Source organism: Cohnella cholangitidis (genome assembly GCF_014107495.1).
Taxonomy (GTDB): domain Bacteria; phylum Bacillota; class Bacilli; order Paenibacillales; family Paenibacillaceae; genus Cohnella; species Cohnella cholangitidis.
Genome location: NZ_CP041969.1, coordinates 5046200 through 5102204 on the forward strand (window position 1 = coordinate 5046200; position 56005 = coordinate 5102204).

Below are 56005 nucleotides of genomic sequence, written 5' to 3' on the forward strand. Positions count from 1 at the left end.
CAAGACGACGTTCACGCTTTGGGGCTATTCGGCAACCTAATCGTCGCCTAGACAATTTGGGAGAAAGGATGATCTAAATGGGACGCAAGAAAGCAGACCTTCCCGCCGAGAAGCTGGAAGGTCTTGATTTGTCCAAGGGACCGGACAAAACGGTTGTCGTATGGAAGGCAACACGACCGTTGACCGTACAAGAACACGAAGAGTTGTCGGAGAAACTGCGGTTCGAAGAGAAAGAAACGGGACTGGAGATTATTCTAGTCCCGTTTTCCGTGGAACCGTCCGTCTCCACTGGGGAATCCAATGAGTGATGCGGAACTTCTTGCCAAGGTAAAAGCGGGTTTGGGCTTGAGCGGGACGCATAATGACGTCACGCTCACGGTCAAGACTATCGCGGTGAAGGAATTCATGCTGAACGCGGGCGTCTCTCAAGCACAAATCGAAAGCAGCCTCGGCATTGCGAGCTTAACCCTCGGCGTGTCGGACTTATGGAATATTGCGCCGGGAGAGGTCAAGTTTTCGGATGCCTTTCTTTATATCCTAATGCCTCAATTAATGGCGGTGAGTATGCCTGATGCGTAGATTCTCGGACCTTGTTCGTCTTATCGGGTTAACGAGCCTCTCGGGAGTAAATGGCGACACCATTACGGAACAGCCCCCCCGGGATGTACTGGCTGAGAAAAAGTCCGTCCGTCTAAGCGAGTATTATCAGGCTTTGGCGAACGCGCTTCGCCCGGAGGTCATGTTTGTGATTTGGTCCTCTGAATACAACGACGAACCCTTACTGGAGTACGAGGGCGTTCGTTATCAAATCATTCGGACCTTTGTTCCCCCGAATGACCGCGTCGTCGAATTGGTTTGTACAGTGCAAGATTTGGTCAAAACCAATTTGGCCCGCATGAGGGAAGAGATCGAAGTATGGTATCTCGCCCCTTCGCTGAATGATCTCAGTGAAACGATTCAGGAAGAAGCTTTATTCCTGACGTTGCCCGCCGAGGTCGTACCTGTTAGCGGCGGGGTAACCGGCCAAGCGGCAGACACGAAGATCGTCAATGTTTCTCATAAGCTCATCGTCAAGTACAGGGAGGGGCTTACGCCGGATATGTTCATTCGCTTTGGGGAAAAGCGAATGGAAATTCGCTACATCCTGAACCCGTTCTCTCGAAACGAGACGTTAGAAATCTACGTCGAGGAGTTGATTGAATGAGTATCGAGGTGCAGGGGTTAGACAATTTCCAACGGAATCTACTTAGGCTTGCGACCCGAACACTTCCGCGAGAGTCATTGAAGATAATGCGCAAGATGGGCGGCAGGGCGCGGACCATAGCGGCGAAAAATAGCCGTTCTGAGGTAGGTAAGGTCACCGGGAAATATCGCAAGGGCTGGAAGGTCGGGAAGTCCTTTCGTCGAGGTGGCGAGTTCATGGTGTATGTGAAGAACGTATCGCCTCACGCGCATTTGATCGAGAAAGGGCATCGAATCGTCGGACCCGATGGGACTGAACATGGATTCAAAGAAGGCTTGCACATTCTCGAAAATAGCATGAAACAGTTCGAAGAAACCGAAATGGAAACGATGCTCGGGGAATGGCTCGATCAATTGTTAAGCGAGGGGCTTTGATATGGCTGGATTGACGCTAAAACAGATTAAGAAGGCAATCAACGAAGCCGTAATCGCCAAGTATCCAGAAATTCCGGTTATGTCAAACGATGTGAAAGAAGGATTCCCGCGTCCTTCTTTTTTTGTGCAAATGGAGGATGTTACGGCTGATAATCGTCTTTATGTTTCTGAACGTAGCATGACGGTTCGCATCTACTTCTTCCCTAAGGACCGAAACAAGCCCAATGCCGAGATGTTGGACAAGATAGACGGCTTGCAGGAAGTCTTTGATTTAAATATTAAGGTCGAGGACAGATCCATCACGATTAACGAGACAAATGCGGATACCGCTGATGGTGTTCTTCATTTCGACTTTAGCTTTATGTACTTGGAATCGAGGCTTAAGGAGCCTACGGAACCGCTTATGGCGGAAATTGAATATGGGGATGGTGTTTAGCTTATGGGATTGCCTGAGATCGACATTTCGTTCAGGAGCAAAGCTGTTAGTGCGATTCAACGTTCGCAACGCGGGATTGTCGCGCTCATCTTGATCGATGCAACCGGAACGTTCGACACAAGAGAATATAAGACGGCGGCTGACATCTTGGCGACCGATTGGACGACAGCAAATCTGGATTACATCAAACAGGCGTTTCTAGGTACGCCTTCGAAGGTCATCGTCGAGCGCCTTGATGTTGAGGACGAACTATCCGTTGCATTAACACGCTTGGTGGGCAAGAAATGGAACTATCTCGCCGTACCATCCGAGGACAACAATACGACATTATCGGGCTGGATCGCTGCGGAGCGGGCGAAGGGAAAAATCTTCAAAGCGGTTCTCTCGAATACTGTCGCTGATGCTGAGGGCGTGATCAACTTCACGACCGAGGGCATTGTCGTCGGAAGCGGTACCTATACCGCTGCACAATATACGCCGCGGATTGCGGGAATTCTGGCCGGACTGCCGTTCACGCGTTCCTCGACTTATTACGTCTTGCCGGAAGTCGTTTCGATTACGGAGTCGGCGGACCCCGACGAGGACATCGATGATGGGAAACTCATCTTGATTAACGACGGCGAAAAAATCAAGATCGGGCGGGGCGTTAATTCTTTCACGACGACGACGCCGGAAAAATCGGCCGAGTACAAGAAGATCAAAATCGTCGAGGGAATGGACTTGATTCGGGAGGATATTACGACGACGTTCGGCGATGAGTTCGTCGGGAAGGTGAATAACACTTACGACAATCAGGTGTTGTTCTTCGCGGCAGCAAATGCCTACTTGGTTACACTTCAACCCACTGTCCTTGATCCAGCGGGAGACAATCGCGTTGATGTGAATATCGATGCCCAAAGGCTTGCATGGGAGAGTATTGGAGTTGATACGTCCGAGTTAACCGATCAGCAAATTAAAGAGAAGAGTTTTGGGAGCAAGGTTTTTGTCGGAGGTTCTGCCAAGTTCGTTGATGGTATGGAAGACCTGAAATTCGCGATTGCGATTAACTAGGAAAGGGCGTGTGAACAATGACTCAACCAAATGGAAAAAGGCAAATCAACGGTAGCTTCGGTTCAGTGTGGTGGGACGGCGAACTACTTGCCGACATCGATTCGTTTGAAGCGAAGATTTCCATCGACCGCGAGGAAGTGAACATGGCGGGATCTCTTTCAAAGGACAGCAAAATGACCGGATGGAGCGGGGAAGGCACGATGACGGTCAAAAAGGTCTATTCTCGCGCGCAACGAAAAATCGCGCTGGCGATCAAGAGGGGCGAGGACATCCGAAGCAAAATCGTCGCAAAGTTGGCGGACCCGGATGCTTACGGGACGGAGCGCGTCGTATTGGAGAATGTCTGGTTCAATGAAGTTACGCTTATGAAATTCGAACAGAAGACGCCGGGGACGGAAGATATTCCGTTCGGCTTCTCGGATTATAACTTCCCTGACTTGATCCCTGCCGCATAACAAAAAAACACATCCATAGGAGGATAACAAACCATGAGTAAAAAGCTAACTGTTGCCGCGCTACTAGAGCGCAAAGAACAACTTACCAATCGGGCGAACGTAACGGCTGAAATCTACATCCCGTCTTTAGATGCGGAAATTGTGATTCAGAAACCGAGCCGCGCACTCTGTCTTGAAGTTCTGGCGATGGCCCAAGACGATAGCAAAGAGGATAAAGCCGACTTGCATATGGCATACAATTGCATCGTCGAACCCAATTTGAAGGACCCCGGTTTGCAGAAAGAATTCGGTTGCGTCGAGCCTTACGACATCGTAGAGAAGCTTTTCGAAACGGGAGAGATTGGCAGCATTAGCGGTCATTGTCTGAAATTGGCTGGGTTCTCCGATGGCGTCAAGCTGGTTAAAGAACTAAAAAACTAATTGATAGTGATGGGGACCTGTATTTCCTCCATCACTATCTGCAAAAAGGTTTTATGGTCGAATATCTACTTAATCTATCGTATGACACCAAATCTTTCATGATGGCCAGCATGCAATTATTTTTTGAAGAGGAGAAAAGGAGAGGGAGCCTATAGCTTCGTCTCTTTTTTGTTCTTTGAGGGAAGGAGATGAGGATATGTCGCAAAATAGGGTTCTAACGGCGGTATTGCGTTTGCGAGACATGAACTTCGGTGCTGGCATGGGGCGAGCAAGTCAGGGCATGGATCGTCTGCGGAGACAGACCCAGCACACAAGAAACCAGATTTCGCGTTTTGCAAATGATTCGGGTGCCCAATTCAAGAAGATGGCGCTAGGTGTTGGCGGGCTTGTAACGGCATACGCGGGGTTTAACAAGATTGGTGAATTTATTAGCAGCGGCGTCGATGAAGCTAAAGCCATGATCGAGCAGGAAACCAAACTGCAAACGATTATGAAAAACACTAAGGGCGTTACAGATGCTCAAATTAAATCGGTTATGGATTACGCCAATGCACAAGAGGAATTGGGAGTAGTCGGCGCAGATGTGCAGATTGCCGGAGCCCAGCAAATGGCTACTTTCCAATTACAAGCCTCCACGATCAAAACACTAATGCCAGCAATGAACGATCTGGTTGCTCAGACCAAGGGCGTAAATGCCACTACGCAAGATGGTGTTGGCGTGGGGAACTTGATGGGGAAGGTTATGAATGGTCAGGTTGGGGCATTATCGAAGCTTGGGATTAACTTTACTAAGGCCCAAGAGAAGGTTCTTAAATACGGAACTGAGTCGCAGAAAGCCGCGACTTTGGCCGAGGTTCTCAAGATGAACGTCGGCGGAGTAAATAAGGCGCTGGCGGAAACGGACGAGGGCAAGATCAAACAAGCCGATGATCAGTTCGGGGCTCTTAGAGAGCAGGTCGGCGGTGTTGTGCTTATGCTTAAAACTCAGTTTGCCCGATGGTTCGTGCAGTACATTCCGGTCATTAAGAAAAACCTTACCTTCCTCCTTGATGGATTGGTTAACGGCCTTGATGCGGCGAAGCCTCATATCGACAGAATGGGGGCAAACCTAAAACAAGGGTTTGAAAAAGCCAAACCGACGCTCATTTGGTTGAAAGACAAAGGACTCCCGAAAATAAAGCAGATTTTGGGAGGCGTGGTGACAGTTGCGAAGGATGTCATCGACTTTTTTACTACTCACTGGACGACACTGAAACCAATCGTATTAGGTGTGGCCGCTGCATTAGGTATTTGGAAGATTGCTCAGATCGGCGTGAATCTTGCGATGAACGCCAATCCGGTTGGACTTGTCATCACGGCTATTGGACTTTTAGTTGTAGGCGTAATCGAGTTGGTAAAACATTGGGACGCCGTGAAGAGAAAAGCGATAGAAATATGGGACCGAATGGGAAAACTGAAACTCATCATTGCGGCCATCGGCGGACCAATTACTGCTGTCGTAATTGCTGGCCTTACGTTGATCAGACATTGGGATGAAGTAAAAGCCAAAGCCGTGTCACTGTGGGAGGGTATCAAGACAACATTTAGTGGAGTAGGGGAATTCTTCACTAATACTTTCCAAGGTGCGGTAGAAGGTATAAAAGGCTTTTTCAGACCAGTTGTCGATATGATCAATATGCTAATCGATGGCATAAACAATATCCAAGTTGACCCCCCGGGATGGGTTAAAGACTTAACGGGGATGGGTTCATTCGGTTTTGATATTCCAAGAATACCCGAATTCGCAATGGGTACGGCCTACGCCAAAGATGGACTCGCTCTAATGCACGAACGCGGCGGCGAGATCCGGCGGACATCGAGCGGCGAAGCGATTATTCCGGCTGACAAATCTGAACGTCTACTTGATAAGGCGGGCGGGGGGAACGTCATCAACGTGAATATAAACGGAAGCGGATTGACGCCGATGCAAGTCGTAAATGAACTTGTCCCCATGCTTAAAACAGCTTTGGCTAATCTGTAAGGAGGGACGTGGCATGATTAATGTTTTCCTGTCTATCAATAACCGTGAACAAGTCCTCCAATTGCCGGTCGTGCCGGAGTCATTCGGGATAGTCTCTCCACTAAATCATGAGACATTTACGACCATAAGCCAAGGGGAAATCAAACTCATTGGATTGCGCGGGCTTAAATCGATATCGCTTGAAAGCTACTTTCCTGTTCGCGACTATCCATTCCTCCGGGACCGAACCTATCGCGGGTTCGAGTATGTACGGTTACTCGATTCTTGGATCGCTAGGAAAATACCGATGAGGCTTACGATCACCGACACGCCGATTAATATGCCGGTTGTTGTGGACAGTTTCGAGTATGGAGTCGGTAAGAGTGGCGATGTCGATTACAAGCTTGCCTTAAGCGAGTTCCGGTTTATCAAGGTCAAGGGGGTGTGACGTGGCGCATCAACTTTTACTCGTTAAGAAAGATAAGACCTTTGATGTCTCTCCACTTGTCGGAACGATCGGATGGGGGAGCAGCATCGAAGAGTTGGGGCAAAGCTTGACCTTCGATGTAGCCTTTAATGATTCGAAGGTATTCCCGGTTAATCCGTGCGACATCGGGGATATGGTCGTTTTACGTAACAAAGGGGCTGAGATTTATCGAGGTGTTATCATCACGGAAGGTCGATCCGGGCGAGCGCCACTCTCGTATACCTCATTCGATTTTGCCTTTTACCTGAACAAAAGTACGGCGGTCTATCAGTTTAATAAAGTATCAGCGGGACAAGCCATTGCAAAGATCCTCGGAGACTTCGGGGTTCCCGTCGGTAGATTGGCGAACATGCCGACGATGATCAAAAAGGTTTTTATCAATGTCGTGGTTTCGGAAATTATTCGCGATATACTAGCCAGCGTCGAAGCGGATCAAGGGCATAAGTTGCGAATGGAGATGCGCGCGGGCAAGCTTTATATCGAGAAGCAAGCGGATTTAGTGGTAAAGGGGACATTTGTCCTAGCGAGAGGCATCAATGAGCGTGACGTCATGACCGCCATATCGGGTGCGTCTCGCACTCGAAGCATCGAAGAGATGAAGAATAGTATCAAGTTAGTGCTTTCAAAGAGCGACGATCAATACAGCATTGCCGCGAGCGCGGAAGATGCCACTTTGATTACCAGGTACGGCCTTCTCCAGCTAACCGAAACGATTGATGAGAAGGATATCGCGCAAGCTCGAAACATCGCTCGGAACAGGCTTAAGGAATTCGGGCGAGTCCTCGAAGACAATAGTCTCGAATTGATAGGCGACGATAGAATCCGGGCTGGAAGATTGATCGTAGTGGATGAACCACTAACCGGAATGAAAGGTAAGTATCTGATCAAGTCGGTTTCCCATTCTGTTAAGGGCGGCACCCATACAATGTCTCTCGGTCTGGGGGTGGTGGATTGAATGACGCGATAATCCAACTCGCGATGATGCTCAAGGACCGGGACAACAAAGAGGGCGTCGGCATCGGGATCGGCGTCGTCGTTGATCCGTTGCCGGACATCAAGGTCAAGTTCGGCGAGCATATCGTATTGCAGCGGGAAGACATTGTCGTCGCTGCCGGATTAACACAAGACGGGGCGGGCGTCGTTGAGATCGCAGGGGTAGAATATCCTGTCAAACGGGAAATAGTGGCCGGTGATCAAGTTATCCTTATTCCGACACCTGATAATCAGCAATGGTATTTAATCGATAAGGTGGTGCCATAAATGCTACCGCAAATTGCACAACTGGAAATCGAAACGGAATCGGAAGAGACTGTCCAACCTCGGGGCAAGTCTTTTTTATTTGATTTCAAAACGGGTGATTTCGTCTTAAAGGACGGGAAAGTCGTCGAAGTCTCAGGCGTCGAGAGTTTGAAAGTTTGGATCGATAAGGCGATTCGGACGGCAAGAAATCGATTCTCTATTTATGACGGTGAGGAATATGGGGCGAGCATAGACAACTTGGTCGGTTCCAATTTGCCGTTAGAGTTCGTGTCCGAGGAATTGCAGCGAGAAATTACAGAGGCGCTAACTGAAAACGCCGAGATTCGGAGTTTGAGCGATTGGACGTTCGAGCGGGACGGCGCTGCCATAAAGGTTTCGTTCACGGTCAACTCGATATATGGCGACGTCCAAAGAGAGGTGAGTGTGTAACATGGCGACGGCAACGGAAATACGGAATCAGCTACTCGCCCGTGTGCCGGATGAGTACGACAAGATGGTCGGTTCATTTATTTATGACAGCTTGGCTCCAGTTGCGATTCAATTCGAAAGTCTGGATAACGACCTTTCCAATCTACGGCGAATGCTCGATATCGAGAATTTGACAGGCGATGACCTTGCGAAGCGCATTTACGATCGGACCGGGATTATACGGAAACCGGCGACATTCGCGGTCGGATCGGTTGTCGTGACAGGAAACGGCGCGATATCCATCGGCGATCTATTTGAAACGGCGAGCGGCTTCCAGTTCAGTGCAACGGAATCGAAGTCCATCACAGGAAGCGGATCGGTAGAAATCCGAGCGGTCATTGACGGACCGTCCGGAAATGTCCCGGCGAACCAAATCACGATGATACCGGTCACGATTGCGGGCATTACCGGCGTTAACAATCCCGCGCCTACACTTGACGGATTTGATTCCGAGACGGATGCGGACCTTTTAGTCCGATATTTCGAGCGTATTCGAACGCCAGCCACAAGCGGGAACAAGAGCCATTATAAGAATTGGGCAAAAGAAGTAACCGGCGTAGGGGATGCGCGAGTGATACCGCTTTGGAGCGGACCCAATACGGTTAAAGTCGTGATTATCGATTCGGACCGGAAAGTCGCGTCTACGCAATTGGTAGATGATGTGCAAACTTATATTGACCCGGGCATAACTGGTTTGGGCGAGGGGGTTGCCCCTATCGGTGCATATGCGACCGTCTCCAGCGCAGCGGGCTTGTCTATTGACGTTGGCGTATCTATTTCGCTATCCGTCGGGTTCACGCTGGAGCAAGCAACAGACAATGTAGAGGTGTCGTTGACGGAATACCTTAAGGACATCGCTTTTTCCGAATCTATCGTCAGTTACGCGAAAGTTGGGGCGGCGATTCTGGATAGCGACGGGGTGGAGGATTATTCCGGCCTAACCGTGAACGGCGGAACCTCGAACGTAGCTGTCGGTTTTGAACAGGTCGCGGTTCTCGGGAGTGTGGACGTCGATGTTTGATGTTACGCTTCTGCCCGTCTTCATGCGGAAGAGTCTTATTTATAAGACGATCTTCGAGTCGGAGGCGGCACAATTCCTGATCGCAGGAAACAATTTGGACGACCTCGGGGATCAGCTTTCTATCGATTCGGCAACATGGGCGCTTGCGATCTATGAGAAGGAATTCGGCGTTGTGCCGGAAGCCGGGAAACCGCTAAATGATCGTAGGTCCGTCATCAAAAGCCGGATGCGTGGAACGGGAAAGGTTGGCGCGGAGCTTATTAAGGACGTAGCGGATTCCTTCTCAAATGGGGATGTAACGGTCGGTTTCGATGGTGGAGTCATTACAATAACGTTCGTCAGCGTCGTGGGCATCCCACCGAATTTGGACGACTTGAAAGAAGCAATAGAAGATGTGAAGCCCGCCCATCTGCATGTAACCTACGTATTCAACTATACGCTATGGGACGAAATCGATGCGCTCAATAAGACGTGGGATCAATGGGATGATCTGAGCCTTACGTGGGATCAGATGGAAGTCTATACCTAATTGAAAGAGAGGAAACCGAATGCCTGACATTACACCCAACCTTGGTCTTAAGAAGCCGCTCGGCAATGAGAATTTTACTCGGGCAGCATATCGCGAAAATTTGGATTTGATTGACGCCAATGCTGCGAAGAAATCAGATGTCGGCGACATGTCCGCTGTCCCAACCACGTCCAAGAACGCGGCGGGAGCTATAACAGAGCTTTTTACAAATGTCAGTGACGGTAAAGCTTTAGTCGCCGCCGCGATCACTGACAAAGGAATACTAACGGCGGTGGATGATACTTTCGCAGAGATGGCGGTCAATATCGAGGCGATTCCGGTCGGGCCGGACACAAGTGACGCTACGGCTACGGTCGGAGATATCCTTGCCCCAAAGACGGCATATGGATCGGCGGGGACAAAATTGACGGGGACTCTGGCGCTAACAGGCAGCGCGGCGGATGCTGACGTTCTGGCAACCAAAACGTTTTACAATACCGATGCCAAGACGAAACGGACCGGAACCATGGTTAATCGCGGAGCGGTATCGATTACGCCAAGTGCATCGGCTCAGGCTATCCCGGCAGGCTATCATAACGGTAGTGGAACGGTTGCGGCCGTCGCTGTTCCGGCAGCTAACGTATTGACTGGAACGACTATCGCGGGTACGGCGGGGACTATGCCTAATCGTGCTGGAGATACTGCGGCGCTTGCTTCTAGCGTATCTGGAACAACTCTTAAACTACGTACGTCGAACGGCTATCGGGATGGAGTCGATGATAATGTTACGATCACTGACTCCAATTTTCTCGCGGATAACATTCCAGAAGGGCTTTCTATGTTTGGCAAAACTGGAACGTTAAAAACTGCGGGGGTTATGCTAATTGCTCCAACTCTAAGGACAACAACAAGTACGACGTTTGTTTCGTTAAAAAAAATTACAGTTACCTATACCGGTATTGTACGTATTTCTTTTAGAGTTGGAAGTATAAATACAGGTTTTTTTGTAAACGGCCAGATCTACAAAAATGGAGTCGCCGTAGGGATTATGAGACGAACAAGCGGCTCCATATTCATGTACACTGAGGATTTGCCGTGCAACAAGGGAGACTATTTCGAGATAATGGCGAGAATTGAGGCTAGTGGTACTACGTGTCAAATCGACTCTTTTCAAATCCAGACGGTTCTCACGTCTCCATACAATGGAACAATTGATTTTGATTAGAAAGGATGAGCAGAATGGGAAACATTATTAGGCTCCCATATGTTACTGAGGCTGATCGCGAACAGCTAATACAAGATCACGCCGATAAGAAACTAGTCGAAGAACAAAATCTGTTTGAAAGAAATTTTCTCGTCTTCGATGATCAAGCGCAAGAGAATTACATCAAGAGCCTAGAGGATCAAATCTTATTAATGGCCGATGAAGCCAGCGGAGGGATTCTATGATTAATCCAATTGTTGTTCGAATCGCAGCGGAACGGATCTTGTCGGGTGGTATCAACCCGAAGACCGGCAACGTGTATGTACTGGATGACATCACTAACGCAGATTACCGGCAAGCCGTTGAGGATTATATTTTGATGAATACGCAAGGTATTTAAGGGCTCCGCACAATAGCGGAGTCTTTTAATTTGGGGAGGTGGGGCGGTTGTCAAACAACGAGGTACAAGTCCTATCGGATATCCGCGAGCGGGTTGTCCGGCTTGAAACTAAGATCGACGCTATGACGGATGTAAGGACGACAGCAGATGAGGCCAAGGAAAAAGCTATCGAAGCGCTGCAATCTGCCCGTTCTGCACATCTTCGCTTAAACGAAGTAGCAGACAACCAACGTTGGTTGTGGCGAACACTAATAGGTGCGATTCTGGCCGGTGCAGTATCTGCATTTATCAAATTTAATGGAGGATGAGACAAATGGAATGGAATGCAATTTTTCAGCTAATTGATCCGAAATTACTTATCGTTGTTGCAGTATGCTGGGTATTGGGGTTTGTGCTTAAGCGAACCCCTCGCATACCGGATTGGGCGATTATTTATATCGTTATGGCCATCGCGATCCTGTTAGCGGTATGGTTGATAGGGATTGGTCCAGAGGCGATTATTAACGGCATTCTAGCCGGTGCTTTTGCCGTCTTTGGGCACCAAGCGATTAAACAAGCCAAGGAGGCGGCCAGCGATGGCAAGTCTGACTAAAAAACAGTTCATCGCCGCTCTCGTTCCCCACGTTCTCCAAGTACGTAAAGAGGGATCGCCGATGTTCCCGTCCGTTCGGATCGCTCAGAACTTGTTGGAGACCGGTGGGAAGATCCACCCTTGGAATAACCTCGGCGGTATCAAGGTAGGCTCAGGAAAGCTGAATGCCTATTGGAAAGGGAAGTGGGTTAAGAAGGGAACGTGGGAAGTGGAAAGCGGTGTGAGAGTCGACACGGCAGCTTACTTCCGCGCATACGACACTCTATACGATTTCTATAAGGACCAAGACTTGTTGTTCCAGCTCCCGCGATACCGTGACGTTCGGGAGGCAGGGACGCCAGAAGAGCAGGCAAAGGCGTTGCGCTCGTGCGGCTACGCTACCGATCCGCAATACGCGGAAAAGATCGTGGCGCTCATTAAAGCGAATGGATTGACCAAATACGATGAGGCGGCCACGCCGGACAAGGGGGAGAAGACATTGGATAAAGCTAAGGCGATTGTCAACGGCAAGCCGATTGCTGACGGCGTGATCATTGACGGTAAAGTCTATGTACCTGCGAGGGATGTCGGTGAGGCGTTCGGAGCTAGTGTCGCATGGGACAACAAGACCAAGACGGCAACGTTGACGAGTAAATAATGATCAGCCCGGGGGCTTCGGCTCTCGGGATTTTTGTCATTTAACTTTACATATTCGCATGTCCTCGGCAAAAGCCCGTCAACCTTATCTGGTCGACGGGCTTTTATTTGTCTTCATACTATTATTCTAAATTATCTATCGCGTACTTCGCTTCCTCTTTGGTGAATTTTTCGCCATATTCTGAAATCAATTGATCGTAAATGGCCGAATCTGACATACTCATATCTTCTGCATATGATTTAGCCTTTTTTAGTGCATTTTCGTTCCAATCAAAAGTGATATTATCAATGGCATATTGAGCGGCTTCTTTAGGGAAATTTTCTCCATATTCAGAGGTCAATTGATCGTAAATAGCCGCCTTTGACATACTCATAGTCTCTGCGTACGATTCCGCCTTTTTTAATGCTGCCTTATATTCTCTAGGTACACTCTTCTCAGTAGCTGTCGGCTCCACGGTCTCTTTAGCCACTTCCGGCGCAGTTGTTGACTCGGGCGCCTTGGTCACAGGAGTCGAGCTTGCTGGTGCTGATTCATTTGCAGGCTTAAGAGCTTCATTTTCCGACGAGCAACCAGAAAGAAGTAGAGCAGCCATTGCGCTAGTGATTAAAACTTTCTTCATTCCAAATCCCCCAATTATAGGAATAAATTCTATTCACAATGTTACAATAAGTGGCGAATTTTGACGAGTCCTGGTTTTCAAAGAGCATTTATGTATCTTGAACAGAACGCATGTTCTTGTTATTATGATCATACTTTCATTAAGGGGCGATCTTAATGCTGGATGATACATCACGTAAAATACTCCGAATCCTTAATAACATGCGATACGTACCAACGATGGATGAACTCGCCCGCAAAGCTGGCCGATCACCTGAACAGGTCAAGATTGCGTTACGAGTCTTAGCAACTGAACGATTTATTGAATACGCTCCAGATCGGCATCATGAGCTCAAGATCATTCAAGCTTGGGAGTTTCAACAGCCTAAGCCGCAGCCGATGTTTAAATGATGGGAGCACGACTAGAATCTAGATTATCACCTACATGATGATGGTACGGAAGAATTCGCCCATTTGGAAATGATTGCGACCATGATCTATAAGCTTACGAAGGACGCGACGCCGGAGCAGCTGGAAGCTGCCGGACTAGGGGCGAATTTCGTCAATCATGACGGAGCCATGTTCTATAACAATGCTGCCGGCGTTCCTTGGACTGCCGCTTACATAGCGGCCAAAGGCGACCCTATAGCCGACCTGTACGAAGACATAGCGGCGGAAGAGAAGGCTAGAGCGACTTATCAATGGCTGATCGACTTTACGGACGACGTGGACATTCAGGATAGTTTGAAGTTTCTTCGCGAGAGGGAAATCGTGCACTCCTTGAGGTTCAAGGAGGCGGTAGAAATTCTTAAAATGGATAGGGAACAAAAGAAAGTATACTGAATGGAGGCTGTCCGAAAGCAGCAAGCTTCTCTTGAAAGTCTGCTTAACGCAAGTTAAATGCGCTCCAAAAATCGTAAAAATAGCGGGCAGGATATCTCATCCTTGCACTGCTATTTTTCGTTTTTGCTTTATAGTCGCCCTCTTGAGCAGGTTTTGGGCGTTTTAGCATGGACTGTTCGGGCACTAGAGACCTTATTTGTTGCTTAACCTCGGTTTTCCCGTTCCTTGCAGTGAAGGAGATTGTAGATTTATGTCGAATTTTAACCATATACTATCAAGATCTTTGGGAGATATAGATATGGTCAAAAGAAAAGGCTTTAGAATCAAATCGATCGTAAACGCGATCGTGCTCTTGACTGTAGTGGCAACGATGGTCATTAGTTCGTTCATCGCTTACGGCAGCGAGAAGCAATCGCTTACCCGGATGACTTTCCAGATGAATCAAGTCTATGCCGATAAAATTTCGGAAACCGTTAACAGCCTGTTTCAAAATATGAAGCAAAGCCTTGCCGTATCGGGAGAGTATCTCGCTTCGGATCTGAATAGATCCGATATGCACGAGCAACTGGTGTTATTCCAACGCAGCCAAGGGTCGTTTAACTCGGTATTCCTGATAGACAAGGACGGAAAATTGATCGAGGGCTCTAACGTCAAACGGGAAGATATCGGCAAGCTGATCGATTCCGAAGGTACCCAACAAGCGCTCGCGGAACGGGTCCCGCTCGTTTCGGAGCCTTATATGAGTCTGACGACGCAGAAGCTGATCGTGATGGTAAGCCATCCCTTAACCGATACCAAAGGCCAATATCTAGGTTTCATCGGAGGCTCGATTCGGCTTCATGAAACGAATATTTTTCAGACCGTGCTCGGAAGCGCCCTAGACAAGTCGAACGGCTCATATGCTTACGTGGTCAGCTCATCGGGCAATTTACTGTATCACCCGGACGATAGCCGCATAGGAGAGAAGGTCGTCGGCAATCAAGTCATCGACGATATCATAGCCGGCAAAAGCGGTTCGAAACGGGTGGTCAATTCGAAAGGGTTAGACTTGCTGGCAAGTTATGCGTATATTCAGGAAACGGGTTGGGGGATCGTCGCCCAGACGCCGACCGAAGTCGTTCTTTCTTCTGCCCGTACTCTCGTGCTTAAAATGGCGCTCTATATACTGCCTGCGTTGCTTTTATTTATGGTTGTCATCTATTGGGTCATCGGTAAAATTTCCGAACCGTTATCCAAATTGTCCGATTTCGCTTCGAGGTTGTCTCCGAACCAGAGCGAAGGCGACGCGCTGCCTCGAATCCATGCGCTGAACTACGAGGCGAACGAGCTGCACAAAGCGTTCGGACGAGCGGTTCGCCATTTTCGGTATCAATTCGACAGCTTATCGTTGGAAGCGCAAACCGATCCCTTAACGGGCTTGTTTAATCGGCGGACATTGGACCGTTTCGTGAAAAGCTGGATAAATCAAAATATCGCGTTCTCCTTAATGATCATGGATCTGGATAACTTCAAGCTGGTGAACGATACGTTCGGCCATGATAAAGGAGACGACGTGCTCCGGTATCTGGCGAATTCTCTTCCTAGGTTGCTGGATAACCGTGCCGTGCGTTGCCGATTCGGCGGTGAAGAATTCGTGGTTCTGATTCCGAGCGAGGATTCCGACGCGGCCGAGCTGGATGCGGAGCGGATTCGTAAATATATGGCGGAAACCGTCAGCCCTACCGGCAACCCGGTGACTCTGTCGATTGGCGTAACGCATTTCCCGGGGTTCGCGAGAGATGCCGAAGAGTTGTTCCGGCTAGCGGACGGGGCATTGTACCGCGCGAAAAGATTGGGCAGAAACCGGGTGGAAATCGCGAACGGAGCGGAGCTTGAGGATAAGACCAGCTAGTCTTCCATGCGGAGATTAAAGCCGCGGTGTTAGCCTGTTTTTGTCCCCAGGTTACAAGCCTCCACATAAACTGAATTCAGGTTCATTACCGTAAACTGAGTTCAGGGAGTGTGCAACGTGCCTCAGTATGTGGGGAGTAAATGGAGGAAAACGGTCGCGTTGATGAGCAGCGGACCGCTTAAGCGGGTCATCCCTGTAACGGTAAGATTCAACGTGAGCAAGCTGAAGAAGATGCTGGAGCAACATGGCATGGTTTACGTTAAACCGGACGTAGGTTCGCACGGCAAAGGCGTCATGAGGGTAGAGCATTCCGGAGGACAATACAGCTTCCAGTTGGGCAAACGTCTCCGCGCTTATCCATCTTATGATCTTATGGCTTCGGAGCTTCGTAAGCAATTCAAAGGGAAACGCTATTTGATTCAAAAAGGCATCCACTTGCTCACGCATAGAGGCCGGCGATTTGATATTCGCGTCATGGCGCAGTTTAACCCAAGCAAACAGTGGGAAACGACCGGAATGATCGGACGGGTGGCGGCACCGCGGAAAATCGTGACCAACTACCATGGCGGGGGCGCTCTAACGCCCCTTAGCAGCTTGTTAGGCAAGCGGTTAAGCAGCAGCGGCTATAAGAAAAAAATACGCTCGTTCGAGAAGATGGGCGTAACGGCGGGAAGGACGATGCGCAAGCATTTCCCGGGCGTCTGCGAGGTCGGTCTGGACATCGGAATGGACAGAACGTTAACGCCCTGGATTATCGAGGTGAATACGGCTCCCGATCCTTATATTTTCCGTAAATTGCGCAATCCGGCGATTTTTCGGAAAATCAGGCGTTACGCCAAAGCTTACGGTCGCCTTAAATAGCAATGAAGAGGTGCTATCTCAAAAGAAAGATTGCTTCGCTTGACGGACAGCTGACTCAACCAAAAATCAAATGAAAAATTTAAAGGAATGACGGCGTGGGATTCACCCCTGACCGTCATTTCTTTATGTTAATCAATAAGAGGAAAGGGGGAGAAAAAAGCAGGGGACGGTTCCGTTTTATAGTTTTCCATTTCCATTTCGAATAGCGGCACCGCGTGCCGCTATCGCGGAAGAATTGCCGAATCGTTGTGGAATAACGGCACCGCGTGCCTCTATCGCGGAAGAATTGCCGAATCGTTGTGGAATAACGGCACCGCGTGCCTCTATCGCGGAAGAATTGCCGAATCGTTGTGGAATAACGGCACCGCGTGCCTCTATCGCGGAAGAATTGCCGTTTTGTAACGAAATAACGGCACCGCGTGCCGTTATTCTCATAATCGCGCAACTTCTGGATTCGACTGAACCATCTCGCAGAAAATAATCGCAATGTTTTACTCGTAGTCGGCCCTTTTGGGAATACGTCCTTCCTTCTTTCAAGATTTGGATTTCCGGTACTTGGAATAAACCCGCGTAATCCGATTGGCCGTTGCTCCCCAGCTAAACCGCTTCACGCAATCCCTTCGCGCTTGGAGCGACATTCTGTTTCTCAATGCGCGATCGTCGCTTAGCTTGAGAATCGCTTTGGCGAACGCTTGCGGACGATGGTAGCTTTTCACCAGTATTCCGTTGCGATTATTTTTGACGATTTCTTTGATTCCTCCGTTATTCGAGGCGATGACGGGCAAGCCGGAAGCCATCGCTTCGACGTTCACCAACCCGAAGGCTTCATGCTTCTGGGAAGGACAGACGAACACATCGGCTTTCTTATATACATGATGGATGCGGCTGTGGGGAATGTTTCCGAGAAACTGGGCGTTCACGCGAAGATTGCTGGCTAACGAACGCATTTGGCTCATATATCCCGACCGGGACGAGCCTCCGGCTATCATCACGTGTATCGGTCTAGCCGATTGGCTTTGGGCCAATTTAACGGCTTTGAGAAGTACGGGAACACCTTTGCGGGGGATGACCCTTCCCGTGAACAATACCTTAAAGGCATTGCTCGTCTTAGATTTTCTTGCAGGCGAGAAGCGTTTCGTATCCACGCCCAGCCATACGCTGCGGATTCGCCCCGCGACTCCGGGGAAGCGAGAAGACAATTGCTGCTTCAAGGATGAGCTATTGGCGAGAATAAGATCCGTTTTCGCTAAATCTTGCGCGGCGGTAGCGCGGGAAGTGAACGGGGGTCCGACGAAGGTGAGGGAATGTAGAAATAGCGTAACCGGGGTATTCGTTCCTTGGAACTTTTGTTTCAAAGGACCGACGAATCGCGGGCGGTTGTTAATCTGGATAACGTCGAAACTTTTGTTGCCGATCCACTTCTTAACATTGGATAAGTAGGTCATAGGGCTGCCGGTTGGCACCCGGTAAATATCGACTCCATCTATTCTGGAATGCTGGGGATATCGGGGATGGCTTCGGCTTATTACGGTTACGCGATGCGATCTGGCCAATCGCTTAGCCATGGCGAGAATGACGATTTCGACGGAACCTCCAAGTATGGGAGGTACCGTAATTTGTTCCGGGGCAATTATTAATATATGCATGTTCAACCACCTAATCCGCAATATTCTCTTCGTTTGTTACAAAAACAATCTATGTCGTAGACGAGCAAATATCTTGAGGCATTTGTCTCCTAGGTCAGGCCTTATTCGTGAATTCCGGCGCACATTTGCTATAATACGTCCATACAAGAGAAGGGAGTATCGGGGATGACAGTAATCGGCAAATTAGCGACGTCCCTCCATCGCAAAGACGAGGAACCCAACGTGGAGCTAGCGCGAGCGATCGCGGAAGACGGAGACGACGAAGCGGTTAAAGAGTTGGCGGGCAACCTGACTCATAAGGATAAAAGCATTCAAAGCGACTGCATCAAGGTGCTCTACGAGATCGGAATGCTGGAGCCGTCCATGATCGCGGAATACTATCCCTTGTTCGCGGATTTGCTGCGAAGCAAGAACAATAGGCTGGTGTGGGGGGCGATGACCGCTCTGGACTCGATCGCGTCCGTTCAGGCCGATGCCGTCTACTCCGTGCTGTCTCCGATTCTGGAGGCCGCCGACAAAGGATCCGTCATTACGAAAGATCATGGGGTCGGCATCCTGATTAAGCTTTATCAAGACGAACGTTACGCCGATCATGTATTTCCCTTGCTGATCGGCCAGCTAAAGGGTTGTCCGACGAATCAGCTTCCGATGTACGCGGAGAACGCGTTGCCGGCGATTCGCAACCAGGACAAAGATGAGCTTGCCGAGACGCTGATGTCTCGATTGATCGAGATCGAAAAGGATAGTAAGCGTAGGCGAGTCGAGAAAGCGATCGAGAAGCTGGGCAAGTAAAATCACAACAAGGGAGATACAATCATGAGCCATTTGAATCCGGCTATTACGAAGCCTCAAGCCGTTCTTTTTGATCTGGACGGCACATTGTTTCAAACGGAGTCGTTGCTGGAAACGGTACATCGGCGCGTATTCGAGACGTTGCGCGAGGAAGGGTTATACGAGAAACCGATGCCGTCGATCGAGATTTTACTCGGTTCGCTGGGCATGCTTTTATCCGATATATGGAAGAAATTGATGCCGGACGGATCCCCGGAAGCGCACGAAAGGGCGAACGTGTTGCTACTGCAATATGAGATGGAAGAGTTGGGTAACGGTATCGGCCATCTGTATCCCGGCGTCGCCGAGACGCTGCAAGAGCTGCGCGGCAAAGGAATCCGTCTGTTCATCGCAAGCAACGGGCTCGAGGAATACGTGAAAGGCGTACCGGCGCTGAGAGGCATCGGCGATCTGTTCGAAGGGATGTATAGCGCGGGAGAGTTCGCGACGACGACCAAGGTGGATTTGGTTCGCCGTTTACTCGATACGTTCGAAGTGACGGAAGCATGGATGGTGGGAGATCGTTCGTCGGATGTGGAAGCGGGCAAGCGCAACGGCTTGTTCGTCGTCGGCTGCGACTACGCGGGATTCCGTAGAGAAGGCGAATTGGACGGGGCGGACGCGGTTATCGGATCTTTCCCGGAGCTGTTGAAGCTATTGCCTTAGTTCGGTTATGACAAATGATAGGGGCGATCCCGAAGGTCCGATAAGACCATCCGGGATCGCCCCTTTATCGAATACGATAAGCCTTTAGTCCGGCGGTTCCGCCAAATCGTCTTTTTCATCCGCATGCTGCCGTTGTTCCAAATTGGTGCCCTTACTTAAGGAAGACTTAGAACTGCGGGATTCTTTCTTTTGCCGATATGCCCACAGCGCATACTCGATCGGGCGCACGATCGCTTTGCGGTAGACTTCGCGTTCTCCCGCTTGTTTGAACACTTCGCGGGACGGTTTCGGATTGACCTCAAGCAACCAGATCTTCCCGTTCCTGTCGATCGCTAGATCAAGCGCAAGCTCGCACAATGCGCCGTACGAGCTCTCGAGATGGCGCGCAACGCTTAATCCGAATGTTTCGGCGGTTTCGCGGATTTGCTTTATCGTCGTTTCGTTGCCGATCCATTGCCGCAGTAGGGAGTTCATGGAAGCCGCTTCCCCCCCGCCGTGCAGATTGGAAGTTATGCTGCGAAGGGGACCGACGCGTCCCGCGCAGCCCGTAACCTCCCACGTACCGATGCTGTTTTTTTGAACGAGCATACGATAGTCATGAATTCGTCCGTTAGGCAGTTTAATGTTAAGACCTTGCTGGACGATATAGCGGTCTCCGCGCATATCCCATTTTCCGAGAGCGGCCGCCAGGCCGCTTCGAAGGATGCGTTTCGGTTGGACGATGCTTCGCGAATGGTTACGGCCTTGCAGCAACAACGTACCGTCACGTCCCCGATCGATGCGAAGGATGCCCCGTCCTCCGGTTCCGTTTATCGGTTTTAAGTATACGGTAGGAAATTTCTTGAGGGCGGAAGAGACGTCTTCGGCGGACTGGTACAGTTTCGTGGCCGGCAGGTGCGAGCGGAAGTTAGCGACTTTGCCGAGCGTACGATAGATGGTCCATTTGTTGCGCAGCGGCCTATTGAGGAATAAAAGGTTAGAGTATCGCCTGCGGAATGCAAGCAGCTGTTGGAAACGATGGCTTTTCTGAATACGGCATCTGTCGTAGATCACGTTCGGAAAACGAACCCAGCGTCTGCCCCATTTATTCGTTGCGGCGTTATAGACCATCGCATGAATTTTTCCGGTGCTATCCTCTACGTCCTGCGGAGTAAACACGAAGACGGAAATTCCGATCCTCTTTCCCGCGGCGATCATTTTCTCGTAAACCGGACGTTCCTCCAACGCTTTCGACTCGTTCAAATACAAGGTAAGAATGCCTAGTACGGGTTGAGCCATGGAAAAATGTCACCTCCGGGCCGGCGAAGCAGGCTGGGGGGGAGGGAAGCATGAGCCGCGGTAAGCATCATTCACGTTCATGTGGCTATGCCCCCCTTGCTTTCTAGCTGCTGGCGATGAAGATAGACGCTGTATTGGAATATTCGTTCCAACGATTTGCTGCGAATGTGCGGTTCGTCGAATTTCATCGGCTTGGAATTGGCTTCGAAGAACCAGACGTGTCCATCCGCATCCACCCCCAGATCCATGGACATCTCGCATAAGCGGGAGTGGGCGGAGCGCTCGATCTGTTTGGCCAACGTTATCGTCGAGTTGCGGACTTTGCCGAGCACCCTGGCCGTTCTCTCCTTGCCGAATATCGAATTGAGCAGCTTCTCCGGATCATCGATGTATCCGCCGCGCGGAACATGGGTCGTAATGCTAGAATCCCCTGCCACACGAGCACCGATGCCGGTAATTTCCCATTGCCCGGCTCCGTTTTTCTGAACGAGCGCCCTTAGGTCGAACGGACGACTGTTTACGGTGGCAAGGGTTATGCCTTGCTGGGCGATGTACGGCTCGCCAAGAACGGCGGATTGCTTCACCACGCGATTCCAAAGCCCTCTCATCGATCCGGACCGATAAGTCCGGCTGCCCTTTTCCTCTTGAATCTGCAGGCGATACGGCAACGGCTTCTCCGGCTGAACGGTCACGGTCATAATCCCGACTCCGGCTTTGCCCCGCACGGGTTTCAGGTAGAGAAGCGGATACTTCTTCAGGAGATCCGCGAGAATGAACGAAGCCGTTAATTTTCTCGTCTCAGGGATGTACGCTCTCGTTGACTTGCTCTCGTTCAGCCATTGAAACAATGACCATTTGTTGAAAAACCGGCGATTGAACAGCCTCACGCCGGGATTTCTAGATATCGCCGACAGCTTTTTCTTCACTCGCGGCATTCTCTCGTCTTCCCGTTGGGGAATCCGGTTGTAGATGATGCTCGGACGCGGGAACCAGTTCCGGACCCACGTATCGTCCTCCTGGCGAAAAGTGTAACCGAGCACCCGAGCGGCATGAAGCTTTAAGTTTTTGACCGTTACGACATAGGTGAGGATGCCCATTTGTTTTCCCGTGTGGATGAGATCTACGAAGTTGCTCCGATTCCCGCGAAACAATTGAACATCGTCTTCTATCGTTAGAATCGCGACGACCGGTTTTTCGGAAGGTGCTTCCGCGATTTTGGGAGCGGGAGCGGGGGATTTCGGAATCGTCAAGATTCATCCCTCCTGCGGAATTTACTCAGGTAAAGGCAATGGTCGAGTATATATTCGAGAGAGGCTCTTCCTTGCTCCTTCAGCGCCGGATGCTTGAAGATCGATCTGCCGGGTTTGGCGTTCGCCTCGAACATCCATACGGCTTTATCCCGGTCGATGCCGATATCGAGCCCAAGCTCGCCTAACTGGTGAGGGTAGTTGCGTTCGATGGCCTCGGACAGTTTGATGGCGACCTGTTTGGCCTCCTTCAGCACTTCCTCCGCCTTGGCGCCGAAAGTCCGGCTAAGCGCTTGCTCCGGCGTCATAAGCGACCCGCCGTTCTTGATGTGGGTCGTTACGCTGCCCCGTCCCGCTTTTTTGGCGCCGATTCCGGCAACGACCCATTCATTGCGGCCGTCCTTGTGCATATGGAACCGAAAATCGATCGGGCAACTGTCGATCTCGATTAAACGAATGCCTTGCTGAACGACATAACTGCTTAAGTTGCCGCCGTGTCTGGTCCGCAGCATTTTCATCAGGCTATTGAAGTTGCTGAATCTTAGCAGCACGTTGCCGCCGTTCTTGCGGTATCGGATGAAATATCCTTTGCGGGGATGGTAAGTGAGTCTATAGATCCCGATTCCGAGGCTGCCCGCGGTCGGTTTGTAATAGAGAAATTGGTGCTTCTCCAGCAGCTCCTTGATTTTCTCGGGACTCGGATTATTGACGGATTCCGGTAAATGCCGCAAAGCTTCTACGTCTTTGTCGAGAAGATTATAGACGTCGGACTTGTTGAAGAAGCTCCAGTTGAAGAACGGGATCCTCTTCTTGACGAATCGTTCCCGGAGAGACGTCATCGTGGTTCCGACTTCCGCGCGCCTGCTAGGCAAGCGGTTGTAAACGACGTCCGGCAGGGGAACGACGCGGCGAGTCCAGCCTCCGCCTCCATCCAGGAACCAGCCATGAATCGTTTCTTGCTGCCAATTAATGTCTCGAGGCGTGAACGCGAAGAAGTACGCTTTTTTCTGGCCGAGCTGAAGCAGTTGCCTGACGAACCCGGTCCGGTCTCCAAACGGGGCCGTCGAGGAACGGGTATTGCTATCGGTCAGCACTCCGATGAGAGGTCCGAGCTGAATTTCTTCGCCTTCGTCGTTAGCCAAATATACGTTGCCGGATTTAGGAATTCTCACGGAACGCCGAAGCCCTGCCGACATGTAGACATGATGACCTTTACGATTGATGGTCCGCACCGTGGCGGGTACGATGTCTTTGCCGAGCTTGACATTAACCGATTTACGTCCGCCCAGCTTGAGCAGCTTCGCAAGTGGGCTGGAAAACCATACGATACGTTCCGGCTGCTGCGTGAAATGGACGTTACAGATGGTCAAACTCATGAATTACCCTCCCAGGTGTAGCGCAACCGTTATCCAGCGGCGATCGCCGCGCATCGGTTGTCGCAAGTGAGCAACCGTTATCCAGCGGCGATCGCCGCGCATCGGTTGTCGCAAGTGAGCAACCGTTATCCAGCGGCGATCGCCGCGCGTCGGTTGTCGCAAGTCGAAGCAGGATAGATCTGGCATAGGACAGCGGCTGTCGCGCGGCGGCAAGCGCGGCATCGCGGCCCGCGGAACGCATAGAGGCGCGTCCCGGCTTGGAGTTGGCCTCGATAAACCACAACTTGCCGCTTCGGTCTATCCCGAAGTCCAAACCGATTTCGGCGAATCGTCCCCATGTTTGTTCCAGTCGAGCGACGATCAAAAACGACAAACGGCGTACTTCCCGCACCAGCTCGGCTCCGCGATGTTCTCCGAACAGCCGAGTCAGTACGTCCTCCGCGGATGCGGCCGTTCCGCCCCCGTGCAGGTTGGCCGTGACGCTATCGGGAGCTCCGAGACGAGCGGCGACTCCGGTTAGCGTCCAATGGCCGGATTTGTTTTTTTGCATCAAGACGCGCAGGTCGAACGGTTCTCCGCTCGGACCCTTAAGCTCCAGCATCGGCTGCATGAGATAGACGCGATTGCCGATCCAACGGTCAAGACGTTGCAAGGCCGCCGCCTCGGTCACGCCCTGGATGGCCAGCGGGCGATTATCGCTATGCCTGCCCGTTAAGTTAACGGTTCCGTTTCCGGAACGGACGACCGCGACTACGCGCTTCCCATGACTGCCGGCGATCGGCTTAAGGAAAACGGAACCGCGATGTCTCGAGAGCCATGAGGCGACGGATGCCGGTCCTTGATACCGCGACGTCGGAGGTATCGCATAAGCGAGTTCCCGATCCTTCGCGAGCGTTTCGTAGACTTTGCCTTTGTGCGGCAGAAGCCCGTTCAAGAAAGTTGTACGTTTTGCGGCGCGCAGCCTCCGGATGGCCAGTCGGCAGCGTTGCTTCTCTTCTTGAGTTTCCGGCCAAGCGCGATCGTAGACCACGTTGGGCAGTTGCCGCCGGCAAGCTTCCCAACATTGCTTCTCTTGGCTCCAGCTCCAGCCCTTGACGGAATTGCTCGAAGCATCCCAGGTCCAGGGGGCGAACGCGTACAATTGCAGCCCGACTGCCGTACCTAGCTCGTTAAGGCGTCTGATGAAGGTGCTTTCAGCGAACGGGGGATCCCCGGACCGTTCGCATACGAGTATACCTATTGCCGTATTCGAGCAGACGTTTCTATAGGTGTTAGAAACCGGAGATGTAGCGGGCATATTGAATTAGCATCCGCACCGAGGGGCGGATTTTCCCTTCTTTAAGTGGTGTGTTATCGTTCTTGGACGGTTTGGAATTGACCTCAAGCAGCCAGACTCTTCCCGCCGTGTCCAAAGCCAGATCGATTCCAAGCTCGCCGAAATGGGCCGGAATATGATTGTCTACTCCCCGGGCGATGTCCAGCGCGGCCCTCGACAGACGCGAGGAAGCGTCTCCCCGGAATTGGGCGGGAAGATTGGATTTGGCAACGGATTCCCTGACCGTCGATAGCGTTCCTCCCCTGGCGAGATTGGAGACGAAATGATGGGAACCCGCCGTTCGGGCTACGATCGAGGTGATCGCCCATTTGCCGCTGGAGTTCTTCTGCGTTAAAGCGCGGTAATCGACGGGACGGCCGCCGGCTTCGATCAAGTTAAGACCTTGCTGAACGAGGTAGCGGACGGTTTTCATTTTGCCGGAGACGGTGGAGAACAGCTTCACCAAGCTGCTGTAGGATTGTCTCCTCGTGCCTCCGACGGTTGCGTAAGACGCTTGCCAATTATCCGGCCCGATTCGCGATAGGCGGATGATACCTTTGCCTAAGCTTCCTCTAACCGGCTTCAGGAAGACGGAGCTGTACTTGGAGCACATGCTCTTGAGCATCGCGAAATTTTGCAAGGTGTGGGACTCGGGCAAATACCTTTGCAAGGAACCGTCTTTCTTCAGAGCGTCGAACACTTCCGATTTGTCGAGAAACTTCTCGTTGAACACGTGCGCCCCGAACCTGACTTTGATTTCCCGCATGAACTGTTGCACGATCGGGCGATTTTCCAGCTTGCGGTACGTTAGGCGATTGTTCACGACGTCAGGAGCGGGCAGCGTCATCTTATGCCAGCCTTTGGCATAGACCCAGCCTTCTACGGAAGACAGACTTGACCCGATCCCGTTCGGAGTGAAAAAATACACGTAAGCGCCCTGGCTGCGGCAAGCATCGGTTAACTCCCGGCAGAACATCGTAATGTCTCCGAAGGGTTTATCCGGCTGTCCGGGATGATCGCGGCTGACCAATACTCCGATCAACGGTCCGAGCGAGAGCGTTCTGTTCGAGGTCTGGTACTGGATGCGAAGCGGGGTCCCGGTGAAGATTCCCATTCTGCGAGCAAGCGTCTGGCTGATTCTGAGCCCTTCATACCGGGGCACGGGGACAATGGAGACGGAGTGACGGAAAGAACCGAACCGTAAAGCTAGATGCTGCTGGGCAGGGATTTTCCACTGCTTCATCAGGGATTCCCCCAGCATCAGGACGTCATCGGACAATATGCCGGAACTGATGACCTGGACGTCGATTTTCGGGGTGGACATGTTTCGTACTCCTTCCACCTTTGCGTATGTCGTGGCGAAGGCTCTCGTAGGCTTCCTTCCCGGGGGCTAGCGAGAATACTCCATCATATGAGGACATCTATCCATCGGTGATAGCCCTAATTGGATTGGGACTTGGTGTGGGAATGATGTTATGATGGAAAATAGGGAATTTTCGTAAGGGAACATGAAAGAATAAAGGGGTTTATGATTCATGGGGGATTGGTTCACGGAGAGCTTCGGCGAAGATTATAAAGTCGTATATCGTCATCGGAACGGGGAAAACGCGGCGCGGGAAATCGGAGCGATGATGGATTGGATGAATCTGCGTCATGGAGCTGCCGTGCTGGATGTCGGTTGCGGTATGGGACGGCACGCGTTAGTCCTTAGAGATTTGGGCTACGAGGTAACGGGATTAGACTTATCGAAGGTTCTGCTTAATGAAGCGCGCAGCGCCGAATCGGAGGGGAAAATCTCGTGGGTAAACGGTGACATGCGCAGCTTGCCGTTCGAGGACGGCTCGTTCGAAGCGGTCGTTAACTGGTTTACTTCGTTCGGTTACTTTGCCGATTATGGGGATAATGCGCGGGTGTTGCATGAGATTAAGCGGGTACTTATCCCGGACGGGCGGTATTTGATCGACTTCTTGAATCCGTCTTACTTGATGCGCCATTTGGTGCCGCGCTCGGAGAGGGTGGATGAGCAGACCGGTCTGCATATTGTGGAAAAACGCGCGATCGAGGGGGAGTTCGTCGTGAAAAAAATCGAAGTCAAGCCTCCAATAGATCAGGAAGGCAATCAAGGCGCTATCCGGCATTACGAGGAGCGCGTGCGGTTGATCGGCTTGAACCAGTTCGAGGAGATGTTGGAGGAAACCGGCTTGTCGCTGGAAAGCGTATACGGGGATTACGATGGCAGCCCTTATTCGATGGAAAGCTCCAAACGTCTTATCCTGATAGGGAGAAGCCGCGGATGAACACACGGTCGAATGCGGTTACGAGGATGGAAGACGGTTGGCTGCAAATTAAAGTTCCGCTTCCCTACTCGCTGAAATGGGTTAACGCCTACTTATTGCCCGAGCAAGACGGATGGACTCTAATTGATCCTGGACTACGAAATGAAGATATAGAGCAATTCTGGGCTGAAGTCCTGTCCGAGCTAAGCATCGCTTGGAACGAGATTAAATCCATCGTGATTACTCACCATCACCCCGACCATTACGGGCTAGCGGGATGGTTTCAACAAAGGACCGGCGCGCCGGTCCGCATGTCTCAAGTCGCGCTGGACAACGCGAATAGACTGTGGGGTGAGAACGAGACATTTTCCGGCGAATTGACGGACGCCTTCCTTCGCCATGGTTTAGCGGAAGAGCTTACCGACGATATGAGAGCCCATATGAGCGGCTTCAAGTTCAAAGTTTCTCCCCATCCGGTGGCTCCGATCATTTTGAACCCCGGGGAAACAACGACCATGGGGGGAGCAGAATGGGAAGTTCACGGCGGGGAAGGACATGCTCCCGGCCATTTGATCTTCTACGATCCGGTCGGTCGAAAGCTGCTATGCGGAGATCAGGTGCTTCCCGACATATCCCCGAATATCGGCTGGATGCCCGGCGGCGATCCCGACCCGCTGCATTCTTTCTTGAATAGCTTGCAGGAATTGCGGCGTTTGGATGTGCGAATGGTCTATCCGGGTCATAGGGATCCTTACGCTAAATACCGGCAAAGGATCGATGAGTTGCTGGAGCATCATGAGCGCAGGCTGCTGAAAATGGCCGAGCTCATCGGCGACGAGGAGAAGACCGCGTTCGAGGTATGCGAGCTATTATTCGGCACTAGGCTGCGGAGCAATACGCACAATTTGCGATTCGCGCTCGCGGAAACGATCGCTCATCTTGTTCGGATGGAGAAGCGTGGAATGGTCGTGCGGTTAGAAGCTCCGGCCGAGCCGCCTCACGGCAGCCAATCGTTGATCCGTTTTCGCCGGCGGATGGAAGGGTAATTTGCGCGGATTTTTGGCGCTCCCGCTGCGGGATAGCGGCACGGAATGCCGTTATTCAAGTGCGGAGCGGGAGTTTGGGAGGAATAGCGGCACGGAATGCCGTTATTCAAGTGCGGAGCGGGAGTTTGGGAGGAATAGCGGCACGGAATGCCGTTATTCAAGTGCGGAGCGGGAGTTTGGGAGGAATAGCGGCACGGAATGCCGTTACTCAGGTGCGGAGCGGGGGTTTGGGAGGAATAGCGGTACGGAGTGCCGTTTTTCGGGTGCGGAGCGGGAGGTTCGTTCGCTCTAGCACATAAACAATAAGGCTAATGCCGTCTGACGGCATTAGCCTTATTTGCGCTCCAACTCCCAAAATAACGGGCCATCTCCGGGTCTAAGATGACCGTCGGAATAGCCCGTTATTTCCTTATTCCCCGCCTTCTAGCAGCGCTTCTTCAAGCGCTTCGCGCTCCGCTTGCTTGCGGTGGGCGATGCGGCTCGAAGCCGCCGCGGCGATAGCGCCGACGATATCGTCGAGGAAAGTATGAATTTCACCGCTATTTTTATCGTTTAGCTTACGCAATACACCCGGCTTAAGCTTATCTACGTAACCGAAGTTCGTAAATCCGATGCTTCCGTATACGTTAACGATGCTCAGCGCCAATATTTCGTCGCACCCGTACAACCCTTCGTCGTGCGCGATCATATTTTGCAGAGGGGGGAGCAGCTTGCCTTCTTCCGCGAGTATATCGAGCTGAATTCCGGTGAGGACCGCGTTCTGCACTTCGCGTTTGGACAATACCGATTCCACGTTGATGACGCACTCGGCCAGAGTCAGCTCTGGAAAATAATCTTTCTGAAGCAGCATAACGAGCTGTCCGATCTGCTCCTTCGTAACTCCCCGCTTCGTTAACCATTCTTCCGTCGATTTGGCGACTTCCTTGCTGTTTAGACGGTATACGTTCGGTTGGGACATATACAACACCTCTTTCCGAAGCCATCGGCCTCCGTCGTGAACTTGAGTAGGACAAACATACATAATTATCCTAAGGGCTCGTATACATAGTACTACAAATAGGATGCCGGCGGAACGGCAGCCCGCTCTTATGAAATTTTTATAATGGGAGGAATCGAGGATGAAGACCATGTCCTACCGCAGCCGGTCAGTCAGAAGATGGGGGGGACTATTGCTGCTTCTGCCGCTTTTATCCGCATGTAGTCTAGGAACTCCGGCCGATCAGGGAGCGGATGCCAGAATAGATCCGCCGCCTTCCGCGGTGGAACAGGCAATGTTGCAGGAAACGTCGGCAGCCACGTTCTCGGAAGCGAATGAAGTCGTTACGGTCTATTTGCTGGATCGGAACGGTTATCTCGCGCCGATGTCCTTGAGATTGGACGGCGGAGCCGCGAACTCGCGAACGTCGGCCCGGAAAGCGATCGATTGGCTGATCGTCAATCCGCAATTAAAGGACCAGCTTCCCCAAGGGTTTAAGGCGGTATTGCCGGAAGGGACCCAAGTAAAGTCCGTATCCGAGAATCAAACGGAAGAAACGATTACCGTCGATTTCGCCGCTCCGTTTCCTAGTATCGAAGCCGCTCAAGAAAGGAAGGTAATCGAAGCGCTTGTATGGACTTTGACGGAGTTGCCCGGAATCAACAAGGTCAAGCTGTCCGTAGCGGGAAAGCCGATTAAATCGCTTCCTTCTTCGGGTCTGCCGGTCGATACGGTGTTAACGCGCGGTCTGGGCATTAATCTTCAAACGTCCAAAGACGTTCAACTGAGCCGCGCGATGGGCGTGACGCTCTATTTCTCTTCGCAAACGAAAGACGGAGAAGGCTATTTCGTACCGGTTACCCGTCTCATCCATCGTCAATCGGATGCTGCCAAGGCGCGCTGGAGCAGCTCATTCTCGGACCCCAAAATTCCAAGGATCTTCATGCGGTCCTCACTTCGGACATGAAGATCGAGAAGCTGACTCCATTGGCCGATACCGTTAACGTCAGCTTGAAGCACTCCGATTGGGAGCCGAAGGCATTGGTTCCCGCGGAAATGATGGAAGCGCTCGTGCTTACTTTAACCGAGGCGACCGGATTGCCTCAAGTACGCGTAGTCATGAACGGCGACGACTCCTTCTTGGATTCGGAGCAACGTTCCTATGATCGTCCCGTAACGCGCCCGGCATACGTCAATACGTTATCCCGATAGAGATTTATTTGACGAGACCGGATTTGTCGATGACGATGCGGCTGGTGACGCGGAAGGAAACGTCGGGATAAGTTCGTTTCCAATGCTCCCATTCCTTGCTTCTTCCGAAATGCTGCGCTAAATAGCCAAGTCCGAAGCCGTATGGATCAACGCCGGCGTCGCGAATCTTGTACAGCAAGTCTTCCAACTGGGAGTTGAAATTCGATTGCAGCATGCTTTCGATTTTATCGATATTCCCTTCGAGCAAATTTTGCGGGCTTTCTTCCAAGAAGCCCTTCGCCCGGACAAAATAGTTCACCGCCGGCACGCTGTCCTTGCTGATGCTAACGCGCGATTTCACCTGCGAGAGGGCTAGCACGATTCGGGTTCCCTGATAGGGAACGGCGATGACCGATTTGTCGAAATGCATGGCCGATATGTTGAACAGCTGCGTCTCGCTCGGATCCAAACAGAGGCGCAGCTTTTGTTTGTCCAGAAAAGCGACGCGATCGAGACGATAAGAGTTGTTGTCCGTATCTCTTCGAATGATGGGCAAATAGCCGTCTTTGCCGGTTTCCTTTTGCCTGCGGGCCCAATCGAACAAATACTCGGTCAGAGTAAAGGAAGATTCGGTTCCTTCGCTTCCGAAGGTGAGAAACAAGGCGTTGCCGGGATAACGCTCTGACTGGGGATGCAGTTTAAGCACTTTGAAAGCGTCGGGCTCGGCCATTCCCATGAAGCTGACCATCGCGATGTCCCTGCGGCGGGACAGCCACTTCAGCGGGGACGATACCCCGTCCTCCATTAGAGGCTTGCCAAAAAGAATAACGCGGCAATGCCCGAAATCGAGCTCTTTGTCAACGAGCGCTTTGAGGTGGCGTACGGCTTCGGCTATGCTTGGCGCCTCGAACGATTCGACTTCCGTCTTCGTCTCTCCGCTCTCGATCTTGGAAGAGGGGATGGCCAAGCGAAGCGTTACCCTGTAGGTATCGGATTTGCTGCCGCGGTCTATTCCCATGGCGACGACGAAAAACCGCTTGTCGATGTCCTTGAAGCCGCAGCCGGAGACGGCGCAGACGAGGGACAATAAAAGAAGGAACAGCAACGTTATTCGACCTTTCATGCAGCATTCCTCCTTGAATCAGGAGTCCGGTGCCGAGGCTTCCGCGGAAACGGACGATTTTTTCTTGCGAAGTCCTTTCAGCACCAGCAAACCGAGTATAAGCGGCGTCGAGACGTCGGTTATCGTTCGGGCAATAAGCCAATTCTCGTTCACCATTTGGTTGCGTTGCTCGTTGGTCCATAACGCGTAGCCGAACGTAAGCAAGGCAAAAACGATCGTAATCCACCAATTGGCGGCGGGTACGGGAAATTGCTCCGGCTGCGATTTATGTTTGGGATGGCAGGCTTTAATGAGCTCCATGGCCGTATGCCATGTGTTCATCGCAAACATAAGAGACAAGGCGGTATATAACAGCAAGAAGAGGTACAGCACCCGGTATACGAACCCGTATTCCAGAATCATCGAATCGGCGGTTACGCTCCACAAGTACAAATGCTCCCCTACGCCGACGGTGCCATGAAAACCAATAGGGATAAAGAAAGAGACGAATAGGAAAAACGAGCAGAACAGCGGAATAATCCAGCGGAAGCGGATTTTCGTCCCATTCGGGAGCAAGCGGTTAAAGACGGTTAATGAGTTATACCCCGCGAAAATGAATGTCGCGGCGCAAAAAGAAATGAAGGAAGGAGCCGTACGAATGTACCCCGCGGTTACGCGTATGGCATTCCAATCAAGCCAAGGGCTGAAAATCGCTTTGAACAAGATCATGATGATAAGGGGAGCGCTGATCAGCAGTAAAATTTCTTGGGCGAACTGCACCGTGCGCGTGCATCTGCTAGCTCCCCAAACTCCCGCTACCGTCATTAACAGCAAGAAAAGGTAGGCATTCATATCGGGATTGAAAAATTGCTGTATGGTTGCCGAATAAGCGTAAATGACCAAAATGCCCGCCAAAGTCCATACCAAGGCGCCAATGAGATTAAGCGAAACGGCGAGGCCGCGCGGCAATAGATTGTTCAGAATGTCGGCGAGTCCCATCCCAGGAAAACGAAGAAAGAGCGAAGTCGTGACATATGTAAGAACAGTCCCGACCGCAATGGCGACGGCCATGGCCGACACGGCGCCGTTGAAACGGTGCTGTTCGAGAATCCAAGGAACGAAGAGCATAATATTGATCATCCCGACATAGATGACATGGTAATAAAAATAACGGGCCATTCTCTCACCTCGTTTGTTGAGATTGGCTTGCCAGATCTTTGGTTCGCGGAGTAAATAAAGCGAAATACGGTTCGCCGAAGCTGCGAAGGTTGCATAAGTAGACGATCATGGCAAAGAAGAGAACGGCGACCCCGCTGATCCCGTAAATCATGGCAATGACGACGAACAAGTATTTCAGCAACCTGACGGATTGGCTGAACGCGGAGTTCGGGATAACGAAGTTGGAGATGGCTACGACGGAAGTAATGATAATCATAATGCTGCTGACAAGTCCGGCCTGTTGCGCGGCTTGGCCCAGAATGAGCCCTCCCACGGTCGTGGCCGTCGAACCGACGAAGCGCGGCAGGCGTATGCTGGCTTCGATCAGCGCTTCGATCATGAACAGCATAATGAACACTTCGATGAACGAAGGATAGGGGACTCCCGCGCGGCTGCCGTCGATCGTAAAGGCGAGCTGGACCCGGAAAATTTCCGGATTGTAGGAGACGATCGCGATGTAAGCCGCGGGCAGAACGATCGTGAAAAAAACGGCGATATACCGCATGCCGATGAGGAATCGGCTCATCCAGAACGAGTCGTAGTCGTCGTCCATCGCATGCATGAAGTCATAGAGCCTGACGGGCAGGATGATGGCGAATCGGCTTCCGTTGATCAGAATCGCGATTTTGCCTTTGCGGAGCATGGAGGCAACCCGGTCCGGTCGTTCCGTCTGCAATAACGTCGGAAACAAACGATGGCTTTTTCCCGTTAATTCCTTGACCATCTGACCGGAGGATAACAGCAAGTCGATTTTGATTTTATCCATCTGTTCGTACAGCATTTCCAGAACGGCGCGGTTGACAAGCTTCCGATCGTATACGACTTGAATAGCCGTATTGGAGTACGAGCCTTTCTCGTAAGGTTCTACCGTTAAGGTCGGCACGTTATACCGGAAACGCAACAGATATAGATTGAGATCCAAGCTTTCCGTAAACGCGGATTGGGGGCCTTCGAGCGAGGCTTCCATTTTCGTCGTGTCCGGCTCGGTGACCAGCGTACGATCCGATTTGAAGGAGTAGCATTCATCGCCGATCCGAATCAGCACGAAGCCTTTCAGGAGCAGGCTCGCCCATCCTTCGGGTTTGTTCGCCTTGGCATATTTCGGATTCGCGTGAAGCATTCTGCGGAATTCATCCGGATCGAAACGATAGGAAAAAGGAACGAGAAGACCATCCTTGATATGTTCGTCGCACAGCGCGGGAAAATAGGCGATCTCCATTTGCCAGAAGCCGTTGTCGAGCGTATCCGTGAACAAATCGGTTGCATCGCGGAATTGTTGTTTGATTTGCTCCAGCATACGGATTATCCTCCGTTCCTTCATTTTCCATTGTTTGTATATTGCCCCAATTAATCCGGATCATACGCGGCGCGCATCGTCGGCTAAATGTACGGGTTGGGTGCTTTTGTATTCAACCTTTGGTAAAATGGGAGAGATTGATTTACTGGGAGGTAAAATGATGAGATCCGATGGCAGACAATCCCGTGACCTGCGGCCATTCGCGGTTACGCTTCATCCGAATAAATACGCGGAAGGTTCCGTGCTTATAGAAGCCGGGAACACGAAGGTGCTCTGTACCGCTTCGGTGGAGGAGAGAGTTCCTCCGTTCCTTAAGGGACAAGGCAAAGGTTGGGTAACCGCGGAATATTCCATGTTGCCCCGGGCGACGCATACCCGCAATCAAAGAGAATCCGCCAAGGGCAAGCTTACCGGAAGAACGATGGAAATTCAGCGGTTAATCGGGCGCGCGCTTCGTTCCGTCGTCAACCTTCATGCGCTCGGCGAAAGAACGATTACGCTCGATTGCGACGTGCTGCAAGCGGACGGAGGCACTCGGACCACGTCCATTACGGGGGCCTATATCGCGCTAGCCCTCGCGATTCATAAGCTCTCGGGGACGAACAGCTTCGACAAATATCCGTTAACCGATTTCTTGGCGTCGATAAGCGTCGGCGTCATCCAAGACGAGCCGGTCGTCGATTTGAACTACGAGGAAGATTCCAAAGCGAAAGTCGATATGAACGTTGTCATGACGGGAGCAGGCGCTTTCGTGGAAGTTCAAGGGACAGGCGAGGAAGCACCGTTCACGCGAGCGGAGTTGGACGGCATGCTGTCGATGGCGGCCGAAGCGATTCAGCAGCTCGTTCAATTGCAGAAGGATACTTTGGGAGCTGCGGGAGAACGAATAGGCGGAGGAAAGGCATGATCGGGAAAGGCAGCACGTTAATCATTGCAACCCGCAATCGAGGCAAAACGAAGGAGTTTCGCGAAGCGTTCGAGCGGATCGGCATCGCGGTCAAAGATTTGCATGATGTCGAAGGGATTCCGGATATCGAGGAGACCGGCGTAACGTTCGCGGAAAATGCGTGGTTGAAAGCGAAAGCAGTAGCGGATATCGTCGGACTGCCCGTATTGGCCGACGATTCCGGTTTATGCGTGGATGCGCTGGACGGTGCGCCCGGCGTTTATTCGGCCCGCTACGCGGGACCATCGGCGGGAGATTCCGCCAATAACGAAAAGTTACTGCGGGAGCTTGCGTTGCTTGGCGTAGGGGAATCGAGTAAGGGCGTGGCAGGGAGTTCGCAAGAGCCTAAATTGTTAAGCGCGGCAAGGTTCGTATGCGCACTTGTTCTCTACGACCCGGCGGACGGCGGCAAGCTAGAAGCCGAAGGCGCGGTCGAAGGGCATATTATGAGCGAAGCGCGGGGGGCGGACGGTTTCGGTTACGATCCGTTGTTCTGGGTTTCGTCGCACGGTCGCAGCATGGCCGAACTGTCGCTTTCCGAGAAGAACGAGATCAGCCATCGCGGACAAGCATTACGCCGGCTGTTGGCTCTGATCGTAGAATAGGATACCGTTATCTAGCCATAAATCGAAGAAAACCCTCCAAGTCGGTTAACGACCTTGGAGGGTTTTTTTGGCTATTCGGCAATACGCAAAATCTACAGGACCAGTTTAACCTTATATTCCCTGAGCCAGAAGTCCATTTGGAGCAAATATGCGAATAGCTGCGGTCCTGACATTAACTGTCCGAACCAAGGGAGATGGGAGGAGGCGTCCGATGCGGCGGCGAGCTCCCTGATTTTGCTCTCGTTGATGAGCGGCAACAGCGGGCTGGATGGATCGTCCAGTCTTTCGAGGAGACGAGAACGAACGGCGGCCAAATAATTCGGATTGTGCGTTTTCGGATAAGGACTCTTTTTGCGATATAAGACGTCGTCCGGGAGTACGCCTTCAAGGGCTTTTCTCAGGATGCCTTTCTCTCGCGTGCCGGCGGTCTTAATTTCCCAAGGGATGTTCCATACGTATTCGACCAGACGGTGATCGCAGAACGGAACCCGTACTTCCAACCCGACCGCCATGCTCATCCGGTCTTTGCGATCGAGCAGCGTAGGCATGAACCGGGTAATGTTCAAATAAGACATGCGCCGCATGCGCTTGCGGGCCTCGTCTTCTCCGTTCAAACGAGGCACTTCGGCGACGGCCTGAGCATAACGGTCGCCCAAGTAGTCGTGCGGTCGCAGCTTCTCCCTGAGCTCAGGCGATAACAAGCTTGCCCGCAGGCCGGTTGCCAGCGACCATGGGAAAGTTTCCGCTTTTAAGGCTTCTTCGCGATGGAACCAAGGATAACCGCCGAAGATTTCGTCCGCGGCTTCGCCGGATATCGCGACGGTCGCTTCTTTCTTGATCTCCCGGCAGAACAAATACAAGGAAGCATCGATGTCCGCCATGCCGGGCGTATCTTTGGCCAGCACGGCAGCCTCCAACGCTTGAACGAGCTCGGGCGTATCGAATTGTTTCGGGTGATGAACGGTAGATAAGTAATCGTTCATTCGCTTGATCCACGGCGCGTCGGAATTGGGTTGGAAATCATGCGCGTGGAAATGTTTGTCGTTATCCACGTAGTCGACAGAGAACGTGTGCACGTTTCCTTGATTCGTCGTTTTGTAATAGTCGACGGCAAGCGCGGTTAGCGCGCTGGAATCGAGACCGCCGGACAATAGCGTGCAGATCGGAACGTCCGACACCAGTTGTCGCTCGACCGTGTCCGCAAGCAAATAGCGGACTTTCTCCGCCGTCTGCTCGACATTTTCCTCATGCTCGGAGCTTTGCAATTGCCAGTAGGCGAACGTTCTAAACCCGCTGCGATCGTACTGCAGGCAATGCCCGGGCTTCAGCTCGAGGAAATCCCGCCATATCCCGTGCCCCGGCGTACGTGCTGGACCGATGACGAATAGCTCCGCCAGTCCTTCGGCGTCGATCTCGGCGGGGACGTCCGGATGGGCGAGAATCGCTTTGGGTTCCGATCCGAACATGAACCGGCCTTCCTCGCGCCGGTAGAACAGCGGCTTCACGCCGAGCCGATCCCGCGCCATGAATAGCTTCTGATCGGCGGTCTGCCATACCGCGAAGGCGAAGATTCCGTTTAGTTTCTCGACGCATTCCGGTCCCCACTCCACGTAAGCCAGCAGTAAAACCTCCGTATCGCAGGTCGTGCGAAACCGGTAACCCAAATCCTCCAACTGCTTGCGGAGCTCGGGAGCATTGTATAATTCGCCGTTATACACAAGCACGCAATCGTGATTGTCCAAGCCTTTGGCGGGACGAACCATAGGCTGAGCGCCATTGGCGGGGTCCATTACCGACAAGCGACGATGACCGAAGGCGCAATGCCGGGACAGCCAGGTGCCGGTCGCGTCCGGTCCCCGCAGCTCCAGCGTCTCGGTCATTTTCTCGATCGTATCCGCCTGAGTCGTTAAATCCTTGTTCCAGTCAATCCATCCGGTAATTCCGCACATGTGCCTTCAACCCTCCTCTGCCTAGAACAGATCAATAAGATGAATATGCGAAAAAAGGCATAAAATGTATGTCCACCGGGAGAAAATACGGAAGATGAATTGCCCGTTACGGGGGAAGGAAGGATCAACGAATGAGCGATGCGCACGTTGCGGAATCGGACAGAAAAACATACTACGTATCGGTCGGAGCGGGTCAAGTCTTGCTCGATCCGGAGGCGGCTTCGTTCGAATTCGCCATTCACGCGAACGAAGCGGAGCTCGACAAGCTTCAGGAGCTGTTCGAGGAAATCCAGGACGCGGATGAAGACGAGGCTCTCTCTTACAAAGGGTCGCCCACGGTTAGCGATTCGCCGGAAAACGATACGTACGATGCTCTCTTGCAGGAAGTATATCGCATGCTCCATGAGCTAGGCACCCATGAGACGAGACAGCATATCGAATCGATGAACATCTTGTGACGAGCCGCAAGGAGGAGAAACCATCTTATGATGAAGGTTAGGGAAGCCCAATTTCGGCGCGTATTGGATCGCGGCGGACAGCGATTCGCCGAGGTGGAAGTGTCCACCGACCATCAGCGCGATCCTCAGATGCTGGCTTACTTTCGTGCCGGGAGCGACGGCTCTTACCCGCTAGTTAGGGTTATTGCCAACGATGCGAATTATGAAGTCGATTGGTTCGACAACAGCTTGCATTCCGCTTTCGAGGACGTGATGAAACCGCTCTTCTCGTCGCCAGACCATCTGGCCGCCGACGACCGGGACGAATTCGCCGCGCAGATTCTGGCTTATACGGGAGTATCGGATGCTTTGGAGAGAAATCTGAAGCCCTGAACTTGGACAGGAGGTGAAGAGAGAAACAATGGCAGAAAAATTCAAGAAAAACTTAGGCAATCAGATCGCCAAGAAAGGCGAGGAGTTCGTAGAGGAAAAGCTCAAGATCAACACCTTTCATCCCGCTCAGAACAGCCCGGCCAAGCCTCATAACCGCTAGTATTTGACCGAACGCAAACGCGCAGCCTGGGCGGATTTTCCGCCAGGGCTGCGCGTTTCGGCGTTTATAAAGCGGGGCTGAAGCTTTGGACGATTTTTTCTCGGAGTTTCATCGTTTTGTGCCGGTTACTTAACGGCGACCAATACCGCTCCGCCGGCGATCATCGCCACGCCTAACGCGTTTACCCAAGATATCTTTTCGCCAAGGAAGAAAAAGGCTAATAAAACCGCGAGCACGACGCTCAGTTTATCGATCGGACCTACTTGGGATACTTTGCCTCCCTTGAGCGCGAGAAAATAAAACAGCCATGACAACGCCCCGGCCGCTCCGCTTAACACGATAAAGGTCATCGCTTTTCTCTGCGCGAAAATTTCGCCGAGCTGCATGAACTTCCCTTGGACGATGACGACGCCAAGCAAGAATAAGGCCATGATGACGGCCCGGATCGCCGTTGCCGAATTCGCGTCGATATCTTTCAAGCCGATTTTGCCGAAGATGGCGACAAGCGCCGCGGTGACGGCCGACAAAAGCGCATAAATTAGCCAAGTACCCATACTCGTCCCTCCGAAAGTCCATTCTGTTTGTCTGTATTATACGGCATTGTTATCCATTCAAGACAATCCTATGTGATAATGGGAAGAAAAACGCGAGGAGTCGATAACGGATGTCTATACCAACGATCAGGTGGGGTATCGCGGGCCCGGGGGGCATATCGAAGCAGTTTGCCAAGGACTTGGCTTATGCGGAAGGGGCGGAATTGGTTGCGGTAGCCGGACGCAGCTTGGACAAAGCCGAGAGCTTCGCCAAGGATTTTCGTGCCGCGCGCGCATATGGGAGCTTTGATCGGTTGGCGGCGGATCCCGAGGTGGATATCGTATACGTCGGAACGCTGCACCCGGCTCATCATGACAATGTTCTTACGTTCTTACGGGCAGGGAAAGCCGTGCTATGCGAAAAACCGTTTACGATGAATGCTTCGGAAGCGGAGGAAATCATTCGATATGCCAAGGAAAATCGGATCTTCCTAATGGAAGCGATGTGGACGCGTTATTTGCCGCCGATTCGCCAGGTTAGGCAATGGCTTGCGGAGGGTGTTATCGGCGATGTCAGGATGGTTAAGGCGGACTTCGGCTTCGATCTGGGCTGGCAGCCGGAAAGCCGTCTGCTCGATCCGAAATTGGGAGGCGGGGCGCTGCTGGACGTCGGGATCTATCCTGTTTCGTTCGCTTCCATGATTTATGGCGCACGGCCGAGGAAAATCATGAGCAGCGCACGGATCGGAACGACCGGAGTGGACGAGCAGTTCTCAATCCTGATGGAATACGAGGAGGGTCAAATCGCGGCGTTGAATGGCGCCGTTCAACTTGAAATGGTTAACGATGCATACATCATCGGCACGAAAGGGCATATTCATATTCCGATGTTTTTGGCGGCGCGTTCCGCTAGCTTGCATGTACGGGGGCAAGATCCCATTCGCTTCGAGGACGACAGGCAAGCGTCCGGTTACGCATTCGAGGCGGAGGAAGCGATGGCATGCTTGCGGGCGGGCCGTACTGAAAGTCCGGTCATGCCGCTCGGAGAGACGCTGGAAATTATGTCGACGTTAGATCGGATAAGGCAACAATGGAATTTGCGGTATCCATTCGAATAAACGGCTTAATCGGGAACGAATAAAGCGCGGCATGCGAATCGTACGCATGCCGCGCTTTATTTATTCCGTAAGAGCCTTCGTCATGTGCCAATAAGGCTTATGGTGGATCGTGATTTCTTTGTCGGCCGCATAACCGAGTTTACGGTAGAGCGAATGGGCTATGTCGTTCGCCTGGTCTACGTTAAGGGCGATTTTATCGTATCCCCTATCCATGGCTCTCCGTTCCGCCGCGGAGATTAGCATTTTGGCAACGCCTCGGCCTTGGAACGCGGGATCAACCGCAACGGCGTCAATATAGTATTCGTCTTCATCGGCTTCTTGGTCGATCTGGACATCGGGGTCGCCGGTTACTTGCTTTAAATGGTCGATGACGGGTTGATATAGCCGCTGGGCATCGCGGCCATGATAACAAAGAATCATCCCGGCAGGCTTGTATTCATTTACTTCTACCAAGAAACAGTCGGCGCTGAAACGATTGCCAGCCGCGGCGATGAACTTCTCCAATTGTTCAAGAACGCCGGCTTCGTTCGATTGTCCCGTTAATTGATAAGCAATGTCTTGAATCGCTAATAAAACAAGCTTAGCCAGCGGTTCGGCATCTTTAGCCGAAGCGACGCGAATTGTCATGCTATCACCTTTTTACTTGAAGTATTGTCGTAGTTGAACTTAATGCGGTAAAGTGTTGGCTCTTGAAATGGGCTTTATTCAAGTTACGGGGCGTGATCCTTGAATTCTATTAAAAAACCCGTCGCGCGGCATCATGAATGCCGTCCGACGGGTTTGCGTATTAGCTGGAATGGCGTCCCAGGAGGGATTCGAACCCCCGACCGACGCCTTAGAAGGGCGTTGCTCTATCCAGCTGAGCTACTGAGACACGCAAAAAGTATCTTATCATAAACATTTGCCTTCTGCAAGGGTTAAACTTCCTCTGATAATTTTTCTTTTAATAGCCTTATATTAAGCAATTGAACTTTCTTATCTTGAATGTGGATCAACCCTTCGTCTTGAAACTCCTGTAATACTTTGGATACCGTCTCGCGTACGGCTCCGACCATCTCCGCCAATTGTTGGTGCGTTATCTTTACTGGGATGACGAACTCGTTCGAATCATCGAGCGAATATTCCTCCGCCATGTATAGCAATTTCTTGATCATGCGCGATCGGACATTCAGAAAAGTAAGATCGTATATTTGCTGGTTAGCCCGGCGCAACCGATCCATCGTGTAGTCCAGCAGATGAAAAGCGATATTGCGGTCGTTCTCGATCAACAGCTGGAAATCGGTTCGGCGCAAGCTGTACAGGCGGGTCTGCATTAGACATTCCGCGGTCGCCGATCTGACCAATCCGGGTTTCATCAGCGCCATCTCCCCGAAATATTCTCCTTCCCGCAGGAAAGCCAGTATCACCTTCTTCGATTTATCGAAGGTATAGATACTGACCGAGCCGCTTCCAATGAAGTAAATTTCGTTGCCTTGATCTCCTTCCAAGAAAATCAATTCGCCCTTGCGGTAATTTTTTTGATGCATATACGGGATAAGGCGATCAATCAGGGTTGGTTCTATGTCTCGGAAAAAAGGGATCGATGCCCTAAGTTTATTGCCGTCGACAGGCATATGTGATCCCTCCATAGGTCAAGAAATGGTTTGAAGCACCTTTTCGATTTTGAATGTCATATGTTTCATGAGATCAATCCGGGTATCGCTTTGGTTTAACTGAACGATCGGGCGGGAAGCGTTTGCCTTATTGATCGCATACACCGTCCCGGTTAACCCGCCGGACAAGCCGACCTTGGTGCCTACCGGGTAAGGCTGGAAAGCGGCAAGAAAGGATCGCACGACGGCGTAACTGTACGAGGAATCTATTTTCGACATCACAAAGTCAATTCCTTCCGAAGGAAGGCGACGGATGGACGGATCGTTCATGAAATAGTCGAAATCGCTGGCGAGGCCGCAAATTTGCGAGCTTTCCGCGAACGAGGCGCCGCTTAATCCGTGAGGGAATCCTCTTCCGTCTATTTGTTCATGGTGCTGAAGGACGATCCGCAAGGCGGCTGCCGGGATGTCCCTCATCTTGCGAAGATAATCGTAACCGACGACGGGGTGGTGAAGCAGCAAAGTTTCATCATGCGGAAGCACGAGCCCAACGTCGTGAAGGAGGCTTCCAATGGCTACGTGCTCCAGTTGCTTTTTCGTGTATCCGATCGCTTTGGCGGTCAGAAGGGAGAGAAAACATACGTTCATGCTATGGGAGATCAGTTCCGTTCCGCCCGGCACGAGATCCTGACAGCTTATCGTCATATTGTGTTCATCCGATATCGTGGTCGTCACATGGTCCGTCCACTCCAGCAAGGCACGCTGGGGGAAGCTGCTCACGGAACGCATGGATTGAAAGATTTGCTGCAAAATGTCTTTCGTCATGTTCATGAGATTTCTCTTGACGTCCGTGCCGCTGATCGAAGCTCGAATCGGGGTTAATTCAACGGAAATATAACGGTGACCCAATCGTTTAATTCCTTCGATGAGGTTTCCGTTCAAGGTTACGCCTTGCTTGAGCATGAGACGTCCATCCGCGGCGTACAAGCCTCGACCGAGCAAGTCGCCTTCGACCAACTCGTTCACTGGGATGATTAGCATCATTACCACTCCTATTTAAGACTCTGTCTCTTATAGGACGATGGTACCATTACGTCTCCGTCGAATTCTGTAACCTAGGTTACAGAATACGAGGGTTTAGTGGCAAAACTCACGCGATTGACAAAAAAAACCGCCTGGCGCAATGGCCAAGCGGGGATGTTAGAGATCATTACTTCGTTTTGAGCCACAAACCGCCCGTGCCGTCCGTTTTTCTGCCGAAGAGGATGAGAGGGTCGGCATCGTCTTTTTTCACTTTGAACGCTACCCATCCCGTCGTGCTTTGACCTTCGGACAGAATACCGAACAACTCCGGTTTCGGCGTAACGATAGAAGTAGAGTCGTAATCTTTGCCTCCGGACGATACGAGTTTAAACTGTCCCGCCGAAATGCGGGTCGTCCCGTCTGCGGTTGCAACCGTAGTAGGGCTTACCTTGATTCTGGCTAGCAAATACTCGGAATCTTTATCCGGCGCCGCGCTAGCCGGATTGACGTCTTTAAGGAGCTGCCATGCTTTGTCGCCGCGTACGGTTTCTTCGACTTTGTAAATGGCTATGAACTTATCGAAATAGCCTTCCAAATTGAAGGATACGGCTTTACCGACGGGAGCCGGATTATTCGATGCCAGGCCGAGCGTTTCGGGAGCGACGGGAGGGAGCTCGGATTCATCGACTTTATCCGCGATCGCGATCGTGCCTTTTTTGGCGTCGCGTTGAATCGTAATGTTCTCCAAACCGGAGAGGGCGGACAACGGGATGTACGTCGCACCGTTGATCACCTTGACTTCGGTTTTAACTTGCTTGCCGTTGACGGAAAGCGAATACTTTACCGCGGCGTAGGCGCCAAGCGCGAAAGAAGCGAATACGACTACGAGGACTAGAAGCGATAAGGCCATTTTCTTTTTCACTTTGAATTCCACCTGTTGTTGTTCCCGATCGGTTCGGGGATTTGCTGAAGTCGTGTATGCGTCGAAAAACATTGTACATGACGTTCCAAGTTTTGACTATATGGATAGTTGGATAGCTAGGTCGCGCAAAATCCGCGGTGCAGACGCGGCCCGGTTCTTTTTCTTTTCCCCGGCGGTTCATGATATAATGCGAAGGAACTGAAATTGCTGCTTTAATCTGGCCGATGTGTCGTACGGAAGATGAAACCAGTCATGAAGCCAGTAACTTTGGAGGGGGATTCCCCATGACGGACGGCACTAGAGACAACTTGGTGTTATTTCCCAAAACGTTGGACTATTATCAAATTCAATTGACGAAAATGCTGGAGACGGAACGATACGGCGACGCTAAGGCGTTGCTTAACTTTCTTCTGCAGTGCCACGGAGAAGCGGATCGCCATCATACGGAATGGCAAGCGCTTTTAGGCTGGCTTGTAGCCGCTTTTCCCGATGCGGAAAGCGATTCGGATTTCGGAATCTACGAAGAAGACGACGATCAGGATGAAGAAGACATCGTTAAACGCAAAGTCATCGAACGCTTCGAATCCGATACGGAGTATATTCCTCAGTTATTAGCGACTCTCTACAACGGGGATGATCCGGAACAGCAATTATTGATCTTAGGCCAACTCATGCACATCGTGCATCCCGATATCGAGCTCTCGCTCAGGCAATGGCTGGCGCGCAAGGAGTACATTCCTCCCGTGCAGTTTCGCGCGCTTCAAGCCTTGCAAAGGCAGGGAGCGACGGGTTCCGTATCCTTCTGGAGAGACGGCGAAAGCATCGCCGTAGATGCGAAGGACACGCCCGCGTCGTTCGCGGAGTTTCCGCAGGGCATCCATCAAGTGCTCGACAGGGTACGCCAGACCGCGGAAGTATCCGATCCCACGCTTTCCTATTTTGCAGAGGAAATGTGGAAGGAATGCGTCGAAACGGCGTATGGAACTTCGATTTATAAGAGCATGATCGAAGATGACGACGGCTCGGCCGATTTGTGGGGGGCGGCTCTTCATCAATTGCTGATGGAAAAACTTCACGGCAAACAAAGCGACGAGTGGATCAGGGAGCAGTACGGCATAACGGGGGAATTGCGCTTTCGTTACGAGCAGGCGCTGAGGTGGCTGCGCCAATATTCCGTCGAGCCCCGGCTCACGGGGATATGACTTTTGGTTATGCCTTGAATGCGGAACGATGTTGTTCTATAATAGAGTGGTTTATGTGAATGGTCGCATTGAAGCGGCAAGATGTTACGGAGGGGAAAGCATAAAATGACAGCAAACTGGGAAAAGATAGAGAAGAACGTCGGGGTTCTTGAAGTTGAAGTGGATGCGGAGCAAGTTTCTCTTGCTTTGGACAAGGCATTTCGCAAAGTCGTACAAAAAGTAAACGTACCGGGATTCCGTAAAGGCAAAGTGCCGCGCGGCATTTTCGAAGCTCGGTTCGGAATCGAAAGCCTCTATCAAGATGCGATCGATATCTTGCTTCCGGAAGCTTACACGAAAGCAATCGACGAAGCCGGCATTGAGCCGATCGATCGTCCGGACGTAGACGTGGAGCAATTCGGCAAAGGACAGTCGTTCAAATTCAAAGCTAAAGTTATGGTTAAACCGGAAGTTAAGCTTGGCGAATATAAAGGTTTGGTCGTTCCGATCGAAAGTTCGGAAGTTTCCGATGAAGAAATCGCTGCCGAGTTGGAGCGTTTGCAAAACCGTCACGCCGAGCTTGTCGTCGTAGACGAAGGTCCTGCTCAAGAAGGAGACCACACTTCCATCGACTTCGAAGGATTCTTGGATGGCGTTCCGTTCGATGGCGGCAAAGGCGAGAATTATTCGCTAGAGCTTGGTTCCGGTTCCTTCATTCCGGGATTCGAAGAGCAAGTCGTCGGGCTTAACATCGCCGAGGAGAAGGACATCAACGTTACTTTCCCGGAAAACTACCAAGAACCTACGCTGGCCGGTAAAGCAGTTGTGTTCAAAGTGAAGTTGCACGAAATCAAACGCAAAAACCTGCCTGCTCTTGACGATGAATTCGCTAAAGACGTAAGCGAGTTCGATACGTTGGAAGAGTACAAAGCGGACTTGGCCAGCAAGCTGAAAGACCGTAAAGCTAAAGACGCGGAAATCGCTCGCGAAGCGGCAATCGTGGATAAAGCTTCGGAAGTATCCGAGCTTGACGTACCTGAAGTCATGGTCGATACCGAAATCGGCCTTATGTTGAAGGAGTTCGAAAACCGTCTTCGTCAGCAAGGCATGACTATTGACCTCTATTACCAATTCAGCGGTCAAGACGAAGCCGCGCTGAAAGCGCAAATGCATGGCGACGCCGCGAAACGCGTACGCAACAACCTCGTTCTTGAGGAAATCGCCAAAGCGGAAAACATCAGCATCTCCGAAGACGACGTTAACGAAGAGCTCGAGAATTTGTCCAAGCTCTACGGCCGTTCCGCGGAAGAACTTCGCAACATTTTCGCTGCCAATGGCTATCTGGATACGATGACTGGCGACCTGAAGGTTCGCAAAGCCGTGAAATTCCTGATCGATAACAGCAAATCCGCGTAAAACCGCACAACGAGAACGAACATAGTAAAGGCACGTGAAACCCGCGTGCCTTATTTTTCACCCCGAATACATAATTTCAAGACCGTTGCCGTTCGACGTTCGCCCGAAAAGAACTCGTCAACATGACATTCCGATTTGAACGTGTTAAACTATTACCGAGATTTGAAGTCCAATGAGAAAAGGGGTTGGTAACATGTTGGTACCAATGGTCGTCGAGCAAACGAATCGCGGAGAGCGGTCGTACGACATCTATTCTAGGCTCTTGAAGGACCGGATTATTTTTCTCGGAAGCGCGATTGACGACGATGTCGCCAATCTCATTATCGCCCAACTGCTTTTCTTGGCAGCGGAAGATCCAGAGAAGGATATCCACCTGTACATTAACTCCCCGGGCGGTTCGGTGACGGCCGGCATGGGAATCTTCGATACGATGCAATTCATTAAGCCGGATGTTTCAACGATTTGCGTCGGAATGGCAGCTAGCATGGGCTCCCTGCTCTTGACCGCGGGGGCGCCGGGCAAACGGTTCGCTTTGCCGAACAGCGAAATCATGATTCACCAGCCGCTTGGCGGCGTGAGAGGGCAAGCGTCGGATATTAAAATCCACGCGGATTGGATCGTGAAGACCAAGCAAAAGCTTAACCAAATTTACGTTGACCGCACCGGCCAACCTTACGAGAAAATCGAACGGGATACCGATCGCGATAATTTCATGAGCGCCGAAGACGCGGTACAGTACGGATTGGTTGACAGGGTTATTACCACTCCCGTTGCTCCAGATAAAGCATAAGGATGACGATTCCGTCCGAATGGACGATAGATGCGGTTTACTAAGGAGGGTTTACCTTGTTTAAATTCAGCGACGAAAAAGGCCAGCTTAAGTGCTCGTTCTGCGGCAAATCCCAGGATCAGGTCCGCAAGCTGGTAGCCGGTCCAGGCGTATATATATGCGATGAATGTATCGAGCTTTGCACGGAAATCGTGGAAGAAGAGCTCGGACATGAAGAAGATCTCGATCTGAAGGATATTCCTAAACCGAAAGACATTCGCAACATTTTGGACCAATACGTCATTGGCCAAGAGCAAGCGAAGAAGTCGTTATCGGTTGCCGTATATAATCATTACAAGCGGATTAACTCCCAATCCAAGATCGAAGACGTAGAGCTGCAGAAGAGCAATATCATGCTTGTCGGTCCTACGGGCTCCGGTAAGACATTGCTTGCACAGACGATGGCAAAAATTTTGAACGTACCGTTCGCGATCGCGGATGCGACGTCCTTGACGGAAGCCGGTTACGTGGGCGAAGACGTCGAGAATATTTTGCTTAAGCTCATTCAAGCGGCGGATTACGACGTGGAGAAAGCTGAACGCGGTATCATTTACATCGATGAAATCGATAAAGTGGCCCGCAAATCGGAGAACCCGTCCATTACCCGCGACGTTTCCGGCGAAGGCGTACAGCAGGCTCTGCTGAAAATTCTCGAAGGAACGGTCGCTTCCGTCCCTCCGCAAGGCGGACGCAAGCACCCGCACCAAGAGTTCATCCAAATCGATACGACGAACATTCTGTTCATTTGCGGCGGCGCGTTCGATGGTCTCGAACAATTGATCAAACGGCGCATCGGCAAAAAAGTCATCGGATTCAGCTCCGTTCTGGAAGGTCAGAAGGATTTGAAACCGGGAGAATATTTGTCTCTCGCGCAACCGGAAGATTTGCTCAAATTCGGGCTTATCCCCGAGTTTGTCGGACGTCTTCCCGTTATTTCGACGTTGGAGCCTCTCGACGAGCCAGCTCTTGTCCGTATCTTGTCCGAGCCGAAGAACGCTTTGGTGAAGCAATACCAGAAGCTGCTCGAGATGGACAACGTCAAGCTCGAATTCGAACACGGCGCGCTTGAAGAAATCGCCCGCGAGGCAATCAAGCGGAATACGGGAGCACGGGGACTAAGGGCGATCATCGAGGGCATCATGCTCGACGTGATGTACGAAGTGCCTTCGCGCGATGACGTAGTCAACTGTTTGGTAACCGAGAAGGTTATCAAGGAGAAGATGTCGCCGGAGCTTACGACCAAAAAAGGCAAGAAAAAAGAAGAGAGCGCGTAACGGGAGCAGGACGAAAGCCGCCAACAAGGCCTTTCGGCCGAAGCGGAGTTCGCCTAGATTGCCGGTTCCACCCTGCCTAACCGCGGGGTGGACTTTGGCGTATACAGGGGAGAAAATCATATGTTCAGACGTACGGATACCGTTGCCGTTAAAGTCGGCAATTTAACGATCGGCGGCAATAACCAAGTCATCCTTCAAAGCATGTGCACGACGAAAACAGCCGATGTCGAGGCGACGGTCGCCGAGATCAAACGGCTCGAAGAAGCAGGCTGCCAGCTCGTGCGCGTAACCGTGAACAATAAAGAAGCGGCGGAGGCCATTAAAGCGATCAAGCAGCAGATCAGTATTCCTCTAGTCGCGGATATTCATTTCGATTATCGTTTGGCGTTGCTGGCCATCGAGAACGGAATCGATAAAGTCCGGATCAATCCGGGCAACATCGGCCGCCGGGAGAAGGTAGAGGCGGTCGTACAAGCTTGCAAAGAACGCGGCATTCCGATCCGGATCGGCGTTAATGCCGGATCTCTGGAAAATCACCTGCTTGAGAAATACGGCTATCCGACCGCCGATGCGATGGTCGAAAGCGCATTGTTCCACATCGGCATTCTCGAAGAACTCGATTTTCACGATATTATCGTCTCTCTTAAAGCATCCGACGTCCCAATGGCGATCGAAGCCTATACGAAAGCGGCGGAAGTCATTCGTTATCCGTTGCATTTGGGCATTACGGAAGCGGGTACGCTGTTCTCGGGTACGATCAAAAGCTCGGCGGGCCTCGGAGTTCTGCTTAACCATGGAATCGGCAACACGATGCGGATTTCCTTAAGCGCGGACCCGGTAGAAGAAATCAAGGCCGCAAGGGAATTGCTAAAAGTGTTCGGACTGATTACGGACGCTCCTACGCTTATTTCCTGTCCGACGTGCGGACGTTTGGACATCGATTTGTTCGCCGTAGCGAACGAGGTTGAAGAATATTTGTCCAAGCTTAAGGTTCCGATTAAAGTATCGGTTCTCGGCTGCGCGGTCAATGGGCCAGGCGAAGCTCGCGAAGCCGACATCGGCATTGCGGGAGCCCGCGGCGAAGGGATGCTGTTCCGCTACGGCGAGATGATTCGCAAAGTGCCGGAAGCGGAGCTCGTTAGCGAATTGAAAAAAGAAATCGACTCGATCGTGGCTTCTTATGAAGAGACGGGCGTTATTCCGGGGCGCAAACATGGATAAAATGAAGAGATTGACCTTTACGATAATCGGACTGGGGATGCTTGCCCTTACCGCATGCGCGAAAGATCAGGCGTCCCACTCCGATCATATCGGCCATGCTCCGAACGGCGATTTGCGGGAGGTTACCGTCTCCGCGCAGAAGTTGCCTTCCTTTCTGGATACGCAACAGAACGCCGTTCAAGTGGCTTATCAAGTCGCCGGCACGTTAGGCGACACGCTGCAATGGATTCCTTGTTATTGCGGCTGCGGAGATAGCGCGGGTCATAAGAGCAACCTGAATTGTTTTATTAACGAGATCAGAGATGACGGTTCCGTGGAATGGGACGATCACGGGACAAGGTGCGGCGTATGCGTGCAGATTGCCATGGTTTCCGCTCAAATGAAGCAGGATGGCAAGACGAACTTGGAAATTCGCGAGTATATCGACAGTAAATACGCCTCGGGTTATGCTAACCCGACGGATACGCCAATGCCGCCCAGCTGATCAGAACGGAATGCGGGATGATGAATGATGGCTCGAATAGGGGATGTGAAGAAATTCGCGCTCAATAAGCAATCGATCCAAGAGCTTTGCGGTCCGGCCTCCTATATGCGCGGCGAAGCTTATTTCCGGGCGGGGCAAGTTCTTTCCGTCCGGAGAGAAGCCGAGGATACGGGATACAAAGCAATAGTCAAAGGATCCAATCGTAACCGATACGAGGTTGAGGTCGTCATCGACGGAGACGGAGAGATAGGCGCTTCCTGCGATTGCTCGGCCTATACGCCTCTTTCGTTCTGCAAACATATCGCGGCCGTGCTGCTTAAGCTTGCGGAATCGGAGGAGGAAGAGACTGCTCCGGAGCATGAAGCGATTTCCGAGAAGGACACGCATCTGACGAAGCAGGTTATTTTCTTGTTCGACCGCGTGTTAAGCGGACAGGCGAACGCGGAGTTAAGCGCAGTCGACGACGAGAGATTTGAAACGTTGCCTCTCGAGGTAGAGTATTCATGCAAAATCGTGAAGAGCTTCTCGAGTAAGCCTATGTTTGCCGTCTCGATGAAGATCGGGTTATCCCGGCTATATATCGTCCAGAGAATCAAAGATTTTCTGGGGCATGTGGACGCCGGCACGCCGATGACGTTCGCGAAGCATTTTACTTACGACCCGTCCGAGCATACGTTCAAGGAACCGGACGCCCGGTTCATCGAGCTGCTCGTCGAAGCTATGAAAGTAGAAGAGATCTACAAGGACCTGTTCCATTCTTTCTCTTCGTACTCTCACCGGGAAGAGAAAATTTTGGTCATCCCGCCCGCGATATGGGAAAGGATGTTGCCGCTGCTGGAGCGCGTGAATATCAGCTTCGAGGACAGGGCGGCGGGCGCGCACCGCTTGGAGTTGATCGACGGGGCGTTGCCGATATCGGTTCAGCTCAACTCGGCGGGAGAGGGGTACCAGCTCGAAATCGAAGGCTTGAAAAATTCGACCTTTATGGACAACTACGGAATTGCCATCGTGAACGGCTTGCTCTTCAAATCGGATCCGGACCAGCTAAAACGAATTTCGGACCTGAAGAGAATGTTCCATTATGAGAAGCACACGCGTCTACTGATCGCTCCCGACCAGATCGAGCCTTTCATCGATCGGGTCGTCAGAGGATTAAATCAGTTCGTGAACGTAGAAATCTCTCCCCGGATCGCCGATCGGATCGTTAATCCGGCGCTTAACGCCCGTCTGTATTTGAATTTCGAGGAAGACAGGCTATTGGCCAGACTTGAGTATGCTTATGACGACATCATTATATCGCCCTTACCGCAAAACGCGATTAAGAATGCCCGCGATGATGTCATTCTCATGCGCGATCTGGATCGGGAAAATCGGATTATGGCGTTGATCGAACGTTCTTCCTTTAAGTTTAACGGGAAAGAAGTTTACTTGGACCATGAAGACGATATTTACGATTTTCTCTTTGACATCCTTCCTCAACTGGGCGATGACGTAGAAGTTTACGCGACCGACTCGGTCAAAACGGTCATGCGCACCGTGGAGTACGCGCCCAAGGCGCGTCTGGATATCGACGTCGGGACCAATTGGCTCGAAGTGTCCTTCGACATGGAGGGTATGGACGAACAGGAGATTCAGAATCTGCTGCGCAATCTCGTGGAGAAGAAGAAGTACTACCGTCTTCCCGGAGGGGAGTTTCTCTCCCTCGAACAGGAAAGCTTCAAGGAAATCAACCGTCTATTCGAAGAACTCGATCTCAGGAAGCCGGATATGAGCGGAAACCGCATTCGGATGCCTGCCGTGAGAGGCTTTCAGTTGATGGATCAGTTCGGCAAAGCATCGCCCGGCATTCAACTAGGGAAGTCTCTTCGCAAGTTATGGGATAACTTAAGGAATCCCGACAATCTCGATTTCGAAATTCCGCCCGATATGGATTCCGTGCTTCGCGATTATCAGAAATACGGCTACCAATGGTTAAAAACATTATCCCATTACCGGTTAGGCGGAATATTGGCGGACGATATGGGATTAGGCAAGACCGTGCAGAGCATTGCCTATATCGTATCCGAAACAGCCCGTTCTGCCGAGGAAGACGTTTCTCCTTCGCCGGTATTGATCATATCTCCGGCTTCGTTGATCTACAACTGGGAGCGGGAATGCGGGAAGTTCGCTCCGGGGCTCAGAACGGTCGTTGCGGCCGGCGATCGCCAAGAACGGAGCGAGCTCATGTCGGAGATGAAGGACGTCGACGTCTGGATTACCTCGTACCCTCTTCTTCGCAGAGATATCGAATGGTACGAGAAACAGCATTTCCGCACGGTCTTCCTCGACGAAGCGCAGGCCATCAAAAATCATGCGTCGCTTACTTCGCATGCGGTAAGACGGTTGAAGGCGGGTCAGCGATTCGCGCTTACCGGAACTCCGATCGAGAATTCGCTGGATGAGCTATGGTCGATCTTCGACGCGATATTCCCCGGGCTGTTCAGCGGGAAAAAATCGTTCGCCGAAATGCCGCGGGACAAAGTCGCCCGGATCGTTCGCCCCTTCATTCTTCGCCGTCTGAAAGGGGAAGTGTTGAAGGAGCTTCCCGACAAAATCGAAAGCGTGCAGCCTTCGGAGCTCTCGACGGAACAGAAGAAGCTTTACCTTGCTTATCTGGAGAAGCTGCAATCCGACATTGAACGGGATCTTGCCGCGGATGGCGGTTTTCAACGCAACCGCATGAAAATTTTGGCGGGATTAACCCGGCTGCGCCAGCTATGCTGTCATCCCGCTCTTTTCTTGGAAGGGTACGAGGGGACTTCGGGCAAGCTGGAGCAATTGCTCGAAATTATCGACGAGTGCCAGGGAAGCAGCAAACGAATGCTCATTTTCTCCCAATTCACTTCTATGCTGGATATTATCCGTCAGGAGCTGGATGGACGAGATACGCCGTATTTTTATTTGGACGGGACGACGCCTTCCATTCAGCGCTTGGCCATGTGCGACGCGTTTAACGGGGGCGAGAGGGACGTCTTCCTGATTTCGTTGAAAGCGGGAGGCACGGGCTTGAACTTGACCGGAGCGGATACGGTCGTGCTGTACGATTTATGGTGGAATCCCGCCGTAGAGCAACAGGCGGCGGATCGAGCGCATCGCATCGGGCAGAAGAAGGTCGTTCAAGTCATCAAGCTAGTGGCGCAAGGTACGATCGAAGAGAAGATGCTGGAGCTTCAGCAACGCAAAAAAGATCTAATAGAAGAAGTCATCCATCCGGGCGAGACGGCACTGTCGACGCTCACGGAAGAAGATGTACGCGAGTTGTTGGAGATGTAGACGATTTAATTAATCGCAACGTATCAAAGGGCTGTCAACGGGGTTATTTCCCGATGGCAGCCCTTTGTTTACGGTTTGTCGGCGGCGACCGCAGCCGCTTGGCGAGACGGCAAGCCGTTCAAGATCGCGAACGCGATTAAAGCGCCCGCGATACAGCATATTGCCGCAACCAGCAACGCCGAGTGCATTCCTTCTATGAAAGACATAGCATCGCCGAATCGGTTATGTTCATTGCCTGACGCGGATGATGTTGGGCGTATTTGATTCGTAATTAAGCTCCCGGAGAGCGCGACTCCGACTACCGCGCTTATCTGCCTGAAAGTGTTGGCGACTCCGGACGCCATGCCGGCCCTTTCCGGCGACATGGAGGTCATCAGGGAGACGGTGGCCGAAGTTCCGGCGAACGAAACTCCGATGCCGAGTAAAGAAAGCGCCCACCAATAGGTGGCGTACCCTCTGTCGGCTTCGATGCCGGTTAATGCGATAAGCGCCGCTCCCGCGATTACGGAACCAAGCGGAATCATGATTTTCGGCGCCAATCGGGTAGCCAACGTACTGCCTAGGAACGAGGCGATCATGATGCTCGCGGTCAGCGAAAGGAAGCGGATGCCCGTATCTACGGCGGAAAGTCCGTTAATGTTTTGCAAATATAGAGTGAGCAGGAAAATGACGCTAAACAGTCCGAAGAAACCGGTGAAATTAATGAGGCAAACGACAACGAAAATCCGATCTCGGAAAAAAGCAAGCGGCAATAGCGGATGGGGATGACGCCATTCCCATATTACGAATATGAACAGGCTTGCCGCGGATACCGCGAATGATGCGACGATCCAAGAATCGCCCCAGCCATAGGAGTTTCCTTCGATCAAACCGAAGGCGAGCGAAGCTATACCGACGATAAATAGAAGCTGCCCGAAAAAGTCGATGGACGTCGTTTTCTTCGGGCGAGAGCCCTTCATCGTAAAGACGAGAGCGATCGAAACAAGCACGCCGACCGGAACGTTAATCCAAAATATGCTTTGCCAGCCTTGAGTATCTACCAACCATCCTCCAACGACTGGCCCCGCGGCTAGAGCGACTCCCCCCAAGGCCGTCCAAACCGCGATGGCTTTCGCTCTGGCGGCGGGGTCTTCATACAGGCTGCGAATAACCGCCAGAGAAACGGGGATTAGCAGCGAACCGAAAATGCCCTGCAAAGCACGGCCGATTAACAGAACGTCCATGGAATCCGAGATCGCGCACAGCACGGAGCTGATCGTGAAACCGAGCATCCCGGTCATGAAAACTATCTTATGCCCGATAGCGTCTCCGATGGAACCGGCGGCAAGGAGCAAGCATGCGAAGGTAATGGCATACGCGTCGACAACCCATTGCAGTTGTTTCAAGCCTACGTTCATCCCGGATTGTATATCGGGCAGGGCGACGTTGACGATCGTTCCGTCCAAGTAAATCATGAAAACTCCGAAGCATAAAATAAACAGCGTCCATCCTCGTCGGGGGGATTTCCGAACGGGGTTTGCGTTCATAGTCTTATCATCCTTCCAGTCGTTTGCGTTCAGCGGATGCATCCGTCCGTGGCTCCATTGTAAAATTTGACAATTCATATTGTCTAATTTATTGTTTTGATATAATTAATAAATTTCGCTCATGTATGGAGGGGGATGAACATTGGAACTCAACCAGATGGAATACTTTTTGACCGTCGCTCGTACCCAGCATGTGACGAAGGCGGCGGAAGTTCTGAATATTACGCAGCCGGCGCTCAGCCATTCTCTTGCCAAGCTGGAAGAGGAACTAGGCGTTCAGCTCTTCGAGCGGAGCGGAAGGAACGTTCAACTCAACCGCTACGGCAAGCTGTTCGCAGGACGAGTGGAAGAGGCGTTGCGCCAGGTCGGTTTAGGCAAGCAGGAAATATCCGAGCTGGCCAATCCGGAATCGGGAGTCGTCTCTCTTGCGTTCTTGAATATTCTAGGCAGCGAGGTCGTACCTAAGTTAATCAGCGCCTTTCACCGGCGATATCCGGCCATTCGCTTTGAATTGGAGCAAGGAAATTATCAAACGGTTCGTGGTTTGCTCGATTCCGGGCAATCGGATCTTGCCATCGTCTCTCCTTGTTCGAATATTATGGGCGTCAACCGGGCGCTGTTGTTCGAGACGGATTTGTTCGCGGTCGTGCCGGAGGGGCATAGGCTCGGGGAGAGGAATAGCGTTTGGATGAAAGAGTTGGAAGATGAACCTTTCATCGATCATAATCCGAACTGCGGGTTCAGAGCGGTGTTAGAGAGAAGTTATCGTCAAACCGGATTTACGCCGAAGGTGAAATATCAAGCGGAGGATTTGCAGACGGTGGCGGGTTTCGTATCCGCCGGTCTGGGCGTGGCCTTGTTACCCCCTTCGAA

At 51.7% G+C, this 56005-nt stretch carries 64 protein-coding genes, 1 tRNA gene and 1 pseudogene (2 of these 66 cut by a window edge); 46 read left to right on the plus strand and 20 right to left on the minus strand.

Annotated features, from left to right (window positions below):
• The 22 genes from FPL14_RS23220 to FPL14_RS23325 all read left to right on the plus strand — a co-directional run.
• Positions 1-40, plus strand: partial view of a phage major capsid protein gene (locus FPL14_RS23220; RefSeq protein ID WP_182299974.1) — the end only. The gene continues 1181 nt to the left of window position 1, outside the view; only the last 40 of its 1221 coding nucleotides appear in the window; the start codon falls outside the window, past its left edge; it ends in the stop codon at positions 38-40.
• Positions 41-77: 37 nt separating this feature from the next.
• Positions 78-308, plus strand: coding sequence for a hypothetical protein (locus tag FPL14_RS23225; protein ID WP_182299975.1), 231 nt, complete (start codon positions 78-80; stop codon positions 306-308).
• Positions 301-579 carry a phage gp6-like head-tail connector protein gene (locus FPL14_RS23230; RefSeq protein ID WP_182299976.1) on the plus strand — a complete coding sequence of 93 codons (279 nt, stop codon included), beginning with the start codon at positions 301-303 and terminating at the stop codon, positions 577-579. The genes FPL14_RS23225 and FPL14_RS23230 overlap by 8 nt, the downstream gene beginning before the upstream one ends.
• Positions 572-1204, plus strand: a complete 633-nt coding sequence (locus FPL14_RS23235) for a head-tail adaptor protein (protein WP_182299977.1) — start codon at positions 572-574, stop codon at positions 1202-1204. Before FPL14_RS23230 ends, FPL14_RS23235 begins: the two co-directional genes overlap by 8 nt.
• A complete protein-coding gene (locus FPL14_RS30400) occupies positions 1201-1617 on the plus strand; it encodes an HK97 gp10 family phage protein (protein WP_182299978.1) in 417 nt (138 codons plus the stop codon). The genes FPL14_RS23235 and FPL14_RS30400 overlap by 4 nt, the downstream gene beginning before the upstream one ends.
• A gap of 1 nt (position 1618) precedes the next feature.
• Positions 1619-2053, plus strand: a complete 435-nt coding sequence (locus tag FPL14_RS23245; RefSeq protein WP_182299979.1) for a phage tail terminator family protein — start codon at positions 1619-1621, stop codon at positions 2051-2053.
• Positions 2054-2056: 3 nt separating this feature from the next.
• Entirely contained in the window at positions 2057-3103 is a 1047-nt protein-coding gene (locus tag FPL14_RS23250; RefSeq protein WP_182299980.1) for a phage tail sheath subtilisin-like domain-containing protein, read from the plus strand.
• Positions 3104-3120: 17 nt separating this feature from the next.
• Positions 3121-3558: a phage tail tube protein gene (locus FPL14_RS23255; protein WP_182299981.1), complete on the plus strand. Its 438-nt coding sequence runs from the start codon at positions 3121-3123 to the stop codon at positions 3556-3558.
• A gap of 33 nt (positions 3559-3591) precedes the next feature.
• A complete protein-coding gene (locus FPL14_RS23260; protein WP_182299982.1) occupies positions 3592-3978 on the plus strand; it encodes a phage tail assembly chaperone in 387 nt (128 codons plus the stop codon).
• Between the two features lie 196 nt (positions 3979-4174).
• Entirely contained in the window at positions 4175-5998 is a 1824-nt protein-coding gene (locus tag FPL14_RS23265) for a phage tail tape measure protein (protein WP_182299983.1), read from the plus strand.
• 13 nt (positions 5999-6011) lie between these two features.
• A complete protein-coding gene (locus FPL14_RS23270) occupies positions 6012-6425 on the plus strand; it encodes a hypothetical protein (RefSeq protein WP_182299984.1) in 414 nt (137 codons plus the stop codon).
• Between the two features lies 1 nt (position 6426).
• Positions 6427-7419, plus strand: coding sequence for an XkdQ/YqbQ family protein (locus FPL14_RS23275; RefSeq protein WP_182299985.1), 993 nt, complete (start codon positions 6427-6429; stop codon positions 7417-7419).
• On the plus strand, positions 7416-7724 hold the full coding sequence (locus tag FPL14_RS23280) for a DUF2577 family protein (RefSeq protein WP_182299986.1): 309 nt from the start codon (positions 7416-7418) through the stop codon (positions 7722-7724). Before FPL14_RS23275 ends, FPL14_RS23280 begins: the two co-directional genes overlap by 4 nt.
• Entirely contained in the window at positions 7725-8153 is a 429-nt protein-coding gene (locus FPL14_RS23285; protein WP_182299987.1) for a DUF2634 domain-containing protein, read from the plus strand. It abuts the gene before it with no gap.
• A gap of 1 nt (position 8154) precedes the next feature.
• The gene (locus tag FPL14_RS23290; RefSeq protein ID WP_182299988.1) at positions 8155-9213 is read left to right on the plus strand and encodes a baseplate J/gp47 family protein; all 1059 of its coding nucleotides are present in this window, start codon (positions 8155-8157) and stop codon (positions 9211-9213) included.
• On the plus strand, positions 9206-9742 hold the full coding sequence (locus FPL14_RS23295) for a putative phage tail protein (RefSeq protein WP_182299989.1): 537 nt from the start codon (positions 9206-9208) through the stop codon (positions 9740-9742). Before FPL14_RS23290 ends, FPL14_RS23295 begins: the two co-directional genes overlap by 8 nt.
• A gap of 19 nt (positions 9743-9761) precedes the next feature.
• Complete coding sequence (locus tag FPL14_RS23300; protein ID WP_182299990.1) at positions 9762-10946, plus strand: hypothetical protein; 1185 nt, start codon at positions 9762-9764, stop codon at positions 10944-10946.
• Positions 10947-10960: 14 nt separating this feature from the next.
• Positions 10961-11170, plus strand: a complete 210-nt coding sequence (locus tag FPL14_RS23305) for a hypothetical protein (RefSeq protein WP_182299991.1) — start codon at positions 10961-10963, stop codon at positions 11168-11170.
• Complete coding sequence (locus tag FPL14_RS23310) at positions 11167-11325, plus strand: hypothetical protein (protein ID WP_182299992.1); 159 nt, start codon at positions 11167-11169, stop codon at positions 11323-11325. Before FPL14_RS23305 ends, FPL14_RS23310 begins: the two co-directional genes overlap by 4 nt.
• 47 nt (positions 11326-11372) lie before the next feature.
• Positions 11373-11633: a hemolysin XhlA family protein gene (locus FPL14_RS23315; protein WP_182299993.1), complete on the plus strand. Its 261-nt coding sequence runs from the start codon at positions 11373-11375 to the stop codon at positions 11631-11633.
• Positions 11634-11638: 5 nt separating this feature from the next.
• Positions 11639-11917, plus strand: coding sequence for a phage holin family protein (locus FPL14_RS23320; RefSeq protein ID WP_182299994.1), 279 nt, complete (start codon positions 11639-11641; stop codon positions 11915-11917).
• Positions 11901-12554, plus strand: coding sequence for a glucosaminidase domain-containing protein (locus FPL14_RS23325; protein WP_229263636.1), 654 nt, complete (start codon positions 11901-11903; stop codon positions 12552-12554). The genes FPL14_RS23320 and FPL14_RS23325 overlap by 17 nt, the downstream gene beginning before the upstream one ends.
• A gap of 121 nt (positions 12555-12675) precedes the next feature.
• Here FPL14_RS23325 and FPL14_RS23330 read toward each other — a convergent pair whose 3' ends face one another.
• Positions 12676-13173 (minus strand): Ltp family lipoprotein, encoded by a 498-nt coding sequence (locus tag FPL14_RS23330; RefSeq protein ID WP_182299995.1) that lies wholly within the window; start codon positions 13171-13173, stop codon positions 12676-12678.
• A gap of 155 nt (positions 13174-13328) precedes the next feature.
• Here FPL14_RS23330 and FPL14_RS23335 point away from each other — a divergent pair, with 155 nt between their 5' ends.
• From FPL14_RS23335 to FPL14_RS23350, 4 genes and pseudogenes are all read left to right on the plus strand, one after another.
• Entirely contained in the window at positions 13329-13562 is a 234-nt protein-coding gene (locus FPL14_RS23335) for a hypothetical protein (protein WP_182299996.1), read from the plus strand.
• 30 nt (positions 13563-13592) lie between these two features.
• Positions 13593-13994: pseudogene (locus tag FPL14_RS23340) on the plus strand (manganese catalase family protein); the annotation flags it as partial.
• A gap of 298 nt (positions 13995-14292) precedes the next feature.
• Positions 14293-15885 (plus strand): sensor domain-containing diguanylate cyclase, encoded by a 1593-nt coding sequence (locus tag FPL14_RS23345; protein WP_182299997.1) that lies wholly within the window; start codon positions 14293-14295, stop codon positions 15883-15885.
• Positions 15886-16002: 117 nt separating this feature from the next.
• Positions 16003-16746, plus strand: coding sequence for a YheC/YheD family protein (locus tag FPL14_RS23350; RefSeq protein ID WP_229263637.1), 744 nt, complete (start codon positions 16003-16005; stop codon positions 16744-16746).
• A gap of 177 nt (positions 16747-16923) precedes the next feature.
• Here FPL14_RS23350 and FPL14_RS23355 read toward each other — a convergent pair whose 3' ends face one another.
• A complete protein-coding gene (locus tag FPL14_RS23355) occupies positions 16924-17181 on the minus strand; it encodes a hypothetical protein (RefSeq protein WP_182299998.1) in 258 nt (85 codons plus the stop codon).
• Positions 17182-17279: 98 nt separating this feature from the next.
• Positions 17280-18392, minus strand: coding sequence for a glycosyltransferase family 4 protein (locus tag FPL14_RS23360; RefSeq protein ID WP_182299999.1), 1113 nt, complete (start codon positions 18390-18392; stop codon positions 17280-17282).
• Between the two features lie 165 nt (positions 18393-18557).
• On the opposite strand from FPL14_RS23360, the gene FPL14_RS23365 reads away from it, so the two are divergent.
• Both FPL14_RS23365 and FPL14_RS23370 read left to right on the plus strand, forming a co-directional pair.
• Positions 18558-19184 carry a HEAT repeat domain-containing protein gene (locus FPL14_RS23365; RefSeq protein ID WP_182300000.1) on the plus strand — a complete coding sequence of 209 codons (627 nt, stop codon included), beginning with the start codon at positions 18558-18560 and terminating at the stop codon, positions 19182-19184.
• A 24-nt stretch (positions 19185-19208) separates the two neighbouring features.
• Positions 19209-19889: an HAD family hydrolase gene (locus tag FPL14_RS23370; protein ID WP_182300001.1), complete on the plus strand. Its 681-nt coding sequence runs from the start codon at positions 19209-19211 to the stop codon at positions 19887-19889.
• An 84-nt stretch (positions 19890-19973) separates the two neighbouring features.
• Here FPL14_RS23370 and FPL14_RS23375 read toward each other — a convergent pair whose 3' ends face one another.
• The 5 genes from FPL14_RS23375 to FPL14_RS23395 all read right to left on the minus strand — a co-directional run bounded on the left by FPL14_RS23375 (position 19974) and on the right by FPL14_RS23395 (position 26429).
• Positions 19974-21167, minus strand: coding sequence for a YheC/YheD family endospore coat-associated protein (locus FPL14_RS23375; protein WP_182300002.1), 1194 nt, complete (start codon positions 21165-21167; stop codon positions 19974-19976).
• Positions 21168-21244: 77 nt separating this feature from the next.
• Positions 21245-22417: a YheC/YheD family endospore coat-associated protein gene (locus FPL14_RS23380; RefSeq protein ID WP_229263638.1), complete on the minus strand. Its 1173-nt coding sequence runs from the start codon at positions 22415-22417 to the stop codon at positions 21245-21247.
• Positions 22414-23790, minus strand: coding sequence for a YheC/YheD family protein (locus tag FPL14_RS23385; protein ID WP_182300003.1), 1377 nt, complete (start codon positions 23788-23790; stop codon positions 22414-22416). The genes FPL14_RS23380 and FPL14_RS23385 overlap by 4 nt, the downstream gene beginning before the upstream one ends.
• Positions 23771-25087, minus strand: coding sequence for a YheC/YheD family endospore coat-associated protein (locus tag FPL14_RS23390; RefSeq protein ID WP_182300004.1), 1317 nt, complete (start codon positions 25085-25087; stop codon positions 23771-23773). Before FPL14_RS23390 ends, FPL14_RS23385 begins: the two co-directional genes overlap by 20 nt.
• On the minus strand, positions 25062-26429 hold the full coding sequence (locus FPL14_RS23395) for a YheC/YheD family endospore coat-associated protein (RefSeq protein WP_182300005.1): 1368 nt from the start codon (positions 26427-26429) through the stop codon (positions 25062-25064). Before FPL14_RS23395 ends, FPL14_RS23390 begins: the two co-directional genes overlap by 26 nt.
• Before the next feature lie 211 nt (positions 26430-26640).
• Here FPL14_RS23395 and FPL14_RS23400 point away from each other — a divergent pair, with 211 nt between their 5' ends.
• Positions 26641-27402, plus strand: a complete 762-nt coding sequence (locus tag FPL14_RS23400; RefSeq protein ID WP_182300006.1) for a class I SAM-dependent methyltransferase — start codon at positions 26641-26643, stop codon at positions 27400-27402.
• Positions 27399-28427, plus strand: coding sequence for an MBL fold metallo-hydrolase (locus FPL14_RS23405; RefSeq protein WP_182300007.1), 1029 nt, complete (start codon positions 27399-27401; stop codon positions 28425-28427). Before FPL14_RS23400 ends, FPL14_RS23405 begins: the two co-directional genes overlap by 4 nt.
• A gap of 409 nt (positions 28428-28836) precedes the next feature.
• On the opposite strand, the gene FPL14_RS23410 is transcribed toward FPL14_RS23405, so the two are convergent.
• Positions 28837-29385 (minus strand): phosphatidylglycerophosphatase A family protein, encoded by a 549-nt coding sequence (locus tag FPL14_RS23410; RefSeq protein ID WP_182300008.1) that lies wholly within the window; start codon positions 29383-29385, stop codon positions 28837-28839.
• 160 nt (positions 29386-29545) lie between these two features.
• Between FPL14_RS23410 and FPL14_RS23415 the strand changes: the two genes are divergently transcribed.
• Positions 29546-30370, plus strand: a complete 825-nt coding sequence (locus tag FPL14_RS23415; protein WP_182300009.1) for a GerMN domain-containing protein — start codon at positions 29546-29548, stop codon at positions 30368-30370.
• Positions 30316-30615: a GerMN domain-containing protein gene (locus tag FPL14_RS23420; RefSeq protein ID WP_229264007.1), complete on the plus strand. Its 300-nt coding sequence runs from the start codon at positions 30316-30318 to the stop codon at positions 30613-30615. Before FPL14_RS23415 ends, FPL14_RS23420 begins: the two co-directional genes overlap by 55 nt.
• A 4-nt stretch (positions 30616-30619) precedes the next feature.
• Here FPL14_RS23420 and FPL14_RS23425 read toward each other — a convergent pair whose 3' ends face one another.
• The 3 genes from FPL14_RS23425 to FPL14_RS23435 are packed head-to-tail and all read right to left on the minus strand — an operon-like array spanning position 30620 to position 34211.
• A complete protein-coding gene (locus FPL14_RS23425) occupies positions 30620-31717 on the minus strand; it encodes a Ger(x)C family spore germination protein (RefSeq protein WP_182300010.1) in 1098 nt (365 codons plus the stop codon).
• 18 nt (positions 31718-31735) lie between these two features.
• Complete coding sequence (locus tag FPL14_RS23430; RefSeq protein WP_182300011.1) at positions 31736-32875, minus strand: hypothetical protein; 1140 nt, start codon at positions 32873-32875, stop codon at positions 31736-31738.
• Positions 32876-32879: 4 nt separating this feature from the next.
• Complete coding sequence (locus FPL14_RS23435) at positions 32880-34211, minus strand: spore germination protein (protein WP_182300012.1); 1332 nt, start codon at positions 34209-34211, stop codon at positions 32880-32882.
• A gap of 157 nt (positions 34212-34368) precedes the next feature.
• Here FPL14_RS23435 and rph point away from each other — a divergent pair, with 157 nt between their 5' ends.
• Positions 34369-35118, plus strand: coding sequence for a ribonuclease PH (gene rph / locus FPL14_RS23440; RefSeq protein ID WP_324617838.1), 750 nt, complete (start codon positions 34369-34371; stop codon positions 35116-35118).
• Positions 35115-35762, plus strand: a complete 648-nt coding sequence (rdgB, locus tag FPL14_RS23445) for an RdgB/HAM1 family non-canonical purine NTP pyrophosphatase (protein ID WP_182300013.1) — start codon at positions 35115-35117, stop codon at positions 35760-35762. The genes rph and rdgB overlap by 4 nt, the downstream gene beginning before the upstream one ends.
• A 92-nt stretch (positions 35763-35854) precedes the next feature.
• Here the strand turns inward: rdgB and asnB are convergent, their stop codons facing one another.
• On the minus strand, positions 35855-37711 hold the full coding sequence (gene asnB / locus FPL14_RS23450; RefSeq protein ID WP_182300014.1) for an asparagine synthase (glutamine-hydrolyzing): 1857 nt from the start codon (positions 37709-37711) through the stop codon (positions 35855-35857).
• A 131-nt stretch (positions 37712-37842) separates the two neighbouring features.
• Here asnB and FPL14_RS23455 point away from each other — a divergent pair, with 131 nt between their 5' ends.
• From FPL14_RS23455 to FPL14_RS30405, 3 genes are read left to right on the plus strand one after another with little or no spacing between them, the layout of a single operon-like run.
• Positions 37843-38169 carry a hypothetical protein gene (locus FPL14_RS23455; RefSeq protein ID WP_182300015.1) on the plus strand — a complete coding sequence of 109 codons (327 nt, stop codon included), beginning with the start codon at positions 37843-37845 and terminating at the stop codon, positions 38167-38169.
• A 27-nt stretch (positions 38170-38196) separates the two neighbouring features.
• The gene (locus tag FPL14_RS23460) at positions 38197-38541 is read left to right on the plus strand and encodes a hypothetical protein (RefSeq protein ID WP_182300016.1); all 345 of its coding nucleotides are present in this window, start codon (positions 38197-38199) and stop codon (positions 38539-38541) included.
• 28 nt (positions 38542-38569) lie between these two features.
• Entirely contained in the window at positions 38570-38701 is a 132-nt protein-coding gene (locus tag FPL14_RS30405) for a hypothetical protein (RefSeq protein WP_267875387.1), read from the plus strand.
• A gap of 125 nt (positions 38702-38826) precedes the next feature.
• Here the strand turns inward: FPL14_RS30405 and FPL14_RS23465 are convergent, their stop codons facing one another.
• Positions 38827-39255, minus strand: a complete 429-nt coding sequence (locus tag FPL14_RS23465; protein ID WP_182300017.1) for an EamA family transporter — start codon at positions 39253-39255, stop codon at positions 38827-38829.
• A 110-nt stretch (positions 39256-39365) separates the two neighbouring features.
• Here FPL14_RS23465 and FPL14_RS23470 point away from each other — a divergent pair, with 110 nt between their 5' ends.
• Positions 39366-40352, plus strand: a complete 987-nt coding sequence (locus tag FPL14_RS23470) for a Gfo/Idh/MocA family protein (RefSeq protein ID WP_182300018.1) — start codon at positions 39366-39368, stop codon at positions 40350-40352.
• Positions 40353-40412: 60 nt separating this feature from the next.
• Here the strand turns inward: FPL14_RS23470 and FPL14_RS23475 are convergent, their stop codons facing one another.
• The 5 genes from FPL14_RS23475 to FPL14_RS23495 all read right to left on the minus strand — a co-directional run bounded on the left by FPL14_RS23475 (position 40413) and on the right by FPL14_RS23495 (position 43889).
• Positions 40413-40979, minus strand: coding sequence for a GNAT family N-acetyltransferase (locus FPL14_RS23475; RefSeq protein ID WP_182300019.1), 567 nt, complete (start codon positions 40977-40979; stop codon positions 40413-40415).
• A 170-nt stretch (positions 40980-41149) separates the two neighbouring features.
• Positions 41150-41226: transfer RNA gene (locus FPL14_RS23480), tRNA-Arg, on the minus strand.
• Positions 41227-41269: 43 nt separating this feature from the next.
• Positions 41270-41965: a Crp/Fnr family transcriptional regulator gene (locus tag FPL14_RS23485; RefSeq protein ID WP_182300020.1), complete on the minus strand. Its 696-nt coding sequence runs from the start codon at positions 41963-41965 to the stop codon at positions 41270-41272.
• Between the two features lie 18 nt (positions 41966-41983).
• A complete protein-coding gene (locus FPL14_RS23490) occupies positions 41984-42988 on the minus strand; it encodes an HD-GYP domain-containing protein (RefSeq protein WP_182300021.1) in 1005 nt (334 codons plus the stop codon).
• Positions 42989-43154: 166 nt separating this feature from the next.
• Entirely contained in the window at positions 43155-43889 is a 735-nt protein-coding gene (locus FPL14_RS23495; protein WP_182300022.1) for a DUF4352 domain-containing protein, read from the minus strand.
• 284 nt (positions 43890-44173) lie between these two features.
• Here FPL14_RS23495 and FPL14_RS23500 point away from each other — a divergent pair, with 284 nt between their 5' ends.
• The 7 genes from FPL14_RS23500 (at position 44174) to FPL14_RS23530 (ending at position 53606) form a co-directional block, all read left to right on the plus strand.
• Positions 44174-45091 (plus strand): hypothetical protein, encoded by a 918-nt coding sequence (locus FPL14_RS23500; RefSeq protein ID WP_182300023.1) that lies wholly within the window; start codon positions 44174-44176, stop codon positions 45089-45091.
• A 105-nt stretch (positions 45092-45196) separates the two neighbouring features.
• Positions 45197-46486, plus strand: coding sequence for a trigger factor (gene tig, locus FPL14_RS23505; RefSeq protein WP_182300024.1), 1290 nt, complete (start codon positions 45197-45199; stop codon positions 46484-46486).
• A gap of 193 nt (positions 46487-46679) precedes the next feature.
• Complete coding sequence (gene clpP / locus FPL14_RS23510) at positions 46680-47276, plus strand: ATP-dependent Clp endopeptidase proteolytic subunit ClpP (protein WP_182300025.1); 597 nt, start codon at positions 46680-46682, stop codon at positions 47274-47276.
• A gap of 56 nt (positions 47277-47332) precedes the next feature.
• Positions 47333-48589 (plus strand): ATP-dependent protease ATP-binding subunit ClpX, encoded by a 1257-nt coding sequence (gene clpX / locus FPL14_RS23515; protein WP_182300026.1) that lies wholly within the window; start codon positions 47333-47335, stop codon positions 48587-48589.
• Between the two features lie 120 nt (positions 48590-48709).
• Positions 48710-49810, plus strand: a complete 1101-nt coding sequence (gene ispG / locus FPL14_RS23520) for a flavodoxin-dependent (E)-4-hydroxy-3-methylbut-2-enyl-diphosphate synthase (RefSeq protein ID WP_182300027.1) — start codon at positions 48710-48712, stop codon at positions 49808-49810.
• 1 nt (position 49811) lies between these two features.
• Positions 49812-50294 carry a PCYCGC motif-containing (lipo)protein gene (locus FPL14_RS23525; protein WP_182304123.1) on the plus strand — a complete coding sequence of 161 codons (483 nt, stop codon included), beginning with the start codon at positions 49812-49814 and terminating at the stop codon, positions 50292-50294.
• A 24-nt stretch (positions 50295-50318) separates the two neighbouring features.
• Positions 50319-53606: a DEAD/DEAH box helicase gene (locus FPL14_RS23530; RefSeq protein ID WP_229263639.1), complete on the plus strand. Its 3288-nt coding sequence runs from the start codon at positions 50319-50321 to the stop codon at positions 53604-53606.
• A 68-nt stretch (positions 53607-53674) separates the two neighbouring features.
• Here the strand turns inward: FPL14_RS23530 and FPL14_RS23535 are convergent, their stop codons facing one another.
• Entirely contained in the window at positions 53675-55132 is a 1458-nt protein-coding gene (locus FPL14_RS23535; RefSeq protein WP_182300028.1) for an MFS transporter, read from the minus strand.
• 142 nt (positions 55133-55274) lie between these two features.
• Here FPL14_RS23535 and FPL14_RS23540 point away from each other — a divergent pair, with 142 nt between their 5' ends.
• Positions 55275-56005, plus strand: the 5' portion of a protein-coding gene (locus FPL14_RS23540; protein ID WP_182300029.1) for a LysR family transcriptional regulator. Its footprint extends 172 nt past the window's final position; 731 of the gene's 903 nt are visible here — the first part of the coding sequence; its start codon is at positions 55275-55277; the stop codon falls past the right edge of the window.

Bases quoted from the DNA above. Each gene is read 5' to 3' on its own strand.
- FPL14_RS23260 (WP_182299982.1), top strand. From the start codon at position 3,592: ATGAGTAAAAAGCTAACTGTTGCCGCGCTACTAGAGCGCAAAGAACAA.
- FPL14_RS23475 (WP_182300019.1), bottom strand. From the start codon at position 40,979: ATGACAATTCGCGTCGCTTCGGCTAAAGATGCCGAACCGCTGGCTAAG.
- FPL14_RS23360 (WP_182299999.1), bottom strand. From the start codon at position 18,392: ATGCATATATTAATAATTGCCCCGGAACAAATTACGGTACCTCCCATA.
- FPL14_RS23305 (WP_182299991.1), top strand. From the start codon at position 10,961: ATGGGAAACATTATTAGGCTCCCATATGTTACTGAGGCTGATCGCGAA.
- FPL14_RS23245 (WP_182299979.1), top strand. From the start codon at position 1,619: ATGGCTGGATTGACGCTAAAACAGATTAAGAAGGCAATCAACGAAGCC.
- FPL14_RS23390 (WP_182300004.1), bottom strand. From the start codon at position 25,087: ATGCCCGCTACATCTCCGGTTTCTAACACCTATAGAAACGTCTGCTCG.
- FPL14_RS23425 (WP_182300010.1), bottom strand. From the start codon at position 31,717: ATGAAAGGTCGAATAACGTTGCTGTTCCTTCTTTTATTGTCCCTCGTC.
- FPL14_RS23375 (WP_182300002.1), bottom strand. From the start codon at position 21,167: ATGGCTCAACCCGTACTAGGCATTCTTACCTTGTATTTGAACGAGTCG.
- FPL14_RS23455 (WP_182300015.1), top strand. From the start codon at position 37,843: ATGAGCGATGCGCACGTTGCGGAATCGGACAGAAAAACATACTACGTA.
- FPL14_RS23335 (WP_182299996.1), top strand. From the start codon at position 13,329: ATGCTGGATGATACATCACGTAAAATACTCCGAATCCTTAATAACATG.
- FPL14_RS30405 (WP_267875387.1), top strand. From the start codon at position 38,570: ATGGCAGAAAAATTCAAGAAAAACTTAGGCAATCAGATCGCCAAGAAA.
- FPL14_RS23285 (WP_182299987.1), top strand. From the start codon at position 7,725: ATGCTACCGCAAATTGCACAACTGGAAATCGAAACGGAATCGGAAGAG.
- FPL14_RS23470 (WP_182300018.1), top strand. From the start codon at position 39,366: ATGTCTATACCAACGATCAGGTGGGGTATCGCGGGCCCGGGGGGCATA.
- FPL14_RS23230 (WP_182299976.1), top strand. From the start codon at position 301: ATGAGTGATGCGGAACTTCTTGCCAAGGTAAAAGCGGGTTTGGGCTTG.
- FPL14_RS23320 (WP_182299994.1), top strand. From the start codon at position 11,639: ATGGAATGGAATGCAATTTTTCAGCTAATTGATCCGAAATTACTTATC.
- FPL14_RS23270 (WP_182299984.1), top strand. From the start codon at position 6,012: ATGATTAATGTTTTCCTGTCTATCAATAACCGTGAACAAGTCCTCCAA.
- FPL14_RS23370 (WP_182300001.1), top strand. From the start codon at position 19,209: ATGAGCCATTTGAATCCGGCTATTACGAAGCCTCAAGCCGTTCTTTTT.
- FPL14_RS23250 (WP_182299980.1), top strand. From the start codon at position 2,057: ATGGGATTGCCTGAGATCGACATTTCGTTCAGGAGCAAAGCTGTTAGT.
- FPL14_RS23435 (WP_182300012.1), bottom strand. From the start codon at position 34,211: ATGCTGGAGCAAATCAAACAACAATTCCGCGATGCAACCGATTTGTTC.
- FPL14_RS23535 (WP_182300028.1), bottom strand. From the start codon at position 55,132: ATGAACGCAAACCCCGTTCGGAAATCCCCCCGACGAGGATGGACGCTG.
- tig (WP_182300024.1), top strand. From the start codon at position 45,197: ATGACAGCAAACTGGGAAAAGATAGAGAAGAACGTCGGGGTTCTTGAA.
- FPL14_RS23265 (WP_182299983.1), top strand. From the start codon at position 4,175: ATGTCGCAAAATAGGGTTCTAACGGCGGTATTGCGTTTGCGAGACATG.
- FPL14_RS23325 (WP_229263636.1), top strand. From the start codon at position 11,901: ATGGCAAGTCTGACTAAAAAACAGTTCATCGCCGCTCTCGTTCCCCAC.
- rph (WP_324617838.1), top strand. From the start codon at position 34,369: ATGATGAGATCCGATGGCAGACAATCCCGTGACCTGCGGCCATTCGCG.
- FPL14_RS23310 (WP_182299992.1), top strand. From the start codon at position 11,167: ATGATTAATCCAATTGTTGTTCGAATCGCAGCGGAACGGATCTTGTCG.
- FPL14_RS23490 (WP_182300021.1), bottom strand. From the start codon at position 42,988: ATGATGCTAATCATCCCAGTGAACGAGTTGGTCGAAGGCGACTTGCTC.
- FPL14_RS23300 (WP_182299990.1), top strand. From the start codon at position 9,762: ATGCCTGACATTACACCCAACCTTGGTCTTAAGAAGCCGCTCGGCAAT.
- FPL14_RS23525 (WP_182304123.1), top strand. From the start codon at position 49,812: ATGAAGAGATTGACCTTTACGATAATCGGACTGGGGATGCTTGCCCTT.
- FPL14_RS23255 (WP_182299981.1), top strand. From the start codon at position 3,121: ATGACTCAACCAAATGGAAAAAGGCAAATCAACGGTAGCTTCGGTTCA.
- FPL14_RS23365 (WP_182300000.1), top strand. From the start codon at position 18,558: ATGACAGTAATCGGCAAATTAGCGACGTCCCTCCATCGCAAAGACGAG.
- FPL14_RS23345 (WP_182299997.1), top strand. From the start codon at position 14,293: ATGGTCAAAAGAAAAGGCTTTAGAATCAAATCGATCGTAAACGCGATC.
- FPL14_RS23225 (WP_182299975.1), top strand. From the start codon at position 78: ATGGGACGCAAGAAAGCAGACCTTCCCGCCGAGAAGCTGGAAGGTCTT.
- FPL14_RS23405 (WP_182300007.1), top strand. From the start codon at position 27,399: ATGAACACACGGTCGAATGCGGTTACGAGGATGGAAGACGGTTGGCTG.
- FPL14_RS23355 (WP_182299998.1), bottom strand. From the start codon at position 17,181: ATGAGAATAACGGCACGCGGTGCCGTTATTTCGTTACAAAACGGCAAT.
- FPL14_RS23415 (WP_182300009.1), top strand. From the start codon at position 29,546: ATGAAGACCATGTCCTACCGCAGCCGGTCAGTCAGAAGATGGGGGGGA.
- FPL14_RS23500 (WP_182300023.1), top strand. From the start codon at position 44,174: ATGACGGACGGCACTAGAGACAACTTGGTGTTATTTCCCAAAACGTTG.
- FPL14_RS23400 (WP_182300006.1), top strand. From the start codon at position 26,641: ATGGGGGATTGGTTCACGGAGAGCTTCGGCGAAGATTATAAAGTCGTA.
- FPL14_RS23295 (WP_182299989.1), top strand. From the start codon at position 9,206: ATGTTTGATGTTACGCTTCTGCCCGTCTTCATGCGGAAGAGTCTTATT.
- FPL14_RS23330 (WP_182299995.1), bottom strand. From the start codon at position 13,173: ATGAAGAAAGTTTTAATCACTAGCGCAATGGCTGCTCTACTTCTTTCT.
- FPL14_RS23290 (WP_182299988.1), top strand. From the start codon at position 8,155: ATGGCGACGGCAACGGAAATACGGAATCAGCTACTCGCCCGTGTGCCG.
- FPL14_RS23410 (WP_182300008.1), bottom strand. From the start codon at position 29,385: ATGTCCCAACCGAACGTATACCGTCTAAACAGCAAGGAAGTCGCCAAA.
- asnB (WP_182300014.1), bottom strand. From the start codon at position 37,711: ATGTGCGGAATTACCGGATGGATTGACTGGAACAAGGATTTAACGACT.
- FPL14_RS23385 (WP_182300003.1), bottom strand. From the start codon at position 23,790: ATGAGTTTGACCATCTGTAACGTCCATTTCACGCAGCAGCCGGAACGT.
- ispG (WP_182300027.1), top strand. From the start codon at position 48,710: ATGTTCAGACGTACGGATACCGTTGCCGTTAAAGTCGGCAATTTAACG.
- clpP (WP_182300025.1), top strand. From the start codon at position 46,680: ATGTTGGTACCAATGGTCGTCGAGCAAACGAATCGCGGAGAGCGGTCG.
- FPL14_RS23235 (WP_182299977.1), top strand. From the start codon at position 572: ATGCGTAGATTCTCGGACCTTGTTCGTCTTATCGGGTTAACGAGCCTC.
- FPL14_RS23465 (WP_182300017.1), bottom strand. From the start codon at position 39,255: ATGGGTACTTGGCTAATTTATGCGCTTTTGTCGGCCGTCACCGCGGCG.
- rdgB (WP_182300013.1), top strand. From the start codon at position 35,115: ATGATCGGGAAAGGCAGCACGTTAATCATTGCAACCCGCAATCGAGGC.
- FPL14_RS23485 (WP_182300020.1), bottom strand. From the start codon at position 41,965: ATGCCTGTCGACGGCAATAAACTTAGGGCATCGATCCCTTTTTTCCGA.
- FPL14_RS23395 (WP_182300005.1), bottom strand. From the start codon at position 26,429: ATGTCCACCCCGAAAATCGACGTCCAGGTCATCAGTTCCGGCATATTG.
- FPL14_RS23530 (WP_229263639.1), top strand. From the start codon at position 50,319: ATGATGGCTCGAATAGGGGATGTGAAGAAATTCGCGCTCAATAAGCAA.
- FPL14_RS30400 (WP_182299978.1), top strand. From the start codon at position 1,201: ATGAGTATCGAGGTGCAGGGGTTAGACAATTTCCAACGGAATCTACTT.
- FPL14_RS23430 (WP_182300011.1), bottom strand. From the start codon at position 32,875: ATGGCCCGTTATTTTTATTACCATGTCATCTATGTCGGGATGATCAAT.
- FPL14_RS23460 (WP_182300016.1), top strand. From the start codon at position 38,197: ATGATGAAGGTTAGGGAAGCCCAATTTCGGCGCGTATTGGATCGCGGC.